Annotated in this window: 43 protein-coding genes and 2 tRNA genes; 1 reads left to right on the top strand and 44 read right to left on the bottom strand. The window is 27.0% G+C overall.

Annotated features, from left to right (window positions below; translation table 11 throughout):
* Positions 1 to 162: 162 nt before the first annotated feature.
* The 32 genes from ACYQ44_RS05945 to ACYQ44_RS06100 all read right to left on the bottom strand — a co-directional run bounded on the left by ACYQ44_RS05945 (position 163) and on the right by ACYQ44_RS06100 (position 29759).
* Entirely contained in the window at positions 163 to 360 is a 198-nt protein-coding gene (locus tag ACYQ44_RS05945) for a hypothetical protein (RefSeq protein ID WP_459995950.1), read from the bottom strand.
* A gap of 77 nt (positions 361 to 437) precedes the next feature.
* Positions 438 to 539, bottom strand: a complete 102-nt coding sequence (locus ACYQ44_RS05950) for a MetS family NSS transporter small subunit (RefSeq protein ID WP_280999269.1) — start codon at positions 537 to 539, stop codon at positions 438 to 440.
* A 12-nt stretch (positions 540 to 551) separates the two neighbouring features.
* Positions 552 to 2066, bottom strand: coding sequence for a sodium-dependent transporter (locus ACYQ44_RS05955; RefSeq protein WP_459995952.1), 1515 nt, complete (start codon positions 2064 to 2066; stop codon positions 552 to 554).
* 227 nt (positions 2067 to 2293) lie between these two features.
* A tRNA-Leu gene (locus ACYQ44_RS05960) sits at positions 2294 to 2380 on the bottom strand.
* A gap of 42 nt (positions 2381 to 2422) precedes the next feature.
* Positions 2423 to 3076: a redox-sensing transcriptional repressor Rex gene (locus tag ACYQ44_RS05965; RefSeq protein ID WP_459995954.1), complete on the bottom strand. Its 654-nt coding sequence runs from the start codon at positions 3074 to 3076 to the stop codon at positions 2423 to 2425.
* A 9-nt stretch (positions 3077 to 3085) separates the two neighbouring features.
* Complete coding sequence (gene leuS / locus ACYQ44_RS05970; protein ID WP_459995956.1) at positions 3086 to 5596, bottom strand: leucine--tRNA ligase; 2511 nt, start codon at positions 5594 to 5596, stop codon at positions 3086 to 3088.
* Between the two features lie 54 nt (positions 5597 to 5650).
* Positions 5651 to 6274 (bottom strand): hypothetical protein, encoded by a 624-nt coding sequence (locus ACYQ44_RS05975; protein ID WP_459995957.1) that lies wholly within the window; start codon positions 6272 to 6274, stop codon positions 5651 to 5653.
* A complete protein-coding gene (locus tag ACYQ44_RS05980; protein WP_459995958.1) occupies positions 6274 to 6900 on the bottom strand; it encodes a sigma-70 family RNA polymerase sigma factor in 627 nt (208 codons plus the stop codon). Before ACYQ44_RS05980 ends, ACYQ44_RS05975 begins: the two co-directional genes overlap by 1 nt.
* Positions 6900 to 7652 carry a class I SAM-dependent methyltransferase gene (locus ACYQ44_RS05985; protein WP_459995960.1) on the bottom strand — a complete coding sequence of 251 codons (753 nt, stop codon included), beginning with the start codon at positions 7650 to 7652 and terminating at the stop codon, positions 6900 to 6902. The genes ACYQ44_RS05980 and ACYQ44_RS05985 overlap by 1 nt, the downstream gene beginning before the upstream one ends.
* A gap of 51 nt (positions 7653 to 7703) precedes the next feature.
* A tRNA-Thr gene (locus ACYQ44_RS05990) sits at positions 7704 to 7781 on the bottom strand.
* Between the two features lie 95 nt (positions 7782 to 7876).
* Entirely contained in the window at positions 7877 to 8467 is a 591-nt protein-coding gene (gene pduL / locus ACYQ44_RS05995; RefSeq protein ID WP_459995962.1) for a phosphate propanoyltransferase, read from the bottom strand.
* Positions 8468 to 8478: 11 nt separating this feature from the next.
* Positions 8479 to 9600, bottom strand: coding sequence for a ribosome biogenesis GTPase YqeH (gene yqeH / locus ACYQ44_RS06000; protein ID WP_459995964.1), 1122 nt, complete (start codon positions 9598 to 9600; stop codon positions 8479 to 8481).
* Between the two features lie 85 nt (positions 9601 to 9685).
* Entirely contained in the window at positions 9686 to 12625 is a 2940-nt protein-coding gene (gene mfd, locus ACYQ44_RS06005) for a transcription-repair coupling factor (RefSeq protein WP_459995965.1), read from the bottom strand.
* A 24-nt stretch (positions 12626 to 12649) separates the two neighbouring features.
* The gene (locus tag ACYQ44_RS06010) at positions 12650 to 12964 is read right to left on the bottom strand and encodes a hypothetical protein (protein WP_459995967.1); all 315 of its coding nucleotides are present in this window, start codon (positions 12962 to 12964) and stop codon (positions 12650 to 12652) included.
* A 1-nt stretch (position 12965) separates the two neighbouring features.
* Positions 12966 to 13652: a FliA/WhiG family RNA polymerase sigma factor gene (locus ACYQ44_RS06015; protein ID WP_459995969.1), complete on the bottom strand. Its 687-nt coding sequence runs from the start codon at positions 13650 to 13652 to the stop codon at positions 12966 to 12968.
* Positions 13653 to 13805: 153 nt separating this feature from the next.
* Positions 13806 to 14276 (bottom strand): chemotaxis protein CheD, encoded by a 471-nt coding sequence (locus ACYQ44_RS06020; protein WP_459995970.1) that lies wholly within the window; start codon positions 14274 to 14276, stop codon positions 13806 to 13808.
* Positions 14277 to 14279: 3 nt separating this feature from the next.
* The gene (locus ACYQ44_RS06025) at positions 14280 to 14906 is read right to left on the bottom strand and encodes a chemotaxis protein CheC (RefSeq protein WP_459995972.1); all 627 of its coding nucleotides are present in this window, start codon (positions 14904 to 14906) and stop codon (positions 14280 to 14282) included.
* Positions 14899 to 15543 carry a hypothetical protein gene (locus tag ACYQ44_RS06030; RefSeq protein ID WP_459995973.1) on the bottom strand — a complete coding sequence of 215 codons (645 nt, stop codon included), beginning with the start codon at positions 15541 to 15543 and terminating at the stop codon, positions 14899 to 14901. Before ACYQ44_RS06030 ends, ACYQ44_RS06025 begins: the two co-directional genes overlap by 8 nt.
* A 5-nt stretch (positions 15544 to 15548) precedes the next feature.
* A complete protein-coding gene (locus ACYQ44_RS06035) occupies positions 15549 to 16415 on the bottom strand; it encodes a MinD/ParA family ATP-binding protein (RefSeq protein ID WP_459995975.1) in 867 nt (288 codons plus the stop codon).
* The gene (flhF, locus tag ACYQ44_RS06040) at positions 16412 to 17839 is read right to left on the bottom strand and encodes a flagellar biosynthesis GTPase FlhF (protein WP_459995977.1); all 1428 of its coding nucleotides are present in this window, start codon (positions 17837 to 17839) and stop codon (positions 16412 to 16414) included. The genes ACYQ44_RS06035 and flhF overlap by 4 nt, the downstream gene beginning before the upstream one ends.
* Positions 17840 to 17849: 10 nt before the next feature.
* Positions 17850 to 19970 carry a flagellar biosynthesis protein FlhA gene (flhA, locus tag ACYQ44_RS06045; protein WP_459995979.1) on the bottom strand — a complete coding sequence of 707 codons (2121 nt, stop codon included), beginning with the start codon at positions 19968 to 19970 and terminating at the stop codon, positions 17850 to 17852.
* A 4-nt stretch (positions 19971 to 19974) separates the two neighbouring features.
* Positions 19975 to 21066 carry a flagellar biosynthesis protein FlhB gene (flhB, locus tag ACYQ44_RS06050; protein ID WP_459995980.1) on the bottom strand — a complete coding sequence of 364 codons (1092 nt, stop codon included), beginning with the start codon at positions 21064 to 21066 and terminating at the stop codon, positions 19975 to 19977.
* Positions 21030 to 21803, bottom strand: a complete 774-nt coding sequence (fliR, locus tag ACYQ44_RS06055) for a flagellar biosynthetic protein FliR (RefSeq protein WP_459995982.1) — start codon at positions 21801 to 21803, stop codon at positions 21030 to 21032. The genes flhB and fliR overlap by 37 nt, the downstream gene beginning before the upstream one ends.
* A 1-nt stretch (position 21804) precedes the next feature.
* Positions 21805 to 22071, bottom strand: coding sequence for a flagellar biosynthesis protein FliQ (fliQ, locus tag ACYQ44_RS06060; protein WP_459995983.1), 267 nt, complete (start codon positions 22069 to 22071; stop codon positions 21805 to 21807).
* Between the two features lie 2 nt (positions 22072 to 22073).
* Entirely contained in the window at positions 22074 to 22859 is a 786-nt protein-coding gene (gene fliP, locus ACYQ44_RS06065) for a flagellar type III secretion system pore protein FliP (protein ID WP_459995985.1), read from the bottom strand.
* Positions 22843 to 23025, bottom strand: a complete 183-nt coding sequence (locus ACYQ44_RS06070) for a hypothetical protein (protein WP_459995986.1) — start codon at positions 23023 to 23025, stop codon at positions 22843 to 22845. Before ACYQ44_RS06070 ends, fliP begins: the two co-directional genes overlap by 17 nt.
* 199 nt (positions 23026 to 23224) lie before the next feature.
* On the bottom strand, positions 23225 to 23590 hold the full coding sequence (locus ACYQ44_RS06075; protein ID WP_459995987.1) for a response regulator: 366 nt from the start codon (positions 23588 to 23590) through the stop codon (positions 23225 to 23227).
* A 26-nt stretch (positions 23591 to 23616) separates the two neighbouring features.
* A complete protein-coding gene (locus tag ACYQ44_RS06080; protein WP_459995989.1) occupies positions 23617 to 24042 on the bottom strand; it encodes a chemotaxis protein CheW in 426 nt (141 codons plus the stop codon).
* 12 nt (positions 24043 to 24054) lie between these two features.
* Positions 24055 to 26115 carry a chemotaxis protein CheW gene (locus ACYQ44_RS06085; RefSeq protein WP_459995990.1) on the bottom strand — a complete coding sequence of 687 codons (2061 nt, stop codon included), beginning with the start codon at positions 26113 to 26115 and terminating at the stop codon, positions 24055 to 24057.
* Between the two features lie 11 nt (positions 26116 to 26126).
* Positions 26127 to 27335 (bottom strand): nicotinamide-nucleotide amidohydrolase family protein, encoded by a 1209-nt coding sequence (locus ACYQ44_RS06090; RefSeq protein ID WP_459995992.1) that lies wholly within the window; start codon positions 27333 to 27335, stop codon positions 26127 to 26129.
* A 24-nt stretch (positions 27336 to 27359) separates the two neighbouring features.
* Entirely contained in the window at positions 27360 to 29513 is a 2154-nt protein-coding gene (gene glgX / locus ACYQ44_RS06095; protein ID WP_459995993.1) for a glycogen debranching protein GlgX, read from the bottom strand.
* Between the two features lie 12 nt (positions 29514 to 29525).
* Entirely contained in the window at positions 29526 to 29759 is a 234-nt protein-coding gene (locus tag ACYQ44_RS06100) for a DUF3783 domain-containing protein (RefSeq protein WP_459995995.1), read from the bottom strand.
* Between the two features lie 171 nt (positions 29760 to 29930).
* On the opposite strand from ACYQ44_RS06100, the gene rd reads away from it, so the two are divergent.
* Entirely contained in the window at positions 29931 to 30092 is a 162-nt protein-coding gene (gene rd / locus ACYQ44_RS06105; protein ID WP_072864772.1) for a rubredoxin, read from the top strand.
* 18 nt (positions 30093 to 30110) lie between these two features.
* Here rd and uvrA read toward each other — a convergent pair whose 3' ends face one another.
* From uvrA to ACYQ44_RS06165, 12 genes are all read right to left on the bottom strand, one after another.
* Positions 30111 to 32933 carry an excinuclease ABC subunit UvrA gene (uvrA, locus tag ACYQ44_RS06110; RefSeq protein WP_459995997.1) on the bottom strand — a complete coding sequence of 941 codons (2823 nt, stop codon included), beginning with the start codon at positions 32931 to 32933 and terminating at the stop codon, positions 30111 to 30113.
* 116 nt (positions 32934 to 33049) lie between these two features.
* Positions 33050 to 33640, bottom strand: coding sequence for a CPBP family intramembrane glutamic endopeptidase (locus ACYQ44_RS06115; RefSeq protein ID WP_459995999.1), 591 nt, complete (start codon positions 33638 to 33640; stop codon positions 33050 to 33052).
* Positions 33637 to 35223, bottom strand: coding sequence for a CTP synthase (pyrG, locus tag ACYQ44_RS06120; RefSeq protein WP_459996000.1), 1587 nt, complete (start codon positions 35221 to 35223; stop codon positions 33637 to 33639). The genes ACYQ44_RS06115 and pyrG overlap by 4 nt, the downstream gene beginning before the upstream one ends.
* Before the next feature lie 80 nt (positions 35224 to 35303).
* Positions 35304 to 35558: an acyl carrier protein gene (gene acpP, locus ACYQ44_RS06125; protein ID WP_459996002.1), complete on the bottom strand. Its 255-nt coding sequence runs from the start codon at positions 35556 to 35558 to the stop codon at positions 35304 to 35306.
* Between the two features lie 120 nt (positions 35559 to 35678).
* The gene (locus ACYQ44_RS06130; RefSeq protein WP_459996003.1) at positions 35679 to 36527 is read right to left on the bottom strand and encodes a hypothetical protein; all 849 of its coding nucleotides are present in this window, start codon (positions 36525 to 36527) and stop codon (positions 35679 to 35681) included.
* A 4-nt stretch (positions 36528 to 36531) separates the two neighbouring features.
* Complete coding sequence (gene hisS / locus ACYQ44_RS06135) at positions 36532 to 37797, bottom strand: histidine--tRNA ligase (RefSeq protein WP_459996005.1); 1266 nt, start codon at positions 37795 to 37797, stop codon at positions 36532 to 36534.
* A gap of 9 nt (positions 37798 to 37806) precedes the next feature.
* Entirely contained in the window at positions 37807 to 39318 is a 1512-nt protein-coding gene (locus tag ACYQ44_RS06140) for a TrkH family potassium uptake protein (protein ID WP_459996006.1), read from the bottom strand.
* The gene (locus ACYQ44_RS06145) at positions 39315 to 39998 is read right to left on the bottom strand and encodes a potassium channel family protein (RefSeq protein WP_459996008.1); all 684 of its coding nucleotides are present in this window, start codon (positions 39996 to 39998) and stop codon (positions 39315 to 39317) included. The genes ACYQ44_RS06140 and ACYQ44_RS06145 overlap by 4 nt, the downstream gene beginning before the upstream one ends.
* The gene (locus tag ACYQ44_RS06150) at positions 39988 to 40425 is read right to left on the bottom strand and encodes an NAD(P)-binding protein (RefSeq protein ID WP_459996009.1); all 438 of its coding nucleotides are present in this window, start codon (positions 40423 to 40425) and stop codon (positions 39988 to 39990) included. Before ACYQ44_RS06150 ends, ACYQ44_RS06145 begins: the two co-directional genes overlap by 11 nt.
* The gene (locus tag ACYQ44_RS06155) at positions 40415 to 41098 is read right to left on the bottom strand and encodes a response regulator (RefSeq protein WP_459996010.1); all 684 of its coding nucleotides are present in this window, start codon (positions 41096 to 41098) and stop codon (positions 40415 to 40417) included. The genes ACYQ44_RS06150 and ACYQ44_RS06155 overlap by 11 nt, the downstream gene beginning before the upstream one ends.
* A 9-nt stretch (positions 41099 to 41107) precedes the next feature.
* A complete protein-coding gene (hslU, locus tag ACYQ44_RS06160) occupies positions 41108 to 42496 on the bottom strand; it encodes an ATP-dependent protease ATPase subunit HslU (protein ID WP_459996011.1) in 1389 nt (462 codons plus the stop codon).
* A gap of 45 nt (positions 42497 to 42541) precedes the next feature.
* Positions 42542 to 44129 (bottom strand): polysaccharide biosynthesis/export family protein (locus ACYQ44_RS06165; RefSeq protein WP_459996012.1); only part of this gene is annotated, 1588 nt, incomplete at its 5' end.

Consider the following 44129-nt stretch of genomic DNA (forward strand, 5'->3'; position numbering starts at 1 on the left):
ATATATAATTAAATTTAGTACTTTTTACTTCACATTTAATCATATTATTTTCGACATTACATTTCCATGGAATGCTCCATTATTCACCATGATCTGGTAATTTTTCACCTAGGTATTCTTCGAATGGATAAATACTTTCATCTATATTTGGAAACATTTCATCTATACCTGAAGTATCATATTTTTCAAAAAAATCTCCATATTCCGGAATATCATATTTTTTTTAGTTGGTTGAAATAAAACTTTAAAATTTTGGGGCTTATAATAAATCGAAGCTATTTTAGCACCTAAAATTGGAATAACTATAATTTTAATTATATCATTTTCTAAATAAATTGCTTCTAAATTTAAATATTTCATATTTACCAACCTTCTTTATAGCTATTATTTTAATAAAATATTAGTGCAGTGTGATCACTGCACTAATATATGTGATTTTATTTTTTATTTGCTTTTGCAGCAATATTCAATGACCAACCTAAACCGCCAAATAAAACAACACCTGCAAATATCATAAAAAAGATAGCACTTCCTGTCATAAGATCGCCCCCTCATTCCTCTTCAAGAGTGATTTCTGTAGCTTTAACATCATATTTTTCATCTTTAGATGGCATTTTTGCAAAAATAATTGCTAGTATTGGTACTAAAACAAATATTGCAAAACCAATTCCCAATGCCCAAGCAGGATAACCTTCATAAGGATTTTTTATCTCATCTGATATATTAAGTCCAAGAATTACTATTAATACAATAGGGATAATAAATTTCAATGATATATCAAACCATTTACCGATCTTTATTTCTGATACAGAATTTATATAATTTCTTAATTTTTCTGCACCAAATACCCAACCTATAACTATAGCTTCAAGAATACCAACTACCAATAATGCATAAGTACCCATAAAATGATCTATAATATCTAACCAATATAATCCGCCCTGTGTTGCAAATAATAAACCAAAAATAAATCCTAAAATAGAAAATCCTATTAAGAATGATTTTTTATTAACTTTAAATTTATCTCCAGCAGCAGCTTCAATAGCTTCTACTAATGAGAATGCTGAATCAATTCCAAGAGTCAATAACATGATGAAAAATGCAAGTCCGATTATTGACTGAACAATAACACCACCTGGAATTAATGAAATAGCTTGTGGATAAACAACAAATGCTAACCCAACTCCACCACTAACTACCTCATCAACAGGAACACTCATTTGTTGAGCCATATAACCCAAAACAGAAAATACTGCTATACCTGCTAAAAAAGATGTGGCTGAATTACCTAATGCTGTTATTATAGCGTTATTAGCAATATCATTTTTCTTATTATTATAACTACCATATGCTATCATTATACCAAACGCTACACTTAATGAAAAGAAAATTTGTCCAAATGCATTCGCCCAAACCCTTGCATCAGCTAATTTAGCAAAATTTGGTTGGAATAAATAATTTAACCCAGTAGCTGCTCCTGGTAATGTTATACCTCTAATTCCCAATAATAACAATAATACAATTGGAAGTGGTACTGTCCACATAACAGTTTTACCAACAGATTCAGTACCTTTTCTTAAAATCATATATATCCATAACCATGAAATTAATAATCCTATAACAATTGGCCATCTTAAACCGCCAAGTTGTCCAGGACCATCAGTTAATTTCAAGAAATCTCCAAAAAAGAATCCCTTTGGATCATCTTTCCAAGCTACACCTAAGGAATGATATAAATAATTGAAAATCCATGCCATAATTACATTATAATAAAACGTAATTATAGATCCAGTTATAACTGCCCACCAACCAATAAATTCAGCATTTTTTGTAATCTTTCCCATAGCTTTAGGAGCACTAGATTGAAATCCTTGACCAATAGCAAATTCAGCCATTAAAATAGGAATACCTGCAATAAATAATGCTACAAAATAAGGAATATAAAATGCACCACCACCGTTTTGATAAGCCATATAAGGGAAACGCCAAGCATTACCTAATCCTGCAGCTGAACCTATAGCTGCTAAAACAAAAGCCCATCTTGAACCCCACTTTTGTCTCGCCATAATCCCACTCCTTTCATGTTAAAGATTTATAAAAAAGATTTTTAATTATATTTTTATTTCTTTTGATAGAACAATATGACAAAACATGAGATAAAATATTTCACAATTGTTAATCGTTAATATACTATCATAAACTGACTAAAAAGTCAATACTTTATTTAAAAAAAGAAATAAAAACCTTATGATTCTTTATTTATAATAAAAACCTCGCTATTTGCGAGGTTTAATGGTGCCAGGGACGGGAGTTGAACCCGCATAGGCTTGCACCTATATGATTCTGAGTCATACGCGTATGCCAATTCCGCCACCCTGACATAAAATATTTTATTAAAAATTAATATTAATATATTATTTGATTATTCAATTTTATAAATATCCTCATTACTTGAAATAATGTCATAAGTTAATGCTTTCAGCGATATTGTAAAATCAACATTTTCAACAGAAATGTTTTCTGGCAAATTTAATGATACTGGTGTAAAATTTAAAATACCTTTAATTCCTGTTTCCAAAAGTTCTTCAGCAACATTTTGAGCAACTTTTGCTGGAACTGTTAAAATTGCAATTTCTATATTCTTTTCTTTACATACTCTTTTCATTTCCTTCATATCATAAACAATCACTCCTGCAGCTATTTGACTTCCTATTTTCCTTTTATTTTTATCAAAAGCAGCTTTGATATTAAAACCATTTTTTTCAAGTCCAGTATAATTGGCGATTGCCGATCCTAAGTTTCCTACTCCTACAATAGCAACATTCCATCTTTTATTTAGTCCAAGTATAGTTTTAATAGAATTCATTAATTTATCAATATCATATCCAACACCACGTTTCCCAAATTCACCAAAATATGACAAATCCTTTCTAATCTGACTAGCTTTTATATGAAGATTTTCTGCTAATTCTTTTGAAGACGTTTTTTGTATTCCTGAAGATTTTTTATTTTCTAAACATCTATAATACATTGCTAGTCTTTTAATCGTTGGCTTAGGTATCTTTGTATTTTTCATACTTTCACCTCATTTATTTTTAATAACTATATTTAAAAGCTTCCCTTTTACTAATATAACTTTTTTCAATTCAGAATTTTCAAGATATTTCTTTATTTTTTCTTCTTTAAATGCTTTATTTTTAATTTCTTCTTCAGTAGCATTTGCATCAACAAAAATCTTTGCTCTTACTTTTCCATTTACCTGAATAACTATCTCTAATTCTTCAACTTCCAAAGCTTTTTCATCAACTTTTGGCCATTCAGCATTTAAAACAAAATCTGAATTTCCCATCATATGCCATAATTCTTCTGATAAATGTGGTGCAAAAGGTGATAACAAGATTACAAAATTTTGAGCTACTTCTTTTAATAATTCTTTATTCCATTTTTCTTCAGATATATTGTTCATGTAATTATTTAATTCATTGATTAATTCCATCATTCCACTTATTGCTGTATTGAACTGAAAATTCTTTTCAATATCATTTGTTATTTTCGCAATCATTTGATGTAATTTTCTTCTAAGAGATTTTTCATCTTTTGTGCTTAATACTATATTATCAATTTTTACATCAATTGTAATAGAAATTATTTTTGTCAATAAATTCCATACTCTATTCATAAATCTTGCCACACCTTCTAAACCTGCATCGTTCCACTCAGCATCTTTTTCTGGTGGCCCCATAAATAACATATACAATCTCAATGTATCCGCTCCATATTTTTCTACCATTTCATCAGGTGATACTACATTTCCCTTTGATTTAGACATTTTTGCACCATTTTTATATATCATTCCTTGAGTAAACAAATTTGAAAATGGTTCTACGAAATTTATATATCCCAAATCGTATAAAACCTTTGTGATAAATCTAGAATACAATAAATGTAAAATCGCGTGTTCAACACCACCGATATACTGATCTACTGGTAACCAATAATTAACCTCTTCAGAATCAAATGCTTTATCTTCCATTTTAGGATTAATATATCTTAAATAATACCAACTACTATCTACAAATGTATCCATTGTATCTACTTCTCTTCTTGCTGGTTTCCCACATTTTGGACATGTTGTGTGTATGAATTCTTCAGTATAAGTTAATGGACTTTTCCCCGTTGGTTCAAATTTTACATTCATTGGTAATTTTACAGGTAAATCTTTTTCTGGAACTGGAACGATACCACAATCTTCACAATAAATAATAGGGATAGGAGCACCCCAATATCTTTGTCTTGATATTAACCAATCTCTTAATTTATACTGAACACTTTTCTTACCTAATTTTCTTTTTTCTAACCATTCAATTATTTTTGGTAAAGCTTCTCTATTTTTCATATTATTAAATTCACCAGAATTAATCATTATACCATCTTCGGTATATGCTTCAGTTAATTCTTTAATTTCCTTATCTTCTGGTTTTATTACCATTCTTATTGGCAAATCAAATTCTTTTGCAAATTCAAAATCTCTTTGATCATGAGCAGGAACAGCCATTATTGCACCAGTTCCATATTCAAATAAAATATAATTCGCTACATATATTGGTATCTTTTCTCCATTTACTGGGTTTATTGCATAACTTCCTGTAAAAGCCCCATCTTTTTTAGCACCTTGAGCTATTCTTTTAAATTTATCTTCTTTAGTAACTCTGTTCAAAAATTCTTCTACTTCCTTTTTCTGTTCCTCTGTGGTTAATTCTTCTACCAATGGAGATTCAGGAGCCAACGCCATAAAAGTAACTCCCCAAAGAGTATCAGGTCTTGTTGTAAAAACAGTAATCTTTTTATTTGATCCTTCTATTAAAAAATCAACTTCTGCACCAATACTTTTACCAATCCAATTTTTTTGCATAATTTTAACATTTTCAGGCCAACCTTCAAGTTTATCTAAATCTGATAGAAGTTTTTCTGAATAATCTGTTATTTTAAAATACCATTGTTCCAATTTTTTCATTTCTATTTCTGTTCCACATCTTTCACATTTACCATTCACTACTTGTTCATTAGCCAATACTGTTTTACAGCTAGGGCACCAATTTACTGCTGCATGTTTTTTATAAGCTAAACCTTTTTCATATAATTTTAAAAAAATCCATTGTGTCCATTTATAATAATCTTCAGTACAAGTCGCAATTTCTCTATCCCAATCATAACTAATTCCTATTTTTTTTATCTGTTTCCTTATAGTTTCTATATTTTTAAAAGTCCAATCACCTGGATTTACATTATTTTTTATTGCAGCATTTTCTGCAGGTAATCCAAAAGCATCATATCCAAAAGGATGTAATACATTAAATCCTCTCATTCTTTTATACCTTGCGACAACATCACCAATAACATAATTTTTTACATGTCCAACGTGTATTGTGCCTGATGGATATGGAAACATTGTTAATACATAATATTTTCCTTTCTCGCTTCTTTGTAATGTTTTAAATACACCTTTTTCTTCCCATTCTTTTTGCCATTTTTTTTCGATTTCTATATGATTATATTCCATATCTAACCCTCCTATTCTAAGTGATAACTTTCTCATTTATTATATCAAAAATATTATTATTTTTAAAGTTATATATTTTTTTAAGTATATTTAATTTCCGCGTATTGTAGGAATATATAAATTTAAATCTTTTGATATGTTTTCCAGTTTTGCAGCAGGCATTTTTTTCATTCTTCTTTGACCTGGTTCTTGTATTAAAAAAAAGATATTATCAGGATTTGCTGTTTGAATTTTCGCATTATACGGAATATTTATTGTGTAAGATGTTTTTATTGATGGATCCTTGAAAAAATAAAATTTATATGGTGATAATCCTGGTTTCAACATTCCTTGAAAAATATATTTATCTTTCTCATCTTTTATCCCTATCCAAACCTCCCTTGATCCGATTATATATAATTGAAAATATCCAACATTCTGATCTTCTTGAGCTAAAGTTAACAATTTCTCTAAATCATCTAAATGTTTTTCAAGATTACTCTTATAATTGATAAATTTTTCAACTATACCATTAGGTTCAAAATATTTATTTAATTCTTCAAATTTTACACTTAAATTAGATATACTATCATTCACTTTAGCATTTTGTTTATTAAAAAGACTTTCCATATAATTTTGAAATTTAGAAAGTCTTATTTCACTACCTATTGACATTATTATAGAAATAATTGATAACAAGATAGCTAAATATAATAAAATTCTTGTTATTCGCATTATTTACCTCCTATCGTTATAGTTGTATTAATATACTCCATGACTCTATTTGCAACTTTTTTAAATTTTTGAATTGTATTATCAACTTTCTTTTTAGGTAAATCAAGTGTTTTTGAAATTTCTTCATAAGAATTATTTTCTAACCACATTTTTACAATAGACTTTTCAATGTCTTTCATTTGTTCTATTGATCTTTCAAAAATATAATCATATATTACAGATTGGTGTAAATCCGTTTCTGAAGGCATTTCAAAATAATAATCTGAATCTTCAGAATAATCTTCGAACATAGATTCTATACTAACAGCATCAGATAATACTTTATTTTTTAATCTATTTAAATATGTTAAAAAAGATTTTATTTCAGAAGAAATATTCAAATATGCAAATGTTGAAAATTTAGTTTTGTTTGTTTCATCAAAAGAATACACTCCCTGAATTAACCCAACAAAACCTATTTGGACTAAATCTTGAAATTCAGCCCATGCACCATAATATTTTGAAGCAATAGATTTTATCATAGGTTCAAATTTTACCATGATCATATTCATTGCTTCTTTATCTCCAGTTTGCGCCAATTTAATTAATGTTTCTACCCTCAAAGTTCTTAATTTATATTTACTCATTATTTCACAACCATATATAGTAAATGTTCAGAAATATCATAAAATTTTTTTGAATAATTAATTTCTAATTCTAATACTTCAGCCCAATATTGAGAAAATTCAGGATTATTATCCCAAGCAAAAGGCATTATTCCATAAATTTCCACGTTATTAAAATATTTATTTAAAAACCTTTCTAATTCAGTTTTGGAAAATAATTTTGAATAAAAAGACATACGCTCAGACATACCTACTTTAACTTTTTTTTCTTTTTCCATTACTTTTATTATATCAAAATCTTTAGAAAAAAAAGCATCCAAAATAAATTTATTTAAATTATCAACAGTTCCAATAAAATATGCTCCATTTTTCATTACTTTATAAACTTTTTCTATAAAAATATTTTGATCTTCTGAATAACTTAAAACATCACCCATAGCAATTACTATATCAAACTCTTTATCATCAAATTTCATAGTTTCTGCTAATGAATTTATTATTTTTACGTTATTATAATTTTGAAATTTAAATTCCATTATATCACACATTTTTTTCGATGGTTCTAAAGCATATACTTTAAAGCCTTTATTCAAAAATATTTCTGTCCAATATCCCGTTCCTGCGCCAATATCTAAAATCGTACCATTTTTTATATTTTTTATTTTATCAAATATTAATTTTTCAGAAATTTTATTATGCATTTCCCAATATGGTTCTTCATACATCTTGTCATATTTTTTAGCAATTTTATTATAATACTCCCAAGATTTCATTTAAAATCCCCCTATAAATAAAATAAAATCCCCGATTATTCGGGGAGTAACTGGAGCAGGTGATGGGACTCGAACCCACAACCTCTGCCTTACCAAGGCAGCGCTCTAACCTGTTGAAGCTACACCTGCAAACCTAGTATATTATACAATAAAAAGTTATTTTAGTCAAGTTAAAAACTTTTGTGAATTTTATTAATAATAAAAAATACCCGAATAATCGGGTATTAGAATTCATCTACTATTTTTACCTCATCACCTGTTTTTATCAAAGCAGCATTAGCTTCATCTGTATCTACATGAAACTCTAAAGCGTATTTTGAGCTTACTCTTATTAATACGTCACCAAAAATTAATTTCCTATCCCCTTTTTCCACTGCAACATAAACTAAGTCTTTATCTTTAACACCGTATTTTTCAGCATCTTCAGGAAGCATATGTATATGCCTTTTTGCTAAAATTAATCCTTTATTTGTTTCTACTTCTCCTTTAGGACCAATAATTTTTATCCCTGGTGTCCCATCTAAATCTCCAGAATCTCTTACTGGAGGCCTAACTCCTAGTTTAAATGCATCTGTTTGAGAAATTTCTATTTGAGTTTCTTTTCTCACAGGACCTAATACTCTTACTCTTTCAATTTTCCCTTTAGGTCCAACTAAAGTTACAACTTCATCTGCAGCATATTGCCCTGGTTGTTTTAAATCTTTTATTGGGTGTAATTCATACCCTTCACCGAATAATGCTTCTAAATCCTCTTTAGACAAATGAACATGCCTGTTCGAAACTCCTACCACAATACCAGGTTCTTTTAATTTCACACTAACACCTCCTATAATACATTTCCTCTTTTTGGAGAAATTAAAGGTTTTCTCACTATTAACTCTATACCTTTAGGTTTTGTTACTTCAATATTTAGAGGTCCTCTTCTAATTGAAATCCACCCTAATCCGGGAATTGCTAGCTCTTCGTTTTCTTCGATAGAAATAATCTCTTTTTCAAATTCTATTTCTAATGGATAATTTTTTTCGTATGGAGGATATATTACATCTCCAATATGATTATTTAACAACTCTTCCACTCTTTCCTCTCTTGTTTGATGAAAAGATATATTTTCTGGTGCAAAAATTAAAAAAATAGGTTTTAAATTATCTTTTGCTAAAGACAATATTTTAAATCTAAATAATGAACTTATAAATATTACTTTTCCAATATCAGGTTTAAATGTTTTTCTAGAAATTGTTCTTTTAGGAATCATTTCAACTTGCGTGTAAATATCAAAAAAATCCGTAAATCTTTTTTTTGTTTCAATACCTGGAGTATCGTATAGCTCAATATCTAAACCTGGAATTTTCCTTCTTACAATACCTAATGTGGTTCCTGGGTAAGAACTTGTAGTTATTTTAATATTCGTTATATTATTTAATAATGATGATTTACCAACATTTGTTGTGCCCACAACTATAGCTTTATTTATTTTTTTCTCTCTTAATATTTTTATCATTCTTTTTATACCAAAGTTCTTTTTCGCACTTATTAAACGAATATTATCTTTTTTAAGATTTATATCACTCTTAACTCTGTTATATACCCAATCTTTTAATTCGACAAAAGGAAGAGTTTTAGGTAATAAATCAACTTTATTTATTAATAAAAATACATTCTTATCTTTTATTAAATTTAAAATATCTTTATCATAAGTCCCCTCAAAATCGATAATATCCAATACCCACAACACTGTATCAAATTGGTGGATAATATCCTCTAATTGTTTATAAAAATTATTATTAATAGTAACAGGTAATAGTTCTCCATAATGCTTTAATTTGAAACATCTTTGACATAACGCTTCATCTTCATGCCATAAAAATTTTTCATATATATGTTCAGGCAAAAAACCTATACTTTCCGAATCTCGTGTTTGTATCTCAATTCCACAACCTTGACATTTCATTTAATCACCTCATAACTATATTTCAAAAATATATTTAATTATATCCATTATTAAAGAATTTTAGTTTTAGATATTGTTAAGAATTTTATGAAAATATCTTAAAGAGTATTTCTTCTGGATTTGTAGAATATATTAACAATTTTCTTTCATCAGGAAAATGGTTAAACCTTTTTGCATATTTCTTTAATACCATAATGTCTATATCTAATTGCCTTTTATATTCAATTAATAAACTATTATCAAATATTTCGATATTTTTTGCACCTTTTTTATAGGCAATTATTCTTAATTTTGCATAATTTAAAAGGTTAATTATTTCTTGAGGTATTTTTCCAAATCTGTCCTCTATATCAATTTCTATTTTTTCTATATTTTCAATATTTGTTTCATTAGCAATAATACGATAAATTCTCATTCTTTCAATTGGATTCTCTATATAACTTTCTGGTATAACTAAAGACATTTTAATTCCTTTAATATCTACCTCAATTTTTTCATTAATATTTTTTGTATCAATTTCTTTAGAATAATATTCTGCTAAAGCTTTATTTATCATTTCCTTATACATATTTAAACCAACATTATTTATATGTCCTTTTTGATCTACTCCTAATAAATCTCCATATCCTCTTATTTCTAAATCATGCAAAGCTAATTTTAATCCACTTCCTGGTCCAGATACATTTTTTATAGCCTCAAGTCTTTTTAATGCATCAGATTTTAGTTTATTTTTGTATAAAAAATATGCAAATGCCCTTTTATTACTTCTTCCTACTCTTCCTCTTAATTGATATAGTTGAGATATTCCATATCTTTCAGAATCATCTACTATTAATGTATTAGCATTGGATATATCAATCCCATTCTCTATAATTGTAGTTGATATCAATACATCTATTTCACCTTCATAAAATTTTTTTATTACTTTCGATAGATATTTTTTCGCTGTTCTCCCATGCACTGAAACAATTTTTACTTCTGGGACAATCTTTCTTAGTTTTTTCTCTACTTCTTCTAAGTCATTAATTCTATTATGAATATATAATATTTGTCCTCCCCTGGATTTTTCTCTCAATATAGCACTTCTAACAATTTTTTCAGAATATTTTAATACAAATGTCTCTACAGGAATCCGACCAAACGGAGGAGTAGAGATAATAGATAAATCTCTTAATCCTGATAAAGAAAAATATAATGTTCTAGGAATAGGTGTCGCGCTCATTGTTAAAACATTTATTCCAAGAGATAATTCTTTTATTTTCTCCTTTTGAAATACCCCAAATCTCTGTTCTTCATCTATAACTAATAAACCCAATTTTTTAAATTTTATTTTATTATTTAATAATGCATGCGTACCAATTATTACATCAATTTTTCCAGAATTAATTTTATCTATAATAACTTTTCTTTCTTTTTGAGTTTTAAATCTATCGATTAATTCCACAGTAATGCCAACTTCCTCAAATCTATCTTTAACATTATTAAAATATTGCTGAGCTAATATCGTTGTAGGAACTAAAATCGCCGCTTGATATCCTGAACTTATAGTTCTTACAACCGCTCTTAACGCTACTTCAGTTTTCCCAAAGCCGGCATCTCCTGCTACCAATCTATCCATTGGTTTTGTAGAAGCCAAATCATTTAATGTCTCTTCTATAGCTTTTTCTTGATCGAATGTCTCTATATATTCAAATGTTTTTTTAAACTTTTCTTCGATTTCTTCATCACCTTTTAATGATATTCCTGTTGTGTACTCTCTAATTGCATATAATTCCACTAATTTTTGAATTTTATTTCTAATATTTTCCTCTACTTTTTTCTTTCTTTTTTGCCATGATGAAGAACCTATCTTATCAATTTTTACTAAATCTTTATCACCAATATATTTTGTAACCTTATCTATTCTTTCAATTGGCACAAAAACTTTAGCATCATTTTCATACTCTATTTTAATTAATTCTTTTTCATAGAAATGTGTTTTTACTTTTTCTAATCCTTTATAAATACCTATACCATAGTCTTCATGAACAACTAAATCATCTATTTTTAAATCTTCCCATTCTAGTAAAGGTAGTTCTTCATTCTTTTTCTTTTTTGTTATTTTTTTTATAAGAAAATTATGTTTATCAACTTCTATCGTCTTATAATTTAAGGATAAAATTTCTTCAAATTTTTTACCGTTAAATTCTTTGTATAGGGCCTTTTTTGCTTCATCAAATATAAATTCAATATTTTCCTTTTCTCTTTCATAAAATGAATTTATACTTTCATTTTCATTTATAACTATAATCTCTGTATCTTTTAAATTAATATAGTCAAACAAAGTTTCCTTTTTATCATACAATATACTTGGCAATGTTTCGAAAGATTCTATATCAACTAAATTTTCTTTGTAGTTGTTTTGTAAAAAAATTTTTTTTAAGTTTTTATAAAAATTTTTTTCATATTTATAAAGGATTTCTGAACCTGGAATAAAAATAAATGATTCTAAATTTTTTATACTTTTTTGTGAATTAATATCAAAAAAAGTAATTCTGTTAATTTCGTCATCAAATAATTCTATTCTTATTGGATATTCATATAGAGGAATATAAATGTCTTTTACAAAACCTTTTTGAGAAAATTCTCCATATTCATATACATTCCAAGATTTTTCATAACCCAATAATAATGGGTTTATATTAAAATCATCATTTATATTAAATAATGATATTTCGTTAACCAAAATATTTTTAGGTATAGTATATCTACTTATTGCATGAAAAGTAGTAAAAATGGTCATATCTGCATTTTTTAAAAGATTATATAAAACTTTTATTCTATAAGATTTTATTTTATTTGACACTTTTATAGACTCAAAGGGAAATACATCATAGTTAGGATAATATAAAACATTCTCACTTAAATAATCCTCAATATTCCATGATTCTGGAAAAATTATTATCTTATATTTTTTTTTTGATTCATTTATTATTCTTATTATTTCATTATATATAAAAATCACCCCTATAAAAAATACGGACATAATGTCCGTATAATTATAATATACTTATATACGAATATCTATAGAATGCCCTCTATAGTCATCTATAATTTTTTTTTCTTTTTTCTCTTCTGATTCTTTTTTCTTTCTTTTTTGACTTTTATTTTCTAATAAACTTCTTTTTTGATTATCATTAATATTTTGTGTTTCAGATTTTTCTTTTGTATTTTTTACTTGTGTTTTCGCATCTTGATTTTTTTTTATCAATTCTTTCAAATCAGTAGATTTAGCTGCTAGAGCTGCTTGATTTAAATTTTGAAGATTATTTGATACATCAACATTATGAATAATTGAAATACTAAAATTAATTGGTTCTGGCATATTAAACACCACCTAATTTTTTCTTTAATTTTATAATTAATGCAGAATGAATTTGAGAAACACGAGATTCCGAAATATCTAAAATTTTTCCTATTTCTTTAAAGGTTAATTCTTTTTCATAGTATAAAGATAATATTAATTGTTCTCGTTCATTTAGACTTAAAATTGCTTTTTTAAGTTCTGATTTTAAAATATCTTTATATGCCAATATTTCTGGATCATTTTCTTCTATATTCGCTTCAACATTTATTTCATTATTATTTAATAAAAATGAATCTAAACTTAAAATCTGACTTCTATGTAATTCTGATTTTAATTTTTTTAAATCTTTCTTAGATATTTGTAATAAATTTGCTAATTCCTCATCACTTAAATTATCGTCTATACTCTGTTCAGCTATAATTTCTTCCATCTTTTTTATTTTATGTCTTAAGTCCTTTGGAAGCCAATCAATTTTTCTCAAATAATCTAACATAGCTCCTTTAATTCTTTTAACTGCAAAAGAATAAAAAGATACACCTTTACTAGGATTATATTTTTCAAGAGATTGTAATAAACCTATTATTCCTTCCTGTATTAAATCATCTAATTCGACATTTTTAGGAAGGGTAGATAATAAATTTAATGCAATATATTTTATTTTTGGTAAAAAATTTTTTATTATATCATCTTTATTTATATTTTTCATTATTTATTAATCACTGCCTTTATTGTTGTATTTAATATTATGATTATGGCAATACTTATTATAGATCTTAAAAGAGAAGTAAAGAAAAAATTCTTAGAAATAAATAAGTTTATACATAAAAAAACAAGGAATGTTGTTATATAAAAAATTAATTCAATATTTGAAAATTTCAACTTTTTCACCACCACCAACCTTTTTAACCATAACTTCACCATTATCAAGATTAAATTCAATACTCCTTGCCCTATTTCCACCTGTATCTTCAGAAATTATTTTTATTCCATACTTTTTTAGTTGTTCTTTTACAGCTAATACATTTTTTTTACCAACATCCATTGATGAACCTTTAAACATAGCGGCACCACCAAATATTTTAGCAATAAAATTTGATCCTCCTAAATTATTTAATTCTTTTAAAAGAATAGAAATACCTAAATCAGCGTATTTCCCAGGTTTAGTTACTTCCTCGCTAGGAGCTTTAGGTAACATCACATGAATTAAACCACCTATTTTTTTATTTTTGTCCCATAAACATACTCCAACACATGATCCTAATCCTAAAGTAACTAATATATCCGGACTTTTCGAAGCAAAATATTCACCAATTCCTATTATTTTTTTCATTTTTTAACCCCCATAAAAAACCTTTTTTACAAATTCAAATAATTTGAATCTATTTTCTTCATTCATTAAAAAGACAATTTTCCCTTTAATTATATTGTTCCAGTCTTCAACCTGTATTTCAGTTTCTGTTAAAATAACTTCATCTTCAAAAGATATACTCATAACAATTGATTCTGCAATTAAAGATGCAAAAGTATCAACAGCAACTTGTGGGGGTGTAATCTGTAAATTGATTTTTAAAAATTGTGAAATTGCGCTAATATATGATCCAAACATAATATTACCCAATTCACCTATCATAGAGTATGACATTTCATCTAATTCAGTAATGTTTTCTATTTCATATCCTATGCTTTCTTTTATCAATCTTTTAACTGAGTCTTTTTCAATTAAAAATACTAATGAAGATTTCAAATCTCCATCCATTTGGACATAAGAACAAGCATAAATTTCATCAGGCTCTTCCATATTTAAGAATATATCAGATAATTTTACAATTTCTAAATTTGGAACAGATATATCAACCTTCTTATTCAACATCATTGACAATGAACTAACAGCATTTCCCATTCCTATATTAGTGATTTCTTGAAAAGCAGACATAAAAAAATCAAATTTATCATTATTCATCAAGTTGCACCTCCGAATTTTCTTTATTTTCAAAGAAATTTTTCCCACTTATAGTTTCTAAATACTTACCAAAAAAACCTGTTGGATCTTGCATAATTTTTATTTCATAAATAAATTTACTTAGATTAAAAAATTCCTGCCTTATTTTAGATATGGCACCATGAAAAACTATATCAAAATACGGTATCATAATTTTTACACTCAAATTTTTACTTATCTCATTTAAATATTCATTCAATACAATAATACCCAAATAATTTTCATCTAAATCCCATATAAGACCTTTAAAATTATCTTCTATTAGAACGGGTATAGCTATATATTGTCTTTCGTTTTTTCTTTTATTCTTTATTCGATAGTTACTATTCAATTTAAGGTTTATCAATAACTCATTTTCTCCAAAATTTTTGATATCTTTAATTTGAAAATCAGCTTGATAATAAGCACCTTCAAAAACAGATTCTAAAACTACAACGTCTCCTAAATTAAAAGTATAATTAGGAGATATTAAAGAAATCTCAGATCCTTTAAAAGATTTAATTTTTGCTCTTAAAACGTCATTATTTATATAAACACGTATAGAATTTCCTGGAAAAAAAACAAGAAAAATTCTTTTTATAAAATCTTTTTTTTTCATATTATTCACCTATTATAAAATCCAAATAATAATAATAGCTTCTTTAATAAATTATCTGAATTTTTTTGTTCATGTAATGTTGAAATATTATCAATCTTCTCAGCAATTAACATTAATTCATTAGCTATATGTGAAGAAGGTTTAAAACTTGAAATTGGTATTTGTGATTTTACGCTATCATGAACAAGATGATCAAAATTAATATAAAAAACATTTCTAATATCTTTATATAGGTATTCTTTTATAGTTTTTCTTAATACTTTTTCCGCAGTATCAGCTTCTGATTTTTTTCTAATCATATTTATTACAACATCAACTATACCATCAACCTCTAGAATTGATAAAGCTTTTACAACAGTATATGCATTTACTATGGCTGTAGGTTCAGGTGTTGTTACTAATAAAATATTATCTGCTGCAATATAAAATGGTTTTAAATTTTCATTATACCCTGCACTTACATCTATAATAACATAATCGTGTTCTTTAGTTATATTAAAGAAATCTTCTATAGCTTTTCTTGTAAAATTTTTTTGGAACGATATCCAATCTTTAATATCCATTCCAGTACTTAATAATTTAATGCCATATGGTGTCTTTATTACACATTCTTCAAGAGTTAATTTTTTATCAAAGTAATCTTTTATACTAACGGACGGTGTAACTCCTAGCAAAATAGAAGCATTAGCAAATCCTGCATCTGTATCAAAAATCAAAACTCTTTTATTCATCTTTGCTAAATTTACAGCTAAATTGACTGAGACTATTGATTTACCAACACCACCTTTTCCTCCTGTAACTAATACTATTTTTGTTCTATTTTTAGAAAATGTTTTTCTTAAATTTTCAGCTTGATCTTTTATTATACTCATAATGTCAACTCCCCATAAAAGAGGTTAAATAATTTTTGTACATTTGGAATTTCTATATCATTTGGAACATTCTGACCTGTAGTTATGTAACTAATAGGCAAATTTGTTTCTTTTATTAAAGAAGGTATTTGACCATAAGCAGAGGTTTCATCCAATTTTGTTACAATTAAATGCGTTGGATTGCATATCGAAAATTTTTTATATACATCTATCATATCTTTTAATCTCATATTTGCAGAGATTACTAAAAAAATAAAATTTGGTTTTATAGTATCAATATACATTTTTAATTCTCCTATTTGAATATCATCCTTATGACTCCTACCAGCTGTATCAATTAACAATAAATCATAACCTTTCAAAGAATCAACTGTAGTTTTTAATTCTGTTGGAGTATAACAAACAGAAGCAGGAATATCCATTATTTCAGCATAAGTTTTTAACTGTTCAGTTGCTGCTATTCTATATAAATCTATTGTAGCTATAGCAACATTTTTATTACTATTTAACTTATTTAAAGCTGCAATTTTGGCTAATGTAGTAGTTTTACCAACACCAGTTGGTCCAATAAGCATTATAGTTCCATGCATGTTAGGAACACTTATATTGAAATTATTTTTAAATATATTTAATAAAAGATTTTTAAAATTCTCGTTATTTTTCCAATTTTCTTTAGTCAAATCATTAGGCATATTATTTATAATATCTTCAATAATTCTATCTGATAAATCTTGCTTTTTTAAAGATTCTACTAAATCCGAAATCAATGGATTTACTCCATTTAGAATCACTCTTTTAGAAAGCTTTTCTATTAAATTTTTTATTTCTAATAATTCATTTTGAGAATCCTTTAGGGGAATATTTTTATTAGAATTTAGAGTGTTATTTTTAGAAATATTTAAATTTCTATTTTGATTAATATTTCTATTATATGTTACCTTTTTATAATTTAAATTTTGAAATTCATCATGTTCTTTCTCATAAAATTTTTCCGCACTTTTATCCATTAATTTTGAAATTTCTCTTTGTTCTTCAATTAATTTCAATATATCATTTTTTGAAGATAATTCTAATTTCTCTTCACCAGGGGCATATATATCTTCTAATGATTCTTTCTTTTTTATTCTATTTATTCTTTCATCTAATCTTTTGTTTCTATCAACAATTTCTTTAATTTCATTTATTTTACTCTGAGAGTTGTTAGAAAATCCAGGACCTGAAGGCTTTTTAATATTTTTTACAACTTCTTGAGGGTCGTTATCTAAAACAGCAGTAACCTCAATATATTTTTTCCCACCTATCCCTAAAAATCCACCTTTATTAATTCTTTTTGTATCCAAAATATAGGCATTCTCACCCAATTCATTTCTTATTTTTTCCATAGCCTCAGGTATTGTAGAAACAATATATTTTTTTACCTTCATAAGCTCACCCCTACATACTTATATTTCCATCTGCGGAAATAGGAATTTCTTGAATAATTTCATTATAAGAAATAACATTAATATTAGGAATATTCGACATTAACCATCTTGAAAAATAAAATCTCAAAGGCGACGAACATAAAATTACTGGATTATAACCTTTCATCATTTGAGATTCTAACATCTGACTGATATTTTCTAAAAGTTTTTGTGATATTTGTGGCGAAAGTGATAATGTGTAGTTACCTCCATATTCGATTGCATAATTATTTAATGTATTTTCAGTATTTTTATCTAAAATAAGTAAATGCAATACTCCATCATCAGATTTCATAGATTCACATATTTGTCTCGAAAGAGCACTTCTTACACCTTCAACTAATGAAATTAAATCCTTTATTTCATTATTCCCAAGTTCCATTAGTTTTTCAAATATAATTGGAAGATTTCTTATAGAAACTCTTTCATATAACAATTCTTTTAAGACATTTCTAATTTCAAATGTTTTGAATATCATAGGAGTTAATTCTTCCACTAAAGAAGGTTCTTTTATTCTTAATCCTTCAATAAGCATTTCTGTTTCTTTAATACCAAGAATTTCATGAGCATATTTCTTAATAATTTCAGATAAATGTGTTGCAAATACACTCGGTGAATCAACTACAGTATATCCAATATTAACAGCTTCTTCTTTTTGAGATTCATCAATCCAATAAGAGTCTAAATTAAAAGATGGTTCTTTAGTTTGTATTCCTGGTATTTCTTCTGTAACCATACCAGAATTAATAGCTAATAATTTTTCAGGAAATAATTCAAAACGACCAACTTCAACACCTTTTAATTTTATTATATATTCATTAGCACTTAATAATACACTGTCTCGAACTCTAATTGGACTAATAACAATACCTAACTCATAGGCTATCTGTTTTCTAACCATAGTAATTCTTTCTAGTAAATCACCACCCTGACTTGGATCAGCCAAAGGTATAAGACCATACCCAATATCTATCTCTAATACATCACTTTGTATTATTTCTGAAACTTCTTCTGCGGAAGTTAATGGAGGACCAGACGGTTTTTGTGAAGAACCTGATATTTCCCCGGTTGTTGAACTTTCCCCTGTTTCAAATCCTTCTGATGGACCTCCAGCAGTTGCAACCTTTGAAATATATCCTCTTGTTGATAAATAAGCTAATGAGATCATTCCTCCACCTAGCATTAATGCCGGAATAAATGGTAATGGTGTAACCAGCCCTAAAGTTAAAATTACTCCACCTGTCATATATAAAACTCTCTTTTCGGAAGTTAATTCTTTCATTAAATCCTTACCTAAATTTTCTTTCGAAGCAGCTCTTGAAACTACAACACCTGTTGCTGTTGAAATTAATAAAGCAGGAATTTGAGCAGCTAATCCATCCCCTACAGTAAAAAGCGTATATAGTTGAGCAGCCTCACCAATACTTAATCCTTGTTGTAAAACCCCTATAATCAAACCACCTAAAATATTTATGATAGTAATTATTATACCTGCTATTGCATCACCTCGAACAAATTTGGAGGCACCATCCATTGACCCATAAAAATCCGCTTCACGTCGTATATCTTCACGTTTTTTTCTTGCCTCTTCTTCTGTTATTATTCCTGCACTTAAATCTGCATCGATACTCATTTGTTTTCCAGGCATAGCATCAAGCGTAAACCTTGCTGCAACTTCGGCAATTCTTTCAGCTCCACGAGTAATTACAACAAATTGAATAATCACTAAAATTAAAAATATAACGATACCAACTACATAATTACCACCAACTACAAAATCTCCAAATGCCCTAATAACTTTTCCTTGAAAATTCTTACCTTGTAATAAAATCAATCTCGTTGAAGAAACATTCAATGACAGCCTAAATAATGTTGTAACCAATAAAAGTGTAGGAAAAGCAGAAATTTCAAGAGCATTTTTTATATACATTGTTACTAATAACAATACAATGGCAACAGAAATATTCGCCATTTGTAAAAAATCTAATAAAAATGGTGGAATAGGTATTACCATTAATATAACAACACTTACTATTAATAGAGGAACAATAATATCTAATTGTCTAAAGAATCTATTTAATGTTTCTCCCATTAAATCACCTCGTGGATTTTAAGACAGTAGCTATTATTTTTGCAACAATTTCATACATATCCTCAGGTATTTCTTCATTTATATCAACTTTTTCATATAATCGCCTTGCAACTGGAGGATTCCTAAGTATAGGAACGTAATTTTCTCTTGCTATTTCTTTAATTCTAAAAGCAATTTTATCATATCCCTTAGCTACCACAATAGGAACTTCCATTTCATCTTCTTCATATTTTATAGCTACTGCGTAATGGGTAGGATTAGTAACAACTACAGTAGCCTTAGGTACCTCTTTCATCATATTTTGATTAATAATTTGCCTTAATCTCCTCATTCTAGCACTTTTTATTTGTGGGTCGCCTTCTATGTCTTTCATTTCTTGTTTGACTTCTTGTTTTGTCATTCTTAAGTTCTTTTTATATTCTCTTTTTTGATACCAAAAATCAAATAATCCTAACAATAACATTAAAATTCCTAATTTAAAAAATATTTCTATTATAATATAATATAAAAATGAAAGTACTTCTGACGGACTAGAATAGGGTAACGAAATTATACCTTGCCACTTAGATTTAACTATGCTATAACTAACATAAGCTACTAAAAAAAGTTTTATTAATGATTTCAAAAGCTCAAAAAGAGTTCTCATAGAAAATATCCTTTGGAACCCTTTTATAGGGTTTAATTTTCCAATATCAAATTTCATAGCTTTTGGAGAAAACAAAAATTTTGTTTGGAGCATTCCTAATATAATAGTAATTAATCCAGAGGCAAGCAAAAAAATAATTATTTTTATGAAAATATTTTTCTGTTGCAATATTAAAGTTATCAATACATTTTCATCCAAAATATTAATATCTAATTCCAAATATTTCATAAAAGCATTTTTTAAATCTATAAAAAGAAATTTTGAAAGAACAAAAAAAACAGCTGATACTCCTAAAAAAGAAAATGATGTAAGTAACTCCTTAGAAAAAGGAACATTTCCTTCATCTCTAGCTTGTTGAAGGCGTCTTGGTGTTGGATCTTCAGTTTTACTAGGATCAGCAAAAAGCTGTAAGTCTATTTCAAAATTAAAGTTAACAAAGAATTTATCCATTTTATTATCTCCAATAAATTAACATTAAATATTTCTACCCAAACTCCTATAATACTTAAGAGAATTAAAATCCCCACTAAAATGTTCAATGGTATTCCAACTATAAACACATTGATTTGTGGAATCATTCTTGAAACAATTCCTAAACTAATGTTTACAGACAACATAAATGCACTCATAGGAATTGCTAATTGTGCTCCTATTTCAAAAACTTTTCCAAACATTGAAACTATTTCAGGAAAAAACTTCATATTAAAAGAAAAAATAATAGGTATAGTTTGAAATGAATTAATTATGATTTGAAATAATAGAATATGCATTTTAAATGATAAAAAAGCAAATATTCCAATCAAAAAAGACAATTGACCTATAACTGGTGATTCTTCACCACTTATGGGATCAAATATTCCAGCCATTGCAAATCCCATCTGAAATGCAAAAAATTGACCTGCAAACTGGATAGCTGCTATTGGTATATATGAGATTAATCCAATTAATATCCCTAAAAGAAAATTTAATAACAATATTGTTATTAAATAAAATATAGGTAAATCTGGTATATTAAGATTTACCAAAGGTAATGTAATCCATGAAATAAATAGTGAGAAGAATATTTTTAAAGTTGTAGGAATTGTTCTTGAACCTATAACGGGTGCTGAAACGGTTAGTCCAGCTATTCTAAAAAATATCACTGCCCAAACCCAAAATTTTGTTTCTAAAAACATCACAACATCCATATCAAATCATTCCAAAATAAGTTGTTAATATCATATAGGTGAAATCTATAAGTTTTTGTGCAATCCACCCAAATAATAATCCTACAGTTAAAAAAGTAATAATGATTTTAGGAGCAAAAGTTAATGTTTGCTCATTTATTGAAGTAATGGTTTGAAAAACACTTATAATTAAACCCACGGTCAAACTCACCAGCAACACTGGTGAAATTATTGATAAAAACACAGTTATTCCATCTCTAAAAACATCAATAAAAGCTTCTAATGTCAATTTTATAGACCTCCTGAAACTTGAAAACTTCTTATCAATCCACCTATTAATAGATCCCAACCATTAACCAATATAAATAACAATAATTTAAATGGCATAGAAATCATTATTGGTGGAATCATCATCATACCCATAGATAGAAGAATACTAGCTACAACCATATCAACTATGATAAATGGAATATATATTAAAACACCCATTTTAAATGAAATCTCTAATTCACTCAAAGCAAAAGCCGGTATTAAAATTTCTGGCGATACTTCATTTATATTTTTTATTTCTTTATGAACACTAGATGCAAGCATAAATACATTATCCTGATTTTTATGTGCAACTATTTCACTTATCATAAAGTTTTTTATAGGAAGCCATGTTTTCTCAAACATCTCAGTGTAACCAATCTTTTCTTCTGAATAAGGAATAATAGCTTCTTCATATATTTTAGTAAAAATTGGAGACATTATTAAAAAAGTTAATATTAAAGCTATACCAATTAATACCTGATTAGGAGGAGCTTGACGGCTTCCCATAGCCGTTCTCAAAAAAGACAAAACTATAATTATTCTCATAAAAGAAGTAAACATCATTATAAAAGACGGAGCTAATGTTAAAACTGAAAGTAATAATAATATTTCTAAAGTAGGAATTAATGTATTTGGACCAGGTGTAGCTCCTCCAATATTAATAGAAATTTCTGGTATTGGAAGCGGTTCTTGAGCCGATCCAACAAAAAAAATTAATAAGAAGAAAATAATTAAAAATAATTTTTTATTAAACGTCATCTTCATTTGTTTTTTTCTCCCTTTTCAAAACTCCTATAAATGTATCAAAAAATTCTTTTTTACCTTTTAAAAGTTCAGATAATTTTTCATAATCTAATTTATCTAAGTAAGAAATAGAAGAATTATTACTTAAAACCAAATAATAATCATCCAAAACTTTTATAATATTCAATGTTAAATTTCTATCAATATAAAATTTCTTAACTATTCTTACAGAAGGAGTGTTGAATATACCTTTGTTAATTAATTTCTTTTGTATAAATAATAATAATATAATAAATAAAAAAAAGAAAAATATTAGAAAAAATGCCCATAAAGTCCAATTTGTTAAAAAAGTTGTCTGAGTCGATGAAAAAGTAAGGGGCGTAAAATCACCCCCTTACAACTTTCTGAATAGCTTCGATTACTCTATTTGCTTGAAAAGGTTTTACAATAAAATCTTTTGCTCCAGCCTGAATAGCCTCAATAACCATAGCTTGTTGCCCCATAGCACTACATACTATAATCTTAGCTGCAGGATCTTGTTTTTTTATTTCTTTTATAGCTTGAATTCCATCCATTACAGGCATAGTAATATCCATTGTAACTACATCAGGTTTAAGTTCATTATATTTATCAATTGCGTCTTGCCCATTTGAAGCTTCACCAATAACTTCCATCCCCGCTTTAGTTATAATATCCTTTAATAACATTCTCATAAAAGCTGCGTCATCAACTATTAAAACTTTTATCGCCATTGAAAGCACCTCCGTATATTATAATTTTATATTTCAATTGATTCAAATAACTTTTCAAGGTTCAAATAAACTATTAATCTCTTATCTATTTTTAAAACACCATTTACTTTCCCGATAAATTTTCCGCTTTTTGAAGGCAATACATCAAGAGATTCTTCATCAAAAGAAATAACATTATTTACTTTATTCACTAAAATCCCAAATTCTTCTTTGTCATGCTTCATTATTATTATACTATCAAAATTATAATTTTCTCCAATTTCTAAATCTAAAATTTTTGTTAAGTCAAATACAGGCACTATTCTTCCTCTTAAATTTACTATTCCTTCTATAAAATCTTTTGAATTAGGTACAGGAGTTATTTCTTCTCTTTCTATAACCATTTCAACATACTCAACATCTATACCAAATTCTTGATTAGTAATTTCAAAAGATAAAATTTCTTTTTGCATTTTTTCACCTCTTTATAATTCATTTAAGTTTGTAATATCAAGAATTAAAGCAATCCTTCCATCACCCAAAATAGCCCCACCGCTAAATTCTTTTACATTGTTTAAATATTTTCCAAGGGGTTTAATAACAATATCATCTTGACCTAATAAATTATCAACTACAACACCATATTTTCTATTTGCAGTTTTAACAATAACAACCTTTTCTGTAATACTATCTTCCATAGGAGGCATATTAAATACTTTTCTTAATCTTATTAAAGGTATAACTTCACCCCTTAATACAAAAACCTCATTTCCTTGAACAATTCTAATATCACCATCTGTAATTTTTTGAGTAGTATCTATATTGGCAATTGGAATAGCATAAACATAATCTTCGATAGTTACCAATAATACTTGAATTATAGAAAGAGTTAACGGCAACCTTATTATTATTTTTGTTCCAACATCTTTTTTGGAAGAAATACTTACATTCCCATTTAAAGATTCAACTACAGTTTTTACTACATCCATTCCAACTCCACGACCTGATAAATCTGTAGCTTCTTTTTTTGTTGAAAATCCGGGTAAGAAGATAAATGAAAAGATTTCTTCATCATTCATTGTTTGGACCATAGAGGCATCTACTAAACCTCTTTCAATAGCTTTGTTAGCTATAACCTCTCTATCAAGTCCTTTACCGTCATCTTCCACACTTATTACAACACCATCTCCCTCATGCCATGCAGATAATTTTATAGTTCCTTTTTTAGGTTTTCCTTTTTTGATTCTATCTTCTACAGATTCAATGCCATGATCAATAGAATTTCTTATTAAATGAATTAAAGGATCTCCTATTTCATCTACTACAGTTCTATCCAATTCAGTATCTTCACCTTCAATAATTAAATTTACTTCTTTTCCTAATTTTTTAGCTGTATCTCTAACTACCCTAGGAAATCTATTAAATACAAAAGCAATTGGAATCATTCTAATTTTCATAACAATATTTTGTAAATCTAAGGTGATTCTACTTAAATTAGCTAAACTTTCATCCACTTCTTTTATTTCATATTTCCTTAATGTTTCAGTTATTCTACTTCTAGATATAACCAATTCTGCCATTAAATTCATTAATTGATCAAGTTTTTCAATATCAACCCTAACAGATTGAAGCTGAATTTTTTTCTTTTCTGATGATACTGATTGAGATAAAGGCTCATTATCTTTTTCATCATTAGATGACGTATCTTTTTCTTCATTTTTTATTTCATGCTTTTCAAAATCAAATTCCTCAAATGAATTTATTGCTACACTCTCAACTTCAGAAATTCCTAAAATACTTTCCCTTAATTCTTCAGCATCAATATTTATTATAACACCTAATTCAATTTCAAGATCAAATTTTTCATCTTCAATATCTTGGGAGGAAGGATTGGTATATACAACTTCCCCACCTAAATCATCAATTTTATGTAAAACCATAAAAGCTCTTGCGGCTTTTAATTGAACATTTTTGTCAAATTTCACTCTTATTAGAAAGAACATAAGATTTTTTTCTTTAGCTGCAAAATATAAGTTTTTTAAAGATTCTCTAGTAATATCATCTAGATGAGATAATATATTTGATGATGAAATATTTTCTGTAGTATTTTTTTCTTCATTTATATTTTGTTCTTTATTAATTATTGTTGAAGACGATTCAGAATTTTTATTATATGTTTCTAAAGTTTTAATTAATTCATCTAGAGATTTAAGATCTCCTTTACCACCATTAGATATATCCGCTATACTTTCTGTTAATGCATCTAATGTTTTAAACAGTAAATCAATTAAATCCGAATCAGCATGTGTCTCTCCTTTTCTTATTTTATCCAAAATACTTTCCATTTTGTGTGATAGCGTTGCTATTTTATCAAATCCCATAGTTCCAGCCATACCTTTAAACGTATGCATTACTCTAAAAATCTCATTCACTTTTTCAAGATTTTCTGGATTATTTTCTAATTCTAATAATTCTTCATTTAATGTTTGTAAGTTTTCATTAGCTTCTTCTATGAAAACATTTAAATAAATATCCATTTCACCCATAAAAAAACCTCCTATAATAACATTTTTAATAATCTTATTAATACATAATAAGCAGCCTTTTCTTTTATAATTCTTCTATTTCCAGAAAATATTTTATTCTCAATAATTATTTTATCATCATCTCTATTATATATACCAAAAAAAACTGTTCCAACCGGAGTACTAAATTCATCTGTATTAGGTCCTGCTATCCCACTTATTGAAACTGCGTAATTAGAATTAAAAATTTCTGAAACTTTCTTTGCCATCATTTCTACCGTCTTTGAATTAATTGTACCATGTTTTTTCAAAAAATATGGGTCAATTTCAATAATTTTTTCTTTTGAAAAAATTGAATAAGATACAACCCCTCCTCTAAAAACATTAGATGCTCCAGAAACATTAGTAATCAAATCTCCAACTAATCCTCCCGTACACGATTCAGCTATAGAAATTGTTTTTTTATTTTGAATTAGGATTTCAATTAATTTCTCTATTGGATTATTTGGAATAATATATTTTTTAAAATTTTTTTCTATATATTTAACAATAGGATCAACTTTTTCCTTATCATCTTTAAATATTATAGAAGGACCAATTGGCAATTCAAGTTTCGTAGAATATTTTATGTCTCTTAATTTTTCTCTAAGCATAGACATTAAATTTGATTCAGTTATATTATAAAATTGAATCTTTTTTATATATTTTCTTTTTGTATTAAATTTAAATAAAATACGTTTAATATAATTTGAAAAAATTGAAAGAGCTTCAATTGGTGGCCCTGGTAATAAAAAATAATGTTTTTCATTTCTTATAATATATATTCCAGGTGCACTACCTACTTCATTCTTTAATATCATAGAATTTCTAAAAGTATAGGCTTGCTTTTTAATTAATTCATTAGAGCTTTTTTCATATTTTTTATATTTATCCAATATCTCCTTATAAATATTTTCATTATATATCAAATTCTCCTTTAAAAAATCAGACATCGCTTCTTTTGTTAAATCATCTCTTGTTGATCCTAATCCTCCAGTAATAAATATAATATCATTTTCTCTCGAAAGGAAATCTAAAAATAATATAATATCTTCTTTTTTATCACCAACATTTACATGTGAAGATACCTTAAATCCCATATCATATAACTCTTGAGATATTTTTTTCGCTGTAATATTTAATATTTCTCCCTCTATTATTTCTTCACCAGTACTTAAAATAGCAACTTTAATGGATATCACTCCTAATTATATATTTTATCATATTTACTTAGAAATTAAAACTACAATACTTTTAGATTTTACTGTATAATATTCTGAAACCTTTATAGGAAAATCTAAAAAATCATTCGGTGTTTTAAAATGGGTATCAATAACTCTATACCAATTTTTATTCCTTAACCTTGGAAGTTCAAAATCCAATTTATCCTCATAAAAATTAAGAGCAATATAAATATCATCATCTGGAAGTACATTTTGATTAACAAAATCCAAACCACTTATCATAAATGCTAATGATTTAGAATTATAAGAAAAATCTGGTTGATTCAATTTTACTCCATGCCATGTTATATCCGGGATACCATCACCAGAATAATCTTTTCCTGTAAAAAAATGCTCTCTTCTAAGAGTATGATGTTTTTTTCTAAAATATATTAGTTTTTTTACAAACCTCAGAATATCGGAAAATTTTTCTTGTCTATCCCAATCAACCCAATTTTTTACTGTGTCCTGGCAATAAGCATTATTATTACCATATTGTGTTCTACAAAATTCATCTCCCATATAAATCATAGGGGTACCTTGGGATATCATAAGGATTGTAAAAAAATTTTTTATTTGTCTTTTTCTACTTTCTAAAATTTTTTCATCATCGACTTCTCCTTCAACTCCATAATTAAAACTATAATTATCATTGGATCCATCTTTATTATCTTCACCATTCTCTTCATTATGCTTTTCATTGTATGAAACCAAATCCCACATAGTAAAACCATCATGAGATGTTATAAAATTAACACTTGCTAAAGGTGATTTATTACCATATAAATCTTCGCTTCCGGAAATTCTACATGCAACTTCACCTACTAATCCTTCTTCTCCTTTTACAAAACGTCTAATGGAATCTCTAAATTTCCCATTCCATTCAGCCCAACCTTTCGGAAATGCCCCTAAAAAATATCCCCCTGCTGCATCCCAACCTTCAGCAATTAGTTTGGAACCAAAAATAATTGGATCTTCAGCTATATCTTTTAATAATGACAAATCTCCAACCCAATTTCCTTTATCATCACGCCCAAGTATAGAGGCTAAATCAAATCTAAAACCATCAACATGCATTTCTGTTACCCAATATCTTAAACTATCTATAATTAAATTTTTTACTACAGTATGATTGCAATTAACTGTATTACCACATCCTGAATAGTTTTCATAATATCTTTTATTTTTATTTAATATATAATAAATACTATTATCTATACCTCTAAACGATAATGTTGGCCCTAATTCATTACCTTCCCCAGTGTGATTATATACCACATCCAAAATTACTTCAAATCCTTCTTTATGAAGAGTTTTTACGAAATCCTTGAATAAAAAGACTTGTTCTCCAATTTTTAAACCATTTGAATAATTTCCCGTCACAGCAAAAAAACCTAAAGGATTATATCCCCATACATCTTTTAATCTTTCTCCGGTAATAGGATTATTTTTTACTATCGAATTTGGATTAAATTCAAAGATCGGCATTAATTCTATTGCGTTTATTCCCAATTCTTTTAAATATTGAAGTTTTTCTATTATTCCCTCGAAAGTTCCTTTAAATTTTACATTAGAATTTGGATTCATGGTAAACAATCTAATATTCATCTCATATATAATTAAATCTTTAAAAGGTATTCTGGGATGTCTATCATTTTCCCAATCGTATGCAGAATCATCTATTACTATAGATTTTGCAGGACTTTTTGAGGAGTTAATTGTAGAAAAAGATAAATCTAATAGATGAGAAGTTCTATCATAACCATATACACTATCCTCATCCCAATTATAGGAGCCAGAAATTGCCTTTGCGTAGGGATCAGATAATAGTTTATATTTATTAAATCTATAACCATTCAAAGGATCATAAAGTCCATCTACCCTCCATCCATAAAACTGACCATGTTTAACATTTTTTATATATATATGCCATACATCACCAGTTTTGTTTTTTGCTGAATCTAATTCAAAAATATGAGAAGGTTCTTCATCATAAAAATTTTGATATAATTCTAAAATAACTTTTTTACCATTTCTAGTAAAAAGTGCAAAATTAGTACCCCCTGCATCCACAGTAGTTCCTAATTTTGGATACCCTCTTTCCGTTTTTAATTTTATTTCTTTTCCAGGATTGTTATAATAAAAATCGTATTTCACATATATCCTCTCTTATTCCTTATTTTCCAAAGCTTTTTTTAAAGCTTTTTTTACCTCTATATCTTCTTGTTTTAATTCTTTAATCAAATCTTCTATTGTCCAACGAACATTAGTCTTTGTAGTTGCTGCAAAAATAATTCTTGGTAGACCTTCGATATTTTTAATAGCTTTCATTATTTTATTTATTTCTTCACTGTTAAATCCATTTAATATTATAACTGGTGTATCCTTTACTTCATCAAACATTTCTTTCCCTCCTATTATTCTAAATTGATATGTATATAGATATTATATCACACTAATTTGAAAGAAAAAAAAATAATTAAAAATTTTTGTTCTTGACATCATATGAAAAAAATGATATAATAAATTTGTAATTATTACAAAAATAAAAACTTTTTAGTAGGAGGGATATATATGAAAAAATACGTATGTACAGTTTGTGGTTATATTTATGATCCTGAAGAAGGAGATCCTACAGCAGGAATACCTGCAGGAACATCTTTTGATGATTTACCTGAAGATTGGGTATGCCCAATGTGTGGTGTAGGAAAAGATATGTTTGAAGTTCAAGAATAATAACCCTGCATGGCAGGGTTATTTTATTGCTTTTTTTAAATATTGTCCAGTATATGTGTTAGCTTTAATAATATCTTCTACACTTCCCTTAGCTATAACATAACCACCACTTTCTCCACCATCTGGCCCTAAATCAATTATATAATCAGCATTTTTTATTACATCTAAGTTATGTTCTATTATAATTACTGTATTGCCTTTCTCCACTAATTTATGTAATACTTCTATTAAGTTTTTCACATCCTCAAAATGCAATCCTGTTGTAGGTTCATCAAGAAAATATATTGTTTTTCCTGTTGATCTTTTCCTTAATTCTGAAGTTAATTTAATCCTTTGAGCTTCTCCACCAGATAATGTTGTTGCTGGTTGCCCTAACTTAATATACCCCACACCAACATCATTTAATAACTGTAGTATATTTTTTATCCTTGGAATATTTTCAAAGAAATTCAAAGCTTGTTCTACCGACATATCCAAAATATCAGCAATAGATTTTCCTTTATATTTGACACTCAATGTTTCTTTATTATAACGTTTTCCTTTACAAACATCGCATGTTACATATACATCTGGCAAAAACTGCATTTCAATCTTTAAATATCCATTCCCATTACAAGCTTCACAACGACCCCCTTTTACGTTAAAACTAAATCTTCCTTTTTTAAAACCTTTCATTCTTGCTTCTTTAGTTGCTGCAAATAAATCTCTTATTAAATCAAAAACTCCTGTGTAAGTTGCTGGATTACTACGAGGAGTTCTACCTATTGGTGATTGATCAATCGCAATAACATTATCTATATGTTCTAAACCTTCTATTTTTTTATAATAACCAGGTTTTACTTTTGCTCCTCTTAATTCTTTAATTAGAGCAGGGTACAAAGTATCCATAATTAAAGATGATTTTCCTGATCCAGAAACCCCAGTTATAGCTATGAATTTTCCTAAAGGAATTTCAACATCAATATTTTTTAAATTATTATGCGAAGCTCCATATAATGTTAAATATTTATTTTTTTCAACTCTTTTGGTTTTATATTTTATTATTTCAATCTTTTTTTGACCAGTTATATATTGACCAGTTAGAGAATTTTTGGGATTTTTTAATAAATTCTTGACCCAACCATTATATATAACCTCCCCACCATTTATTCCAGCACCTGGTCCCAAATCAACAATATAATCTGAAGATTTTATTACTTCTTCATCATGTTCAACAATCAACACAGTATTTCCAAGGTCTTTCAATTTTTTCAATGTTTTTATCAATCTATCATTATCTCTTGGATGCAAACCAATAGTAGGTTCGTCAAGAACATAAGTCACTCCAGTTAATCCAGATCCTATTTGAGTCGCCAATCTCACTCTCTGAGATTCTCCACCAGATAACGTATTTGCTGTTCTTGACAAAGAAATATATCCCAATCCAACGTCTTCAAGGAACCCTAATCTTTTTCTAATTTCATTTAATAATTCTCCAACAATTTTATGTTCAAATTCGCTTAATTTTATATTTTCAAAAAATAGTTTTGAATTCTTTATAGGCATATCTGAAATTTCTTGAATATTCATATCATTTATTTTTACACTCAAAGGTTCTTTTTTTAATCTTTTACCTCCACATGTTTGGCAGGTTTTCATCGACATAAATTCATTTTGATAATATGTTCTCATATCTTCAGAATCAGTTGATTTATATCTTCTTTCAAACATATTATATAATCCTTCAAATTGCTTATTGAAAGTATAAACCCCATTAGGAGTTATATATTCAAATGTTATTTTTTCTTTTGTACCATATAATAATGCATTTTGTGTTTTCTGGTTCAATTCCTTTATTTTTTTATTTGGATCATCATTATAATGCAAAATAACACGCTCTAACGTTTTTATTAAATAACTATCTTTTCCAGATTTTGTAGCCCCAGTATATATAGTTTTATCTGGATCTAAAATATATGTTGGTTCAAACTCAAATTTAAATCCAAGACCATGGCAATCTGGACATGCTCCATATGGACTATTAAAAGAAAATAACTTTGGTGTTATTTCAGGAAAACTAAATCCACAATTTGGACAAACTAACTTTTCACTATATGTTTTTGATTTTATAACTTTCTCATTAATATCTAATTCTCTTATCTCAACAAAACCATCAGATTCATTTAAAGATAATTCAATAGCTTCATATAATCTTTCAAAATTTTCTTTTTTTAATTTAAGTCTATCAATTAAAAGATTTATAGTATGTCTATAACTTTTTTTTAAAAAAGTTATATCTTCTAAATCAAATATTTCACCATCAACTTCAACTCTTTTATAACCGTTTTTTTTCATTTGTTCAATTTCTTTTTTAAATTCTCCTTTTTTTTCTTTAACTATAGGTGCAAAAACATATATTCTAGAATTATTATCAAATTCTTTATATATTTTATCAATTATTTCATCTATTGATGATTTTTCAACAGGAATATCACATACAGGGCAAAAAGGTTTTCCTATTCTTGAAAATAAAACTCTCATATAATCATAGATTTCTGTAACAGTACCGACTGTTGATCTAGGATTATGAGATACAGATTTTTGCTCAATTGCTATAGCAGGGGATAATCCTTCTATATATTCTACATCTGGTTTTTTTAATTCACCTAAAAACATTCTTGCATATGATGATACAGATTCAAGGTAACGCCTTTGACCTTCTGCGTATATAGTATCCATAGCAAGCGTTGATTTCCCGGAACCTGACAAACCAGAAATAACAACCAATTTATTTTTAGGAATTTTCACATCTATATTTTTTAAATTATGTTCTCTTGCGCCTTTTACATAAATATAATCCATTCTAACACCTCTATTTTTATCCAAATTTCTACTTAAATATTATAACATAAACTATAAGGTGCTTTAGATAATTTTTAATAAAATTAATTTTATCTCAATATTTTATTTTGAATATCCTATTTTATACTATATTTCGTGTATATTCTATAAAATACGGGGAAATCTATTAAAAAATGGATGATTATTACACTTAACAAACCCCACTCATTATTTATAATTGAAAAAAACAACCCAAAAGCAAATCTTACTGGAAATATTAATAAAAAGTATTTTTTACTTTCTATTCCATTAATATAATTGAAAATATGGATTAACGCAAACAAAAATGAAGAAACTAAGTATATAGTTATTTTGTTTTTAGATATTTGAAATAAAAATTTGTTTAATACTCCTCTAAAAAAAATCTCTTCATTTATTGCAGCAGATAATGGTATCAAAATTAATCTTTTTTTATTTAGGTATATTTTAAAAGAAGGAAGTTTTACTATTTTTTCAGGCAACATTAAAATTATTACTCCATATGCTATAAATATTAAATAAAGATGATATGGAATACCTTTATATAATTCCAATTTAAAAATTGGAATTAATAATGAAAATAAAAGAATTTTTAGAATAAGACCCTTTTCAAAAGGCATTTCTTTCTCAATAATGAATATTATTGAGAGATATATAAATATTAATAAAGGCAAAATAATGTAAATCATTTTAATCCTTTTAATTCTTTTAATTTTTCTATAAAAGCTTTAAAAATCGGATGCGGTTTACCTACTTTACTCTTTAATTCTGGATGATATTGAACACCAATAAAAAAAGGATGCTTTTTAATTTCAATTGCTTCAACAAAATCCGATTTTGCAGAAATTATTAACTTGTTATCTGTATTTTCATCATCAGGATAAGCAAATAATTCACTGAATTTTTCTAAATTTACTTCATATCTATGTCTATGCCTTTCAAAAACTATTTCTGTTTTATATATATTATATAAATTAGAATTTTTCAATATTTTTGTTTCTTGAGCACCTAACCGCATTGTTCCTCCTAAATTTAATATCTCTTTTTGTTCTTCCATCATATCTATTACTGGATAAGGTGTATTTGGATCAAATTCTGAAGAATTTGCATTCTTTAAATTTCCTACATGTCTTGCAAATTCTATAACCATTATCTGCATTCCTAAACATATTCCAAAAATAGGTATTTTATTTTCTCTGGCTATTTTAACAGATTTAATTTTACCTTCAATACCTCTTTTTCCAAAACCTCCTGGAATAATTATTCCATCATATTTTGAAAGAAGTTCTTTTGATTCTTCTTCTGTTAATTCCTCAATTTGTTGAGAATCTATTAAATCTGGTTTCTCAGCTCCACTTAAAAATATACTTTCTATTATACTTTTATAAGCATCATCAGTTCCAAGATATTTCCCTATCATTGCAATTTTCAATGGTTGGAAAACCTTTGGATATTCCCAATTCAATTTATTTTGAATTTCGAGGTTTAAATTTTCTGCTATTATTTTTTGAACGCCTATATTATATAATTTTTCTGGAACTTCATATACATTATCAGCGTCAGGTAAATTAATGACAAACTTTCTATTTACACCTGCAAACAAAGCTATTTTATCTAAACTATTTGCATCAATAGCTTTTTCTGTTCTAATAATTAACATATTTGGATGAATTCCAATTTTCCTAAGTAGTTGTACTGATTGTTGTGTTGGTTTTGTTTTAAATTCATTTGTAACACTTAAATAAGGAACAAAAGTTACATGTATAAAAAAGAAATTTTTTACGCCTTCTTCTAAAGACAACTCTCTTACTGCTTCAAGAAATATTTCTCCTTCAATATCTCCAACTGTTCCACCTATTTCTATCATTAATAAATCTGTATCTATACTTTTTATTCTATTTTTTATTTCATCAGTCACATGCGGAACCATTTGAACTGTTGCACCAAGATATTTCCCTTCTCTTTCTTTTTCAATAATACTTTTAAAGATTTGTCCTGCTGTTATATTATTAAACCTTCTCATATCCATTCCTAAAAATCTTTCATAATGTCCCAAATCCAAATCTGCCTCATAACCATCATCTGTTACAAAAACTTCTCCATGCTGATTTGGATTCATAGTACCAGCGTCTACATTTAAATATGGATCTATTTTTAAAGAATTTACTTTAATTCCAGAATCTTTTAGCACCCTTCCTATAGAAGCTGAAACTATTCCTTTACCGATACCACTTAATACACCACCAGTAACAACAATATATTTTTTGGCCATACATTTCCCTCCTTGAAAGTATAAAATAATATCTTCAAATAATAAAATAAGGGAAGCGAAAGCTTCCCTTATTAAGGTCATTAATCTTCTTCTATATTCAATTTTTCAGCTAAAGAATTTACTACATCTTCTACAGTTTTTATATTTTCTAATTCCTCATCTTCAATAGTTACTCCAAGCTCTGATTCAAAAGCCATTGTTAAATCAACTAATTCTAATGAATCAGCATCTAAATCATCTGTAAACGATGCATCTAAAGTCACATCTTCTTCATCGACATTTAAAGTCTCTACTATAATTTCCTTTACTTTTTCAAAAAGTTCATCTCTTGTCATATCAATACCTCCCTATTAGATTTCACAAGACAACCATTGCTTTCAATAATAAAATCGCTATTATTATATTAATATTTTAATTCCTTGTCAAGTAAAAGTTTTGTGAATTTTTTGTAAAAATCAAAAAAATTTCCTTATTTTTTCAACCTCATCTTTTGTAATAATATGCTTTTCTAGTAATTCGTTTATTTTTTTTATTCTATTAATAGAATCTAATTTAGATAATTCTGCATATAAGTAACTAAGAAACTCTTCTTTAGAATCAAATTCGTCTGGTTTCATTATTTTAAAACCAAATCCTTTTTCTTGTATCTCATCTGTTTTAATTAAATTATTCTTTTGTGTTTTACTTTCAATTTTATAAGTTCCATCTGTTAAATATAATGTATTCGTCTCCCTTATTAAAGAGATTAATAAAAACCACTCATATAAATTAAAAGTTATTAATCTAAGAAACATTACAAAGTTAGAATCTCTATATTTTAATATTGGTGATTCTATTATATTTTGTTGTATTTCTATATTTTGAAGATAAAATTGATCTTTTATTATTCGATTTATTAAGAGAGTGTATGTAAACCATATTAAAAATAAAAAGAAGAAAAATAACAACGTATCAAAAGTTGATAATGGTGTTTCTAATGTTTGTAATTCTTCTATTGAAGAAATTTTACTATATATATTTTCTATTTGGTTTGAAATTCTCATAAAAATTATATAAAAACCTGCAAATGATACTATATAACTAAATAATATTTTTAATGAATTTCCTTCTTTTATTTTATCAAAAATACTTAAATCAATATTTTTATTTTCAAGTGTATATTTTAATCTCCTAATATGTTCATCTCTATTTTTTAATAAAACATGATATACAAACATTGTAATAGCAAAACTCACAGGCCATAAATACGGTATAATATAAATTATCATACCTATAATTACTATTAATGGATTTAAAAAAATCATTAAATCACTCCAATAAAATTTTTTCTTTTAAAATTTGAGGTACCCAATAATTTTCAACTTCAAATTGTTCTCCAGAAAGCATATTTTTTATCATAACAGTATCTTCTTCAATTTCTTTTTCTCCAATAATTGCTACAAATTGTGCTTTCACTTTATTAGCATGTTTCATTTGATTTCTAATGCTTCTATCTGATATATTTAAAAATACTTTTAAACCTTCATCTTTTAATCTTTTAGAAAGTTTTAATGCTTCAATATCAGCATTTTCGCCAGAATAAGCTATATATACATCTATCTTTTCCGGCGTCTCTATTTCAATATTTTCTTTTTTTAGAGCAAGTATTATTCTTTCTATTCCCATACCAAAACCGATAGCTGGAGTTTCTTTACCTCCAATTTTTTCTATCAAAGAATTATATCTTCCACCACCAATAATTACTGATTGTGCTCCCAAATCCTTATGTTCAACTTCAAAAGCTGTTTTTGTATAATAATCTAATCCTCTAACTATTTTTGGATCAATTTCATAATTAATGCTTAATTCATTTAAATATTCAATTACTTTATTAAAATGTGTTTTACAATCATCACACAAATGATCTAAGATAACAGGAGCATCTTTTGAGTATTGTTTATCTTTTTTACAGTCAATTAGTCTCATAATATTTATATCGTATCTTTTTTGACAATCATCACACATATTTGGAAGCAAAGGCTCATAATATTTTTTTAAAGCTTCCTTATATTTAGGTCTGCATTTTTCGCAACCTATACTATTAATTTTAATTTTATAATTTTTCAATCCTAAAGATTTTAATAATTCATCAGCTAAAATAATAGTTTCTGCATCAGATATTGGTGTATCGGTTCCAAAAATTTCTATTCCGATTTGATGGAATTGTCTTAATCTACCTGCTTGTGGCTTTTCATATCTAAACATAGGACCTATATAATATAATTTTATTGGAGACCCTAAATTAATCATAGAATTTTCAACATAAGCTCTTACAACCGAGGCTGTTCCTTCTGGTCTTAATGTGACAGAACGACCACCTTTGTCTTCAAATGTATACATTTCTTTTTGAACAATATCCGTAGCTTCACCTACACCCCTTTTGAACAGTTCTGTAGGTTCTATTATAGGAGTTCTTATTTCTTTAAATCCAAATTTCAGAAATATCTCACGAGCTTTATTTTCAATAAAATACCAATATTTTGATTCTTCCCCAAATATATCTTGTGTCCCTTTAAATTTCTTGTACTGAGCCATAACTACCCTTTAAAAGGGGTCACCTCCTCTTAGTTTAAAAAAATTAATCTCTACAACATCTTTAATATCCCTAAATATTTTTATTATGGCAAAAAATATTACGAAAAATTCTAATCTACCTAAATACATACCCATTGTCTCAACCCAAATAACTCCCAAAGGAGCATCAGGAACAGTTATTCCTACAGATAATCCTACCGCAGATAAAGCCGAAGCATATTCAAACATTGAATCTTCCATTGAATATCCATAACTTAATAATACCAAAACACCAATTGTATATACTAAAAAATACATAAAAACCACTGCTATTACATCCTTTAATGTATCATATGATATTTTCTTTTTTGAAATACCTTTATACACTTCTACGTGAAAAATACTGCCTTCAGGTTTAAAATAATTTTTTATTTGATGAATAATAATCTTCCATATTACAAATATTCTAAACAATTTTAAACCACCAGAAGTTGAGTCCATCATTCCACCAAATATCATGAGAATAGTCATAATTAATAGACCAAAATTATTCCAATTATTAAAAGAAATTGTAGAAAAACCTGTTCCGGTTAATGCAGAAATAGCTTGAAAAGCAGCGTGTCGTAATCCTCCAAACGTTCCATATAACATTTTTGTTGTAAAAAATAATAACAATGGAATCGAAAGTACTAGAATAAAAAACATTGTTCTAGGTTCTGGATTTTTTTTAAATAAATCTCTTTTTCTTAAAGCTGCATAATGAACACCAAAACCTGTTCCACCCGCAATCATTAAAATCATTATGATAATTTCAGCATTTATATTGTTAAATTCACCAATACTATTAATTTTAGTGGAAAATCCTCCTGTAGCTAAAGCCGTTAATGTATGATTAAATGCATCAAATAATGTAAAACCTGCTATTAATTTTAAAAGAATAACTCCTATAATTGCCCAAGAAATATATATTCCGAAAATTATTTTTGCAGAATCTCTTAAATTCGGTACAACATTATCAGTTCTTCCTTCTGCTTGATAAAGACCTACACCAAGAGAACCAGTTGCAATAACCATAATTAATGCAAACCCAGCTCCACCAAAATACTGCATTAAACTTCTCCATAATAGGAATATTTTTGGTATTTTAGTTACATCAATTAATGTCAAACCTGTAGTTGTCCACCCACTAGTTGATTCAAAAATTGCATGATGAATATTTAATATACCCGAAAAAACAAAAGGTAATGCTGAAAAAAATATTGCAAAAGTCCATACTAAAAATATAATAACAATTGCATCTTGAATATTTATTGCAGAATTTTTAACATTCCAACTTAATAATAAAAACACTATTCCAGTAAAAACGCTAATTAACCCAGATTCTATAAAACTATATAATGAGTTGAAATCTTTATAAAAAATAGATATTGAACCAAAAATCATCAGAAATATTCCAAAATATATCATCATTATTCCAGTATTTCTAAAAATTAATTTATATCTATATTTTAAATTAGAAAGATATTTAGGCATTCTCTTCATCCCTTCAATAACTTAAGTTTTACCTCTGGTACTTTATCCTTTAGTGAAAATATTACTAATTTATCTCCTGGTATTATTTCAGTATTACCTTGAGGAACAAAAATTTCTTCTTCTCTTATCAACATACTAACAATAGAATTTTCAGGCATATGCAACTCTTTCAATTTTCTATTAGCAGCATAATCGCGCTTTTTAATCCTTACTTCTATTATAGCTAATTTATCAGCATAAGGGTTGAAAAAACTAAGATTTGTTTGATATTCTATTGATGATTCAATTAACTTTTCTATCCAACTTGTTATACTAATAGTTTCAATTTGATTTTGTAAAAACAATTTTTCATTTTCTGGATAATTAACTAAAGATAAAACTCTTATATCCTCATATAACTGTTTAACCAACCAAGAAACAACAAAATTTAATGCATCATCATTAGATAATGTAATTATTCCTCCAACTCTATTAGGAGCCATATCTAAACTTTCTAAAAAAGTTATTTCAGTTGGATCATGTAAAATTCCTTCTAAATTTGAATAATAAGCTTTCAAAGATAAAATATTGTGTAAATTTTCTTCATCAATGGAAATATAATAAACATTATGGCCTTTATATAACAAATTTCTTACTATGGAATAAGCTATATTTCCACCTTCAATTATATAAAATGTTTTATTTTTCATTTTCCTCACCTACATTTCCTACTAATTCATCAACTGCATGTTCAATAGGACAAAAAATATTTATTCCAGCTCTCTCAAAAATGCTTTTTTTATGAGGATCATTTACTCTGGCTATTATCTCAAGATTTGAATTTTTTGATTTATAAAATTCATTACATGCATTGGCAAGCATAAAATTCAAGTTATCATCAGGTGTTACCAAGTAAATCAAATCAGCTTTTTCAGCTTTTACTTGTTCAAGAGTTGCAATATCCGTGCTATCAACAACCATAGAAAAACCAGTAAAATTATATTTCTTCAATCTTTCCAATGCCTCTGATGATTTATCAACAACAATAACATTGTGTTCTTTTGAAAAACGTTTAGCCAACTCTGATCCCAATCTTCCACAACCTATAATAATAATATATTTTATTTTATTTTTCATTGTTTTGAGCCTCCAGAATCTTTACTATAACGTTTTCCAACTCTTTATCTTTTATTGTATTTTCTGCAAGAGCTAATGCAGCATAATAATGTTTTTTTAAAAGGGTAATATTTTTCATTTTCTTCCAATACAAATATCCAAGCAAAAAATGTCCTTCATATCTATTAGGATTATCAAATATTAATTTACTTATTTTATCTTCCAATCTAAAAAATTCAAGATTATTATTTTCAGAAAACATATTTAATTCATTTTTCAATTTCCTATATCTACTTTCAAATGTTTCACCTTTAAACACAGACTCCGCAAGCATAATAGAAAATTCTTCTGGAACAATAGGTTTTTCTATCCAATCTAATGCACCTATTTTAAAAACAGTTCTAATAGAATTTAAATTCATTTTATTGCTTACAATATACAAAGGTGTTTTGGGTTGATATGTTTTTAAAATTTCTAAGTATTCTGTTATATTTTCACCATGAAGTTCTATTTCACTCAAAATAAGTGAATATTTTTCTTTAAAATTATCTTCATTATTTAAAAAATTTTTTAATTCATTTATTGTATAAAGAACAATATTTATGTGGTCTATACTTTGAAGATAATTATTTATCATTTTTTCATACAAAATTACTATTTCAGGGGAATCATCTATAATGAGTATTTTATGCATAATACCCTCCTATAAAACAAATTCACTTAAATCCTTATTGTCAGCAAGATCACCTATTCTTTGTTTTACATATTCCTTTGTAATTTGAATTTCTATTTCTGAATCTAGCGGAGCTTCGTAGGAAATTTCTTCTAACACTTTTTCTACAACGGTATACAATCTCCTTGCTCCAATATTTTCTATTTTTTCATTTAAATTAAATGCTATTTTAGCTAATTCGTCAATTCCTTCATCGGTAAATATTAAATCTACTCCATCAGTTTTTAATAAAGCTTTATATTGTTTTGTGATAGCATTTTCTGGTTCAACTAATATTCTAACAAAATCTTTTTCAGTTAATGCATCCAATTCAACTCTTATAGGGAATCTACCTTGCATTTCAGGAATTAAATCTGATGGTTTGGACACATGAAAAGCTCCAGCTGCAATAAAAAGCATGTAATCTGTTTTTATTGGTCCGTGTTTTGTTATTACTGTAGTTCCTTCAACTATGGGCAATAAATCTCTTTGAACTCCTTCACGCGAAACATCAGGTCCAGAGCCACCAGATTTTGCAGCAATCTTATCCATTTCATCTATAAAAATAATACCTCTATTTTGTGCTCTATCAATTGCTTCTTGAATCATTTTTTCTTTATCTATTAATTTTTCAGCTTCTATTGGCAACAATGCCTTTCTTGCATCTTTTATTTTCATTTTTCTTCTAACAGTTTTTTTAGGCATCATATTTGAAAACATTTCACCAATTTGAATCCCCATATCTTCAAATTCTGGACCTAATCCTGCAAACATAGGAGATGGACTTTCTTCTACTTCAATTTCTATTTCAATGTCTTCTAATTCTTTATTTTTTAATTTTTGTTTTAATTCCGTTCTTCTTTGATAATTGTTTGTATCTTGAACTGGATCCTCTCTCTTAGGTTGATTTTGTCCAAACATATTTAATAAGTCCATAAAATTTCCAGTTGGTTGCTTTTGTTTTTTCACGCCTGTTAATGCATCTAGTATTTTTTCTTCCACCATTTCTTCAGCTTTATCTTCCACTTCTTTCATCATTTTAGTTCTTACCATATTAATAGAAACATCTACTAATTCTCTTATCATAGATTCAACATTTTTTCCTACATAACCTACTTCTGTAAATCTTGTCGCTTCAACCTTTATAAAAGGTGCATCAGCAATTTGAGCTAACCTTCTTGCTATTTCTGTTTTTCCTACACCAGTTGGACCAATCATAAGAATGTTTTTGGGCATTATTTCTTTTTTTAATTCCTCCGGCAATTTTAATCTTCTATATCTATTTCTTAATGCTACAGCTACAGCTTTTTTAGCTTCTTTTTGACCAATAATATATTTATCTAATTCTCTAACTATTTCCTTTGGTGTTAGTTCTGACATTTTCCCACCTCCACTAATATTCAAATCCCCCTTCTGGGGGATCTATTAATTACCAGAAATTATGTTATTAATATTATTATATGTTGTATATCCTGTATTAAAGAAACTCATAAAATTACTTACAGTACTCATTACATTAACAACATTTGTTAAAACATTTTTAGGTATATAAATAATATCCCCTGGTTCAAGTAACTTATTCATATTTTCTGGAACATTGTTACCATTATAAAAATCTTTTAAATTTAATACTATTGGTGGTTGATCTGGACCATCTGTGAATAAGAAAACATTTGATAATTCAGCTGTTTGTGACTTTACTCCAGCTTTAAATAATGCTTCAATTATATTTAAACCTTTTGTATATGGAATTAAACCAGGTTTAGCAACTTCTCCAAAGATATAAATATATTGATTATGTGTTGTTGGAACATATACTACTGTACCTGGTTCTATTAGTATAGAATTTAAACTTTTTACTTTATCTAAATCAACTTCTTCAAATTCCCCATTTGATTTATATAATTTTACATATTTTTGAGTTCTCCAATCAATAGATAATTGCCCTAATATTTCTGTTAAAGGAATTGGTATTTCACTTTTTATACTTCTTGGAGTTGTATTACCTAAAACTGTTATATAATTTAGATTTACATCTAAAACAAAATTTATATATGATCCTTGGGGTATTTTTGCTAAAGGATTATTTATTACATCTAGTGAATTAAATTCAGCTATCTTTTTACTATTATTATACACCATTATTGTTCCATCACTTGAAGGTGAAAATCCATTTACACTGCTAAATACATCTATTAAAGTAACATAATCTTCTATTTTAGGAGTTATTACTTTTACTGAACCATTTTTGTATATTAATATATTATCATTTTTAACCTTTTTTATATTCACATATACTTCTCCTACTATAGGAATTTTTCTTAACTCCGTTTCAGCTTCTTCTCCATTATACGTTTTAATTTCATTATTAGACTTAACTTGAATTTCATATTTATTTGAAGGTACAAACCCAGCTCTTAATAACACATTCCATAAAGAATCATTTAATTTTGCAACATATATTCCATTTGCAACACCTTCCCCTAAAATATATACTTCCCTTTTTGAATTTTTCGCCATTATCATTGCACCTGGTTCAATAACATCATTATATACTTTATTTTCTTCTATAATTATTGATCTTGAATTTTCATCATTAAGTATTATCAATTCTCCACTAAATTCGTTTTTAAAACCTCTTGCTTTAGAAATAATAGCAGAAAGTGTAATAGGTTCTGAAATATCGAAATCTAATCTTCCTGTATAGTTAAAAGCACCTGAAACATATACATAATTCTTTTTAATCTTTATATTTACAATACTACCAGGATTTAAACTATCATATTCAAAACTTTTTACTTTCTCCTCAGTTAGACCTAATTTAGCTAAAATGGTGGCTTTATTTATTGTTTCTTTTTTATCAAAAAATAGTGTTTTTGCAATATCTCCAACAACATATACATATTTTTCTATTGGAATAATATCTATATACATATTGTTCTTTAATTCAATATTTTCAGTTGCTACTAATGTTTCTTTTGTTTCTGGATCAAATATCTTTATTTCTGATAGT

This window comes from Marinitoga arctica, from assembly GCF_054657315.1.

Coding starts and splice junctions, on each gene's coding strand:
- ACYQ44_RS05945 (WP_459995950.1), bottom strand. CDS start 360: ATGAAATATTTAAATTTAGAAGCAATTTATTTAGAAAATGATATAATT.
- ACYQ44_RS05950 (WP_280999269.1), bottom strand. CDS start 539: ATGACAGGAAGTGCTATCTTTTTTATGATATTTGCAGGTGTTGTTTTA.
- ACYQ44_RS05955 (WP_459995952.1), bottom strand. CDS start 2,066: ATGGCGAGACAAAAGTGGGGTTCAAGATGGGCTTTTGTTTTAGCAGCT.
- ACYQ44_RS05965 (WP_459995954.1), bottom strand. CDS start 3,076: ATGAAAAATACAAAGATACCTAAGCCAACGATTAAAAGACTAGCAATG.
- leuS (WP_459995956.1), bottom strand. CDS start 5,596: ATGAGAAAGTTATCACTTAGAATAGGAGGGTTAGATATGGAATATAAT.
- ACYQ44_RS05975 (WP_459995957.1), bottom strand. CDS start 6,274: ATGCGAATAACAAGAATTTTATTATATTTAGCTATCTTGTTATCAATT.
- ACYQ44_RS05980 (WP_459995958.1), bottom strand. CDS start 6,900: ATGAGTAAATATAAATTAAGAACTTTGAGGGTAGAAACATTAATTAAA.
- ACYQ44_RS05985 (WP_459995960.1), bottom strand. CDS start 7,652: ATGAAATCTTGGGAGTATTATAATAAAATTGCTAAAAAATATGACAAG.
- yqeH (WP_459995964.1), bottom strand. CDS start 9,600: ATGAAATGTCAAGGTTGTGGAATTGAGATACAAACACGAGATTCGGAA.
- mfd (WP_459995965.1), bottom strand. CDS start 12,625: ATGTCCGTATTTTTTATAGGGGTGATTTTTATATATAATGAAATAATA.
- ACYQ44_RS06010 (WP_459995967.1), bottom strand. CDS start 12,964: ATGCCAGAACCAATTAATTTTAGTATTTCAATTATTCATAATGTTGAT.
- ACYQ44_RS06015 (WP_459995969.1), bottom strand. CDS start 13,652: ATGAAAAATATAAATAAAGATGATATAATAAAAAATTTTTTACCAAAA.
- ACYQ44_RS06020 (WP_459995970.1), bottom strand. CDS start 14,276: ATGAAAAAAATAATAGGAATTGGTGAATATTTTGCTTCGAAAAGTCCG.
- ACYQ44_RS06025 (WP_459995972.1), bottom strand. CDS start 14,906: ATGAATAATGATAAATTTGATTTTTTTATGTCTGCTTTTCAAGAAATC.
- ACYQ44_RS06030 (WP_459995973.1), bottom strand. CDS start 15,543: ATGAAAAAAAAAGATTTTATAAAAAGAATTTTTCTTGTTTTTTTTCCA.
- ACYQ44_RS06035 (WP_459995975.1), bottom strand. CDS start 16,415: ATGAGTATAATAAAAGATCAAGCTGAAAATTTAAGAAAAACATTTTCT.
- flhF (WP_459995977.1), bottom strand. CDS start 17,839: ATGAAGGTAAAAAAATATATTGTTTCTACAATACCTGAGGCTATGGAA.
- flhA (WP_459995979.1), bottom strand. CDS start 19,970: ATGGGAGAAACATTAAATAGATTCTTTAGACAATTAGATATTATTGTT.
- flhB (WP_459995980.1), bottom strand. CDS start 21,066: ATGGATAAATTCTTTGTTAACTTTAATTTTGAAATAGACTTACAGCTT.
- fliR (WP_459995982.1), bottom strand. CDS start 21,803: ATGGATGTTGTGATGTTTTTAGAAACAAAATTTTGGGTTTGGGCAGTG.
- fliP (WP_459995985.1), bottom strand. CDS start 22,859: ATGAAGATGACGTTTAATAAAAAATTATTTTTAATTATTTTCTTCTTA.
- ACYQ44_RS06075 (WP_459995987.1), bottom strand. CDS start 23,590: ATGGCGATAAAAGTTTTAATAGTTGATGACGCAGCTTTTATGAGAATG.
- ACYQ44_RS06080 (WP_459995989.1), bottom strand. CDS start 24,042: ATGCAAAAAGAAATTTTATCTTTTGAAATTACTAATCAAGAATTTGGT.
- ACYQ44_RS06085 (WP_459995990.1), bottom strand. CDS start 26,115: ATGGGTGAAATGGATATTTATTTAAATGTTTTCATAGAAGAAGCTAAT.
- ACYQ44_RS06100 (WP_459995995.1), bottom strand. CDS start 29,759: ATGTTTGATGAAGTAAAGGATACACCAGTTATAATATTAAATGGATTT.
- rd (WP_072864772.1), top strand. CDS start 29,931: ATGAAAAAATACGTATGTACAGTTTGTGGTTATATTTATGATCCTGAA.
- uvrA (WP_459995997.1), bottom strand. CDS start 32,933: ATGGATTATATTTATGTAAAAGGCGCAAGAGAACATAATTTAAAAAAT.
- ACYQ44_RS06115 (WP_459995999.1), bottom strand. CDS start 33,640: ATGATTTACATTATTTTGCCTTTATTAATATTTATATATCTCTCAATA.
- pyrG (WP_459996000.1), bottom strand. CDS start 35,223: ATGGCCAAAAAATATATTGTTGTTACTGGTGGTGTATTAAGTGGTATC.
- acpP (WP_459996002.1), bottom strand. CDS start 35,558: ATGACAAGAGATGAACTTTTTGAAAAAGTAAAGGAAATTATAGTAGAG.
- ACYQ44_RS06130 (WP_459996003.1), bottom strand. CDS start 36,527: ATGATTTTTTTAAATCCATTAATAGTAATTATAGGTATGATAATTTAT.
- hisS (WP_459996005.1), bottom strand. CDS start 37,797: ATGGCTCAGTACAAGAAATTTAAAGGGACACAAGATATATTTGGGGAA.
- ACYQ44_RS06140 (WP_459996006.1), bottom strand. CDS start 39,318: ATGAAGAGAATGCCTAAATATCTTTCTAATTTAAAATATAGATATAAA.
- ACYQ44_RS06145 (WP_459996008.1), bottom strand. CDS start 39,998: ATGAAAAATAAAACATTTTATATAATTGAAGGTGGAAATATAGCTTAT.
- ACYQ44_RS06150 (WP_459996009.1), bottom strand. CDS start 40,425: ATGAAAAATAAAATAAAATATATTATTATTATAGGTTGTGGAAGATTG.
- ACYQ44_RS06155 (WP_459996010.1), bottom strand. CDS start 41,098: ATGCATAAAATACTCATTATAGATGATTCCCCTGAAATAGTAATTTTG.
- hslU (WP_459996011.1), bottom strand. CDS start 42,496: ATGTCAGAACTAACACCAAAGGAAATAGTTAGAGAATTAGATAAATAT.